Origin of the sequence: Nonomuraea sp. NPDC049625, from assembly GCF_040675285.1 — a bacterium.
Lineage (GTDB): Bacteria > Actinomycetota > Actinomycetes > Streptosporangiales > Streptosporangiaceae > Nonomuraea > Nonomuraea angiospora_A.
Genome location: NZ_JBFAOQ010000006.1, coordinates 335,979 through 392,233, shown reverse-complemented (window position 1 = coordinate 392,233; position 56,255 = coordinate 335,979). Strand labels below are relative to the sequence as shown.

The following is a 56,255-nucleotide window of genomic DNA, read 5'->3' as shown; positions in this document are numbered from 1 at the left end:
GATCGTCAGGAGCAGGCCCGCGACGCCCACCACGGCGCTCACGACGGTCAGGGCGGTGCCGTCGAGCACCAGGTGCAGCAGGCCGAAGTTCTTGCCGAAGAAGTGATCGGCGATGAGGCCGCCGAAGCCCTGGATCATGAGGATGACGCCGGTGAATGCCATGAGCCCATGATCCCCGGCGCAGACGTCCGATCCATCGGACCAAAGTATCGGGTGACCTACACCTTGGAACCAGTTCTGAGCGGCATCCTTTGGGATTACCGTTACCCGAATTAGCGGTTCTTTTTATTTACGGTCGATTTAACGGCGGCAGGCAACAGCCTTTGTCGGGCGGTTTCACTGGTCAAATTCCTTTTAAAAAGGCGATATCTCGTGCTTTGTCGCTTTTCGGGTGCTAACGTGCGATTTGTGCAAGTCAGCAAACGGGGGAGGAATCATGGCTGGCTCTCAGCTCACCAGGATCGACTTCCAGCAGGGTTGCTGCCGTCGCCGTAGGCGCTGGCGTTGCGGTTGGCGCGGTTGGCGCTGCCGCTCCCGGCGCTGGTGGTGGGGGTGGTAAATCGCTCCCGTGAGAGCCGGTGGCCTGGCCGCCGGCTCTCATTGACTGTCTCCGGCCGCGAACTCGCCCCGGCGATTTCCATTCGCCGTACTTTTCGCGAGTTCTGGCCGGACACCCGCGGGTTGCGCCGCCTATTCGCGGCCGGCGTCGTGTTCGCCGTCGTGGCCGCGCTCTGCGAGGTCGCCGCGATCCGCCTGTTCGGCCACATCACCGACGAGGTGCTGACCACCCGGCGGCTGAACGAGTTCTGGGTCCCGGCGTTCGCCTGGCTCGGGCTCGCCGCGATCGCCGGGGTGACGTCCTTCGCGGCGACGTACGCCACCGCGCTGGGCGCCGAACGGTTCCTGCTGGCTCTGCGCGACCGCGTCTACGCGCACCTGCAGACGCTCGCGCCGGACTTCTCGGAGCACCGGCGCCTCGGCGACCTGATGGCACGGCTGACCGACGACATCGAGGCCATCGAGGAGCTCGTGGGGTCCGGGCTGGTCAAGGCGCTCACCACGGCGGCGAGCGTGGTGTTCTTCGCCGGGGCGGCCTTCTTCATCCGCTGGGACCTCGCCCTCGTCACGATGGCGCTGATCCCGCTGTTCCTGGTGGTGTCCAAGGTGTTCGCGGGCAGGTTCAGAACGGCCGCGGCCCGGGAGCGCTACAGCAACGGCGCCATGAACAGCGTCCTGGAGGAGGGGCTGGCCAACCAGCCGCTCGTGCAGGCGTACAACCGGCAGGAGGCCGAGTCGGGCCGCCTGCACCGGGAGGGCGGCATGTGGCTGCGCGCCAACATGTCGCAGGCCTGGCTGTCCGGCCTGTACGGGCCCACCGTCCAGGTCATCGAGACCGTCTGCCTGATCGTCGTCCTGGGGTTCGGCGCGTGGGAGATCGCCGCGGGCCGGCTGACCCTGGGCGGCCTGCTGGCCTTCGCCGCGTACCTGGCACTGCTGTACCCGGCGGTCCAGGCGCTGGGAGAGCTGGCGCTGACGGTGTCGGAGGCGGCGGCCGGGTCCGACCGGGTCATCGAGATCCTCAAGGTCAGGCCCGCCGTCACCGACGCGCAGGACGCCGTGCCCGCCGGGCGGAGCCGGGGCCTGGTCGAGTTCGACCGGGTCGGCTTCACGTACCCGAGGCGCGGGCGGCAGGTGCTGCGGGACGTGACGTTCACCGCCTCGCCCGGCAAGGTCGTCGTCCTCACCGGGCCCAGCGGGGTGGGCAAGTCCACGCTGGCCAAGCTGATGCTGCGCTTCTACGACCCGGAAGCGGGCCGCATCCTGCTGGACGGGGTCGACATCCGGCGCCTGACGCGGCAGTCGCTGCGCGAGAACATCGCGATCGTGCACCAGGAGACGCTGCTGTTCTCGGCGTCCGTACGCGACAACATCGCCTACGGCCGCCCCGACGCCTCGCTGGAGGAGATCGTGCAGGCGGCGGAGGCGGCGGGGGTGCACGAGTTCGCCGAACTCCTGCCGCAGGGCTACGACACGCCGGTGGGGCAGCGGGGGCGGCTCCTGTCCGGCGGTCAGCGGCAGCGGATCGCCATCGCCAGGGCCGTCCTGCGGGACGCGCCGGTGCTGGTGCTCGACGAGCCCATGACGGGGCTGGACGAGGCCACGGCCGCGCAGGTCATGAAGCCGCTCCTGCGGCTCATGGCCGGGCGGACGACGCTCCTCATCACGCACGACCTGCGGTTCGTGCCGGAGGGAGCGCGCATCGTGGAGCTGTCGCCCGTGCACCGGGAGGAGCGCATCCGCCTCAAGCGCTTCGCCCGCGCCCACCCGCGCCCGCTGACCACCCCTCCCTGACCGACCGCCGCACCACACCCCCGGCCCGACACCCGCCTCTTTTCGGGGGCGGGTGTTCCGGTGTCCGGGGTCGGCGGCTGCCCGTCCTTCGAGCGGGGGTACGCACGGCGGCGGCGCGCCGGTCGGGGCGGGGAAAGCATGATCGGGATGGGTGCGGGGGCGAGGGGCCGTCGATAGAATCGGAGAGATCCCTCCGGTTGTTGAAGGCAGGTTCGTTCATGGGCGACGACCACAGCTCGGCCCGGCCGTTGCGGGCCGACGCCCGGCGGAACCGGGAGCGGGTGCTGCAGATCGCGCAGGAGGCCCTGGCCAGTGACGGCCTGACGATCTCCTTCGACGAGATCGCGCGGCGGGCCGGGTTCGGGGTGGGCACCGTCTACCGGCACTTCCCCACCAAGGAGGCGCTGTTCGAGGCGGTGCTGCTGGGGCGGATCGAGCGGTTCGTGGCCGACGCCCGCGCGCTGGCCACGGCGGAGGATCCCGGGAAGGCTTTCTTCGCCTGGTTCGCCAAGGTGGTCGAGCAGGCGTCGGGGAACCAGGCGCTCTGCGACATGCTCGACAGCGGGGCCGGGATGAGGGTCTCGCTGCAGGACGATCTCGGCAGGGCCGTCGCCCGATTACTGGTCCGGGCGCAGCGGGCCGGGGCCGCGCGCGGGGATCTGGCGGGGGAGGACGTGCTGGATCTGCTGCGCGGGTGCCTGGTGGCCGAGCGCCGGGCGCGGGCCAGAGGGGCCTCGGTACGGATGGCGGACGTGATCTGTGACGGGATGCGGGTGAAAGGGGCCTGAGCCTCATGGCGGGAGACTGACCGGCCGGTCAAAGCAGTGTCGTCATTCGTTCACGGAACGTCACCTTCGGGGCAGTTTTTCGGCCGATCGTGCTGGAAATCCCCATGTCAGAGACATCCTCGGACGCACTCGCCGAGGCCCCCTCGGCTGCGTGGCGTCCGGCCGGCCCCGTTCGGAGGTAGCCACCACATGTTCGCCCTTGTCGCCGCACTGCTGTTCGTGCTCGCCCTCGTCTTCGAGATCGCCGGCCTCGCGGTCGGCAGCGTAGTCACGGTCGCCACGCTCGGCACCGCCGGGCTGCTCTGCGTCGCGCTCCACCTCATGGGTGTGGGCGCGGGGTGGAGCCTGCTGAAGAAGTGACGCCCGAGGCGGGGCCGCGCGCGGAACATGCCGTGCGCGGCCCCGCGGGGCGCCCGAGGTTCACGTCGCCAGGGTGAAGCGGACCTCGCGGGTCGCCGGGTCCGCCTGCGTGAGGCGTACCGTGACCTGCTCGCCGAGGGGGAGCGGGCCGTCGCAGCGGGCGATCACGGCCGGGTCGGCGAGCTGCACCTGCCCGCCCCCGCGGCGCTCGTCCACGTCGATCACGACCGCGTCGAACGCCTGCCCGATCCGTTCCCGCAGCAGGAACGCCTCCACCAGGTCCACGCACGCCCGCTCCACCGCCCCGGCGCGCCGCCCGGTCGAGCCCATGACGGCGGGCAGGGCCGCCAGCCCCGCCCGGACGTCGAACGGCACCGGCACGCCCGCCGCGACCGCCAGGCACACCTCCGTCGCGTACCGGTCGACCAGGCGCCGCAGAGGAGCCGTGACGTGCGCGTACGGCGCCGCCACCGCCGCGTGCTCGGCCAGCGCGGGCGGCGCGCCGTCGAAGGCCACGTAGCCCGCGCCGCGCAGCAGCACCTTCGACTCGTGCAGGAACGCCGCCTGCTGCGGGTTCTTGGGGTCCAGGTCGTGCACCACGGCGCCGTAGGCGGCCCCGTCGGGCCAGGGGACGTCCAGCGCCTGGGCGACCCTGCGGACCTTCGCCAGGTCGTCGGCGTGCGGCCGGGGCAGTACGCGCAGGATGCCGATCTCGGCGTCGAGCATCATCGAGGCCGCGGCCATGCCGGTCAGCAGGGAGATCTGCGCGTTCCACGCCTCGGCGGGCAGTGGCAGCCGGAATTCCAGCCGGTAGGCGCCGTCGCCGTCGGAGACCACCTCCTGCTCGGGGGTGGGCAGGGTGACGCCGCCGCGCTCGCGTTCGAGGGCCAGCCGCAGGCGGCCGATCTCGGCCAGCAGCCCCAGGACGCCGTCGGCGGTGCCGGTGTCGACGGCCGCCTGCACGTAGGCGTAGTCGAGGCGCTCGCGGCTGCGGACGAGCGCGCGCTGCACGTCGGCGCCGACCATGCGGCCGTCGGCGTCGAGGTCGATGCGCCAGACCGCGGCCGGCCGCAGCGCGCCGGGCAGCAGGCTGGCCGCGTCCTCCGACAGGACCTTGGGGTGCAGCGGCACCTTGCCCGCGGGAAGGTAGACGGTCTCGCCCCTGGTGCGGGCCTCGGTGTCGATGAGGCCGCCCGGCCGGACGAACGCGCCGACGTCGGCGATCGCGTACCAGACGCGGTAGCCGGCGCGCAGCCGCTCCAGGTGCACGGCCTGGTCGAGGTCCATCGAGCCGGGCGGGTCGATGGTGACGAACGGTACGTCGGACAGGTCTTCGGCGTCGAGCCGCGGCACCCGCGCCACCCACGCGGCCTCGTCGAGCACGGCGCGGGGGAAGCCGTCCGGCAGGTCGAGCTCCCGCCTGACGCGTTCGAACCCGTCCTCCAGCTTCAGGGGTATCTGATCGGGAACCTGAATCACGCCTGACAACCTACAGGTGGCGGGTGTTCAGGTGAGGCGCGCCTCCAGGCCGGTGAGGCGCAGCAGCCGCCGGATGGCGGGCGGGACGCCCGTGAGGCGCAGCGGGGTCTGCTGGGCCCGGGCGTGGTTGTGGGCGCAGACGAGGATGCCGAGCCCGGCGGCGTCGATGAAGGTCAGCCGGCTCATCTCGATGACCAGCGCGACCTGCTCGTGCGGGGCGCGTCCGGCCTCCTGCAGCAGGCCGAGCAGGTGGGCGCGGAGTTGTTCGGTGGTGGCGATGTCGAGCTCGCCGGACACGCTGACGGTCAGGCTCCCGTTGCAGCGGGTGGTGGTCAGCTGTAGTGGCTCCATGAATCGGCTCCGCGCTCTGTCAGGGCCGGGAACCTCCTGCCGGTTGCGCGGGCCAGCCCTTGCGTTGGGCACTTGTTGCCATGAAGGCGTCACTGAGAGCGACAGTGTTGGCTCTGAGTGTACATGTCTGTTCAGGGCTGAACAGAGATGCTGGGGGATAGGACTAATCCTCCAGGACAACAATTCCGGTTACCAGATGTAAAAACATCACACCATCAGCGGACTTCCAGCCCGAGAAGGATGAGATCGCACAAAGCGGTGAAGTCATCCTCGATGCCCGGCCGGCTCCATTCGGCGGAGTGCGCCGGGTTGTGGAAGCGTACCGCCGCGTCGAAAACGGCGCGGGCCGTGGCGGCGGGGTCGGGGGCGGCGAACTCGCCCCGCTCGAGCCCGGCGTCCACGATCTGCCGGATCTGGCCGACCAGGTCGGCGACGTGCCCCTCGACGACCTGGCTGGACTCGGTCACCAGCGCCACGTACGTGGCGAACAGTTCGGGGTCGTCGAGCGCCCGCTTGCGCTTGGAGCGGAACAACGCGCCCAGCCATTCGCGTAGCCGCACGCCGGCCGGAGCGTCGGAGGCCAGCACGGTGGCCAGCTCGGCGTGCGACTGGTCGAGCCAGCGCTGGGTCACGGCCTCGCGCAGGGCCGTCTTGCTGGGGAAGTGCCGGTAGACGCTGCCGTGGCTGACGCCGAGCGCCCGCGCGACGTCGACGACCGTGGCCTTGGCCGGACCGTAGCGGCGCAGGACGTCCTGGGCCGCGGCGAGGATCTGGTCCGGTGTCAGGATGCCATCTGTCACCTTTCCAATTCTGTCAGCCGCCCGGCTATACACGACCCACGGGTGCGGCCAGCCACATTTGCAGAAATTTGTGCATTCATCCGGTCGGAGCACACTACGCTGCTACCGCTGGCAGGTACGAGGGGAAAGCAAACAACATCGTGTGGATCGCAGTCGTGGCGCTGGCCGCCATTGTCGTGGGGGCGATGGTCTGGTGGTTCCGCCGTGACCCGGCCGGCCGTGCCGCCGGTGCCGCCTCCACCACGGTCGAGGCGGACATGGACCTCGGGATCCCGGCGGAGGTCGAGCCCGCGTTCATGGAGGGCCTGCGGGCCTACCCGCTGCGGGTGAGTGGCCGGCGGGGGGTGCTCACGACGTACGAGCCGCCCCGGCTGATCTCGCTGCACCTGCTCGCCGACGCCTTCGCGGTCAGGGGGGACGCCGCGCTGCACGATCCGCAGGGCACGGTCGTGGCCCTGATCGCGCACCTCGGGGCGGTGGAGCGGCCGGGCGTGCTGCACCTGCGCGAGGACTGGCTGGACGGCGAGGTGGACGGCATGGACCGGGCCGCCTTCGCCGAGGCGGTGCGCGAGGCCGTGTCCGGCGAGTGCCCCTGGTCGGCCGAGCCGGCCATTGGAGCGTTGCAGGTCACCGTGCGTGAGGCCAACACGATGATGCTCGACCTGGCCAGGGTGCTCGAGCTGTACCGGGAGGCCCGGGAGAAGCAGCCCGAGGCCGCGGCCGGGGAGCTGCTGCGCGAGGTCGCGCCGCGCCTGATCGCCGCCGGCGGGCCGGGGCTCACCTGGACGAAGCCGCCCACGCAGGCGGACCTGCGCGTCGTGCTCGGCAGCACGCCCGAGCCCGCCTGACGTCCCGCTCCACGGCGGATATCCGCAGGTCAGTACGGTTCCGCACAGCGTGGAATCCCGGCTGTGATGAAAGTTTCAGCTCTCATTGACAGCGGGAAAGCGCTTACCTATGTTGTGGCGTGTTCGGTCACACGTATGGCAGCCACATATGTGAACGGATTCTCGCTGGGGGGACACGTCGCAGGCCGTGAGCGGCCTGCCGGGCCAGCAAGGAGCTGAATCGTGCGACAGAGAATCAACGGCAGAACAGCGGCGGTCATCGCGGGCGTCATCGGCCTGACGGGCACGGCAGTCGTCGCGGTGGCCGCTGCGACGACCACTGCGGCCGCCGCGGCCCCCGCGCCGGGGGCGTACACGGTGGTGAACAACGGCAGCGGCCTGTGCCTCACCGTGCCGGGATCCAGCACCTCAGACGGGGTCCAGCTCACCCAGAGCGGCTGCGGCAGCGCCGCTCAGACCTGGAACCTGACCGCGAGCGGCAGCGGCTACACCCTCAAGGCCGCCCACAGCGGCAAGTGCGCGGGCGTGCAGGACGCCAGCACCTCCGCGGGCAAGGCCGTGCAGCAGGAGAGCTGCTCCGGCGCCTCGTCGCAGACGTGGACGCTGCCCGAGTCGGGCGCCACCGTCAGGATCGTCAACGCCAACGGCGGCAAGTGCCTCAACACCAAGGACAACGCGACCTCCTCCGGCGCCCTGGTGCAGCAGAACTCCTGCGACTCCGTGGCCACCAAGCAGTGGCGGCTCGTCCCCGCCGGCAGCAACCCGACCAACCCGCCCACAGACCCACCGCCGACCACGCCTCCGGGCAACGCGAACGGGCTGGTCGGCTGGGCCACGCAGGGCGGCGGCACGACGGGCGGCGGCAACGCCTCGCCGGTCACCGTCAGCAGCGCCTCGGCCCTGACCAGCGCGCTGTCGGCGAGCGGCGCCTCGGTGATCCGGGTGTCGGGCACGATCTCCTGCTCGGGCATGCTGAAGGTGGTCTCCAACAAGACCGTGCTCGGCAACTCGGGCGCGACGATCGCGGGCTGCGGGTTCAACATCTCCCAGGCCTCGAACGTGATCGTCCGCAACCTCACCTTCCGGGACTGGGGCGACGACGCGATCAACGTCCAGTACTCGACCCGGGTCTGGCTCGACCACAACTCGTTGAGCCACGGCTACGACGGCGCCATCGACATCAAGCGGGCCAGCGACTACGTCACCGTCTCGTGGAACAAGTTCTCCAACCACGACAAGACCATGCTGCTCGGCCACAGCGACGACAACGGCGGCGAGGACCGCGGTCACCTGCGCGTGACGTACCACCACAACTGGTTCGACGGCACCAACCAGCGCCACCCGCGCGTGCGGTTCGGCAACCCGGTGCACGTCTACAACAACTACTACGGCAGCGTCGGCAGCTACGGCGTGGCCTCCACCGAGGGCGCCGGCGTGCTCGTCGAGGGCAACTACTTCGAGAACACCCAGGACCCGTTCCACCTGGGCGAGGGTGACTCCGGCCCCGGCACGCTGGTCGCGCGCAACAACCACTTCGTCAACTCCGGCAGCGGCCAGAGTGGCGGCAATGTCGGCTCGATCCCCTACTCCTACTCGCTCGACACCGCCTCCAACGTCAAGTCCGTCGTCACCGCGGGCGCCGGCGCCGGGCGGATCTCCGTCTGACGCTCACCCCCTCGCGGCCCCTCCGGCTCCCGCCCCGGAGGGGCCGCCCCATGATCGAGGCAAGTGTGCTGTTCATGTAGGTTCGCGTCGTAACGCCGAGCTGAACGAGGAGCCTGACTTGTCACCCCTCATCCTCTCCGCCGCGGGGGCCGCCCTGGTGCTGGACGCCTCGGGCCCCGGCCTGCCGCGCGTGCGCCACTTCGGCGCCGACCTCGGGTCCGCGACCGGCGCCGACCTGACGCCCGCGCTGGCCTCCCTCACCGCCGCGCCGCCGCTGCTGCCCGCCCAGGGAGACAGCTGGTACGGCAGGCCGGGCCTGTCGGGCGGCCGGGACGGCGAACACTGGCCGGTGCGCTGGACGCTGGACCGGCTCGACGCGGACGCGACGCCCGGTCGGGGCGGCACGGTCACCGTCGCGGCCTCCGACGCCCGCGCGGGCCTGGAGCTGCTCAGCGAGCTGGCCATGGACGCCGGCGGCCTGGTGACGATGCGGCACACGCTGACGAACACCGCCGCCGCGCCGTACCGGCTGGAGGGGCTGGTCTGCGCGCTGCCGGTGCCGGCGCGCGCCGGCGAGCTGCTGGACTTCACCGGGCGGTGGGCGCTGGAGAAGGTGCCGCAGCGCACGGCGTTCGGGTACGGCGTGTGGTCCCGGGAGAACCGGCGCGGCCGGACCGGGCACGACGGCACGGGGCTGCTGGTGGCCGGGACCGCGGGGTTCGGGTTCCGGGGCGGCGAGGTGTGGGGGGTACACGCGGGCTGGAGCGGCAACCACCTCCACTATGCCGAGCGGCTGGCCGAGGGCCCGGCGCTGGTGGCGGCGGGCGAGCTGCTGGAGCCCGGCGAGATCGTGCTGGCCGAGGGGGAGAGCTACCGCACGCCGCTGGTGTACTTCACCTGGTCGGGCGGCGGGCTGGACGCGGCGAGCACGCGGCTGCACGACCACCTGCGCGCCGCCCGCCCGCTGGGGGTCCGCCCGGTCACGCTGAACAACTGGGAGGCCACCTACTTCGACCACGGCCTCGACCGGCTGCTGGAGCTGGCCGACAAGGCCGCGGCGGCGGGGATCGAGCGGTTCGTGCTCGACGACGGCTGGTTCCGCCACCGCCGCCACGACCGGGCCGGGCTCGGCGACTGGTACGTCGACGAGGGCGTCTGGCCGGACGGCCTGAACCCCCTCGCCGAGCACGTGCGCAAGCTCGGCATGCAGTTCGGGCTGTGGTTCGAGCCGGAGATGGTCAACCCGGACTCCGACCTGCTGCGCGCGCACCCCGACTGGATCCTCGGGCAGGCCGAGCGCGTGCCGCCGCCGCAGCGCAACCAGCAGGTGCTCGACCTGGCCAGGCCCGAGGCGTACGACTACCTGCTGGAGCGGCTGGACAGCCTGGTGAGCGAGTACGCGCTCGACTACATCAAGTGGGACCACAACCGCGACATCGCCGAGCCGGTGCACGACGGGGTGCCCGGGGTGCACGCGCAGACGCTGGCGGCGTACCGGCTGCTGGACGAGCTGCGGGCCCGCCATCCGGAGCTGGAGATCGAGTCGTGCTCGTCGGGCGGCGCCCGCGTCGACTTCGGCGTCCTGGCCCGTACCGACCGGGTGTGGACGTCCGACTGCAACGACGCGCTCGACCGGCAGGCGATCCAGCGCTGGACCGGGCTGCTCGTGCCGCCGGAGCGGATGGGCAGCCACGTCGGCGCGCCGCAGGACCACAGCACGGGCCGGTCGCTGCCGCTGGCCTTCCGGGCCGCGACCGCGCTGTTCGGGCACATGGGCGTGGAGTGGGATCTGACCTCGGCGAGCCAGGCGGAGCTGGAGGAGCTGGCCGAGTGGATCGCCCTGCACAAGCGGCTGCGGCCGACGCTGCACGCCGGGCGGGTGGTGCGGGCCGACCACCCGGACCCGTCGGCGCTGCTGCACGGGGCGGTGCTGCCGGAGCGCGGGGTGTTCGCGTTCGTCCAGCTCACCTCCAGGGTCGCGATCGGGCCCGCGCCGCTGCGGCTGCCCGGGCTCGACCCGGCGGCGACGTACGAGGTGCGGGTCGCGGGCCCCAGGCCCCGCGCGGCCGGGCTGCCGGAGTGGACCTCGGGTCCGGTGCGGCTGAGCGGCGCGGTCCTGGGCGAGCTGGGGCTGCCCGCTCCCGTGCTGCGGGCCGAGTCGGCGCTGGTCTTCGAGGTCGAGCGGGTGTAAGGGGCCTGTCATGAACGGCCCATGCGGTTAGGGCGGTTTAATGCCGCCGCAACCGCGCCGTTCGTGATCAGGAAACACGTCCCGCGGACACTGGGGTGCATGAGCGATGCACCGAAGGTGTTGAACGGTAATCGGCGCTCCTGGCGGCGAGAGATCGTCGAGCTGGCCGCGCTGTTCCTCGCGGTCGGCCTGGCGCACCTGCTCGCGACCCTGCTCGGCCACCGCGAACCGGGTCCGGTGGTGATGGTCGGGCTGGGGGCGGCGTTGATCGTGGGGGCGGCGGTCCACAAGCGGATGGGCCACCGCCCCGTACGCAAGGTCCCCGCGCTGCCCGTGGGGGAGGGTGCGGGGGCGGCCATGGTGCTGTGGCGCATCCGCATGCGGGTGGTGGAGCGGCCGGGGCGGCTCGCCGCGGTGGCGGGGGCGTTCGGGCGGCTGGGCTGCAACATCCTGGCGCTGCACATCGCGCCGACCGGGAGCAGCGCGATCACGCCCGCGGGGTGTGACGCGCTGGACGAGTTCGTCATCGAGGCGCCGCCGGGGCTGGCGCTGGAGGCGCTTTCCGGGGCGCTGACGGAGGCGGGCGGGCATGACGTCGTGATCGTGCCCGCGCAGGTCAAGGACCTCACCGATCCCGGTGTCCAGGCTCTGGTGCTGGCTCAGCGGGTGAGCGCGGACCCGGATCGGCTGCCCGAGGCGATGGCGGAGCTGCTGCGGGTGCCGGAGGTGGAGTGGCGGCGGCCGGGGGACACGGTGGACGAGGGGGCCGAGCTCAACACCACGATGGTGATCTCGGTCAACCCGGACCGGGCGCTGCTGATCCGGCGTCCCGCGCTGCCGTTCACGCCGACGGAGGCGGCCCGGGCGGCGGCCCTCACCGCCACCGCCCGCCAGGCCCGCTACACCGGCTCACCCTGACCCGGCGGCCCGTCCCCGGGGCGGGGGCGGGTTCTTCCGGTGCCGTGTGGGGTGGTGCCGGGAGAACCCGCGGGGGTCAGGCCGTGGACTCCTTGGCCCAGCGTTCCAGGCCAGAGGCGTCGATGGGCAGGGCGTCCGACAGGATGTCCACGCCGGACGGCGTCACCAGCAGGTCGTCCTCGATCCGCACCCCCACCCCGCGCAGCTCCGGCGGGACCGTGAGGTCGTGGGCGTGGAAGTACAGGCCGGGCTCGACGGTGAGCACCATCCCCGGCGCCATGGCGGCCCCGTGGTAGGCCTCCGGGCGGGACTGGGCACAGTCGTGCACGTCCAGGCCCAGGTGGTGGCCGATGCCGCAGATCAGGTAGCGGCGGTGGTGCTGGCCGGTGTCCGACAGGGCCTCGTCCACCGAGACCGGCAGCAGTCCCCAGTCGTCCAGCCCGCGCGCGATGACCTCCATCGCCGCGTGGTGGAAGTCGGTGAAGCGCCGGCCGGGGCCGACCGCCGCCAGGCCCGCCCGGTGCGCCTTCTCCACCAGGTCGTGCACCTGCCGCTGGGCGGGGGAGAAGGCGCCGGAGGCGGGGAAGGTGCGGGTGACGTCGGCGGTGTAGTGGCTGCGGACCTCCACGCCCATGTCGAGCAGCAGCAGCTGGTCCGGCAGGACGGGCCCGTCGCAGCGCACCCAGTGCAGGGTGGGGGCGTGCGGGCCGCTGCCGACGATGGTGGCGTAGCCGGGGCCGTTGCCGTACGCCCTGGCGTAGCGGTCGAACGTGCCCTGCAGCCACCGCTCGCCCGCTCCCTCGATCGCCGCCGGGACCTCGGCCAGCACGGCCGCGAAGCCCTCGACCGTGCGGTCCACGGATTCGCGCAGCTGGCCGATCTCCCACTCGTCCTTGATCATGCGCAGTTCGGCCAGCACCCGGGGGAGTTCCTCCACCGGTTCGGACGCGTCCGTGAACTCCGACAGCGGCCGCACCGCGACCCCGAGCGCCGCCGACCACTCGGCGAGGGACGGGGACGGGCCCACCCACAGCTCCCCGTACGCCGCGTCGGCGAAGAAGCCGATGTCGCCGGGGCGGGCGGGCGGCGGCAGGTAGAGGGTGGCGGCGCCGTCCGCGATCACGGCGACGGCGTTCTCCACGGCGCAGCCGGTGAGCCAGTAGAAGTCGCTGTCCACGCGGAAGTCGTAGGCGGTGTCGTTGCTGCGTACCGGAGCCCGGCCCGCCTTCACCACCACGGTCCTGCCGGGCAGCGCGGCGGCCAGGCGCTCGCGGTGCGCGGCTGCCGCCTCGGCCGCCCCGGGCACGAGGTCGGGGGTACGGGCGGGGGCGTCCCAGCCCTGGGCGATGAACTCGCGGAACGCGGGGACCTCTGTCAGCTTGGGGGGTTTGCCGTCACTCACTGGTGATTCCTCCTCCTATGTCGCGCACCAGTCCGGTCAGGCGGGCGAAGACGCGCTCCTCGCCGATGCCGTCGTGCTCGTACTCGTTGGTGACCCAGGCCTGCGTGTTGCCCACCCTGGAGGCGGTGTCCAGTTGCAGCCCCGAGTCGACGTACATGTCGTCGAAGTAGACGGCCGCGGCCACCGGCACGTCGTTGGCCGCCAGGCGGTCCAGGTCGTACAGCGCCGGCCACTCGGCCCGCTCGGCGAGCAGGTCGACGGCGGCGCGGAAGGGGCGCAGCGCGCGGATCTCCGCGAACATCCACGGGTAGATCATCTCGCCGGTGAACAGCAGCGGCCGGGCGTCCTCGGCGAAGGCGGGGTGGTTGGCGCGCTCGCGCTGCGCCGCCCAGGCGGTCGCGCCGGGACCGGAGCCGTAGATGCTCTCCTGCAGCGCGGCGAACAGTGGGTTGTCGGCGTAGGAGGAGCGGGCCAGCACCTGGTGCAGGAACGTCTCCGGCAGTTCCCCTCCTTCCAGCAGGGCTTCGTCCAGCAGCCAGTGCATGCGCTCGTACCCCGGCTTCATGCCGAAGTCGATCCCCAGCGACTGCAGCCGCCGCACGGTGAGCGTGTCGCCGTCGGGCAGCAGCACGTCGCCGTAGGCCAGCCGGTCGGCCAGCCGGGCCACCGTCTCGGCGTGGTGCGGGTAGCGGCGGTAGAACTCGGCGTTCTTGGCCGCGACCCGGGGATAGGTGCGCCGGTAGACCTCCGACGCGTCGGGGTCCACGGAGGGCAGCCCGCCCGCCACGTAGCAGGCGCTCAGCCCCTCGGGCGCCTGCGACAGGTACGTCAGCGTCAGGAAGCCGCCGTAGCTCTGCCCGAGCGTCGACCAGCGCCGTCCGCCGAAGACGGTCTTGCGCAGGTGCTCGGCGTCGGCCACGATCGAGTCCGCGCGGAAGCGGGCCAGGTAGTCGGCGCCCTCCTGCGGGTCGAGCGCGCTCATCACCCGCCCGTCGATCCGCGAGCTGCGGCCCGTGCCCCGCTGGTCGAGCAGGATCACCCGGTACTTCTCCAGCGCCTGGCCGAGCCAGCCCGACGTGCCGACCGGACGCGGCCCCTTGCCGCCGGGCCCGCCCTGCAGGTAGAGCAGGCACGGCAGGTCGTGGCCGTCCCGGGTGGGGTCCACGAGCTCCCTGGCGAAGACCCTGATCGTGGCCTCCGGGTCCGACCAGTCGAGCGGCACCTCCACGACGTGGTCGCGTACCCGCATCCCCGGGATCGTGTAGGTCGCGGTGATCACAGCTTCTCCCTCCTGCGGCGGTCCCACTCCGGGTTGATGCGCGGGATGGCCGCCAGCAGCGTACGCGTGTAATCATGCCGGGGCTCGCCGAAGACCTGTTCGGCGTCCCCCAGTTCGACGATCTGCCCCTTGCTCATCACCGCGACCCGCTGCGCGATCTGCCGGACGACGGCCAGATCATGGGCGATGAACACGTAGCTGAAGCCGCTCTCGCGCTGCAGCCGCCGCAGCAGCTCGATCACCTGCGCCTGCACCGACACGTCCAGCGCCGAGACGGCCTCGTCGCAGATCACGAGCTTGGGGTTGACGGCCAGCGCGCGGGCGATGCCGATGCGCTGCGCCTGCCCGCCGGAGAACTGCGCGGGGTAGCGCAGCGAGTGGTCGGGGTTCAGGCCGACCCGCTCCATCAGCTCCTTGGCGTGCGCCCGCCGCCCGCCGTCGGGCGCGATGCCCTGGTAGTCCAGCGGCGCCATCAGGATCCGCTCCACCGTGTGGCGGGGGTTGAGCGAGGAGAACGGGTCCTGGAAGACGACCTGGACGTTGGCGCGGAAGCGGGCCAGCGCGGCCCCCTTGGCGTGGGTGACGTCCTCGCCGTCGAACTCCAGCGTGCCCTCGCTCGGGTCCATCAGCTTGGCGATCATGCGGGCGGTCGTCGACTTGCCGCTGCCGGACTCGCCGACCACGGCCAGCGTCTCGCCGAGCCGCACCTCGAAGCTGACCTGGTCGACCGCCGTGAACTCGGCCTTGGCGCCCAGCGGGCCGCGCGAGACGAACCGCTTGGTCAGGTCCTTGGCCCGCAGCAGCGTCATGCCTTCACCTCGCCGTCTACTGGATCGTCGATACGCGGGATGCTCTCCAGCAGCATCCGGGTGTACTCGTGGCGCGGCTCGGCGAAGACCTGCTCGGCCGTGCCGTACTCGACCTGCTCGCCCTGCCGCATCACCAGCACGCGGGTCGCGATCGAGCTGATCACGGCCAGGTCGTGCGTGATGAACACCATGCCCATGCCGCGCTCCTGCCGCAGCCCGGCCAGCAGCTTCAGGATCTGCGCCTGCACGGTCACGTCCAGGGCCGTGGTCGGCTCGTCGGCGATCAGCAGCGCCGGCGAGCACACCAGGGCCATCGCGATCATGACGCGCTGCCGCTGCCCGCCGGAGAACTGGTGCGGGTAGTAGTCCACCCGCCGCTCCGGTTCCGGCAGGTCCACCTGCCGCAGCGCCTCGATCGCGACCTTCCGCGCCGCCGCGCGCGAGCCGCCGCGGTGGGCGCGGTACATCTCCTCGATCTGCAGGCCGACCGTGTAGTACGGGTTCAGGGACGACAGCGGATCCTGGAAGATCATCGACATCTGGTCGCCGCGCAGCCGCCGCAGTTCCCGGTCCGGGCGGCCGAGGAGCTCCGTGCCGTCCAGCCGGATGCTGCCGCTGGTCCTGGCGCCCTTGGGCAGCAGTCCCATGACCGCCAGGCTGGTCATGGACTTGCCGGATCCGGACTCGCCGACGATGCCGACGGTCTCGTCCCGTCCGACCGTGAAGGACACTCCCTTGACCACGTCCACCGGGCCGCGCGTGGTGGGGAAGGTGACGGTGAGGTCCTCCACGACAAGCAGGTCGCTCATTTCGCCGTGATCCTCACTCTCGGGTCCAGCCTCGTGTAGACGAGGTCGATCACCACGTTCCCGATCACCACGAAGAACGCCGCCAGCAGCGTCACGGCCATGATCACCGGCTGGTCGTTCTTGGTGATGGAGTCGGCGGCCATCTTGCCGACCCCGTTCAGCCCGAACACCGTCTCGGTGATCAGCGCGCCGCCCAGCAGCGCGGCGAAGTCCATGCCGAAGATCGTGGCGATGGGCGTCAACGCCGGGCGCAGGGCGTGCCTGCGCATGGTCAGCGCCGGGCTCAGGCCCTTGGACCGGGCCGTGCGCATGAAGTTCTCGGCGAGGGTGTCGATCACGTTCGCCCGGGTGAGCCGGCTGTAGAGGCAGGCGTAGCCGGTGGCCAGCACGATCCACGGCATCAGGTACGACTGGAACCACACCACCGGATCGTCGGCGAAGGCCACGGCCCGCGGGAACGGCAGCACCTGCAGCTGCACCACCAGCACGTACTGCAGCGCCAGCGCCAGCACGTAGTTGGGGACGCTGGAGCCGCCCAGCGCCAGCCCCATCGCCGTGCGGTCCCACCAGGTGCCCTCCTTGACCGCGCTGAGCAGGCCCGCCGCGATCCCGATGAGCAGCCACAGCACCGCGGCCCCGATCGCGACGGTGGCGCTGACCGGCAGCCGCTCGACCACCATGTCCCACACGGACTGGCCGGTCTGGAAGCTGTAGCCCAGGCACGGGGCGCCGCAGTGCACCAGGTTCGCGCCCTGGCCGTAGTCGCGCCCGGCGAAGATGCCGATGAGGAAGCCGAAGAACTGCTTCAGCAGCGGCTCGTCCAGCCCCAGCACGGCGTGGATCTGGTCGATGCGCTCCTGCGTGCACGTCTTGCCGCAGATCATCACCGCCGGGTCGGGCTGGAGCGTGAAGAAGATGATGAACGTGAACAGGCACACCAGGAAGAGGATCAGCACCACCCCGGCGAGCCGCCCGGCGATGTAACGCGCCATCATGAGGCCTCCCCGGCGTCGAAAGCGGCCCGCAGCCGGTCCCCGAGCACCGTCAGCGACAGCACGGTGAGGAACAGGAACCCGCCGGGGATCGCGAAGTACATGGGATCGACGGAGTACCAGGCGACCGAGCTCGAGATCATCTGCCCCCACGACGGCGTCGGCGGCGTGACGCCGACACCCAGGAACGACAGCCCCGCCTCGGTGCCGACGTAGCCGGGCACGGACAGGGTGGTCATCACGATCAGCGAGCTGCGCAGGTTGGGCAGGATCTCCTTGAACACCAGCGCGCCCGTGGAGGCGCCCGACGCCCGGGCGGCCTCCACGAACTCCCTGTTCACCAGCGTCATCGTCTGCCCGCGCACCACCCGCGCCAGGTACGGCCAGCCGAACACGCTGATCACCAGGACCAGCAGCACCGGCCGGTTCCCCTGCGGCAGCGACGACAGGATCGCGATCATGAAGATGAGCGCGGGGAAGGCCATGAGGAAGTCCATGACCCGGCAGATCACCTGGTCCACCCAGCCCTGGTAGAACCCGGCCAGCATGCCCAGCACCACGCCCAGCAGGGTCGTCAGCGCCGTGGCGGAGACCGCGATCAGCAGCGAGACGCGCGCGCCGTAGGCGATGCGGGCCAGGATGTCGCGGCCGTTCTGCGGCTCGACGCCGAGCAGGTGCTCGGCGCTGATGCCGCCGAGCGACCCGCGCGGCACCCCGCCCAGGTCGGTGTTGACGGCGGCGGTGTCGAAGTCGTTCGGGCCGTGGCCGGTGATCGCGCTGATCAGCGGCGCGCCGATCGCCATCAGCACGATCAGCGACAGGAACGCGGTGCTCAGCACCGCGCCCCTGTCGCGCAGCAGCGCGCTCGTGACCCGTGCCCTCGACGTGCTCGGGGAGTAAGCGACGACGGCCATTTACTTCGTCGGCTTCGCCAGGCCGACGGAGATCAGGTCGATGCCGCCGGAGAAGGAGTTGGACTGGTAGGCGCCCGCGATGTTCGAGCCGACCAGGAGGATGAGCTTCTCGTAGGCCAGCGGGACGATCGGCGCCTCCTTCATGATCTGCTTGTCCAGCTCGCCGTAGGCCGCGTTGGCCGCCTGCACGTCCGTCATCGCGGCGATCTCGTCGATCCGCTGGTTGATGCCCTTGTCGTTGATCTGCGCGAGGTTGGCGTTGCCCTTGTCGGTGATGTTGCGGCCGTCGAACAGCGGGGGCAGGAACGTCGCGCCGGAGGCCCAGTCGGGGCACCAGCCGGTGACGGCGGCGTCGTGCTGCTGCGCCGGCGTGCCGATGACCTCGTAGTACGTCGAGGTGTCGATGTTGTTGATCTTGACGTCGATCTTCACCTGCTTGAGCGCGTCCTGGATCGCCACCGCCACCGCGGCCATCTTCGGGTCCGGCCGGGTGTCGAGCGTCAGCGTGAACCCGTTCGCCTGGCCGGCCTCGGCCAGCAGCTTCTTGGCCTCCTCGGGGTTGTACGGGTACGGGTCGTAGTCGACCCGGCCCGCGACCGTGGGCGGCTGGATCGAGGTGCCCTTGGCGGCCAGGGCGCCGCCGCCCATGCCCGCGACCACGGTGTCCTTGTTGATCGCCAGGTTGATCGCCTGGCGCACGCGCACGTCGTTCAGGGGCTTCTTGGTGGTGTTCAGGCCCATGTACGTGGTGCAGCCGTTGAGCCCGGCCAGCGTGCGCTGCTTGATCTGGGGCGCCTGAACCCGCGCCACGGTCGCCGCCTGGATCGACGGGCCGATGGCGTCGGTGTCGGTGCCCTGCTCGGCCAGCATGCGCTCGTCGATGGTGGCCGCGTCGAGGCCGAACGTCCACTCGAACGCGTCCGGCTTGGCCGCCCGGACGGTGTCGGTCTCACGCTTCCACTGCGGGTTGCGCTCCAGCTTCAGCGACACGCCGCGCTGGTAGCTCGCCACCTTGTACGGCCCGCTCGCGATCGGCTTGGTGTCGAAGGCCGCGCCCGCCCCCGTGCCCTTGGGGAAGGGGGTGAAGTTGGCCAGCGCCAGTGCGCTCGGGAAGTCGGCGTAGGGCTTCTTCAGGTGGAAGACGACCGTCTTGTCGTCGGGCGTCTCGATCGTCTTCAGGTCGCCGTCCAGGTACGGTCCCTTGTAGTCCTTGGGCGCGTCCAGCAGCAGCTTCCCGTACGGGGAGCCGATCCCGGCCTCCGGGTCGAACGTGCGCGAGAAGCCGAACTTCACGGACTCGCTGTTGATCGGCGAGCCGTCCTCGAAGAACAGGTTGTCCTTGAGCTTGAACGTCCACGTCTTGCCGCCGTCCGACGGTGTGCCGGTGTCGGTGGCCAGGTCGGGCACGATCTTCGTGCCCTCGGCGCCCGGACCCGCGCCGAACATCGTCAGCCCCCGGTAGATGAGCCGGTAGAAGTTGTTCACTCCACCGTCGAAGCCGCGCACCGGGTCCAGATGGGAGAAGTCCGCCTTGTTCAGGATGTGCACGGTGCCGCCCGTCGCGGCCGGCGCGCCGGGCCCGCCCGAGGCGCCCGTGCCCGGGCCCGCGCCGGGGGCCGCCGCGCCGCCGCCCCCGCCACAGGCGCTGAGCGCCAGCACGGTGGTCATGGTGACGCTCGCGAGCGCCGCCGATCTCCTCATCATGATGCCTTCTTTCCGTTGGTCCAGGGGGTCCTGACCCAGACCCGCATGGCTTGGGGGCCGCGGTTGCCCCACAGGAAGTAGGGGACGAAGGTCGCCGCGACCCTCGTCTCCGGGAGCGCCTCGTGCAGAGGGAGCTCGGGGTAGAGCTCGGCGGTGGGCGGGGGAGCCGCGTCCGCCTCCACGCGCAGCACGACGGCCGCGTCGCGGCGCTCGGTGTGCGCGTTAACAACGTCGTGGGCGCCGACGAGCAGGTCGTCGACGGGGGCCTGCGGGCTGTCGTGCTGCTCGACGCAGTACACGAGCGGCCCCCGGGCCAGGCTGACCGCGCCCCGGGTGGCGTCCAGGTAGGGGTGCGAGCCGTGCGCCCGGACCGGCATGGGCAGGGTGAGGCGCACCTCGTCGCCCGGCGACCACGCGCGGTGCAGGGTGACCCAGCCGCCGGACTCCGGCGCGTCGCAGGGCTCGCCGTTGACGGTGACGGTCACGTTCCGGGCCCAGCCGGGGACGCGCAGCACCAGCCCGTACGGCCCGGCCGGCGCCCGCTCGACGGCGATGCGCACGTCGCCGTCCCACGGGTAGGCCGTCTCCATCGCCAGCTCCAGCTCGGCCGTCCGGATCGTGGCCTGCGTGTAGGCGGTGATCAGCACGGCGCCGTCCCGCTCGGCCGCCACGTAGTCGGCGAGCTGGGCCATCCACCGCACGATGTTGGGCGGGCAGCACGGGCAGGTGAACCAGGCGCGGCGCAGCGCCTCGCCGCCCGCCTCCGCGCCGCTGCGCTGCGCGTGGTCGGGGCGGCGCTGCAGCGGGTTGTCGTAGAAGAACGCCGTGCCGTCGGCCGACAGGCCCACGGCGTAGGCGTTGTAGAGCACGCGCTCGAACACGTCGAGGTACTTCGCGTCGCCGCCGGCCAGGAACATCCGCCACGCCCACTGCATGACGCCGATGGCCGCGCAGGTCTCGCTGTAGGCGCGCTCGGACGGCAGCTCGTACCGGTCGCCGATCGCCTCGTCGGAGTGGCGGCTGCCCAGGCCGCCTGTGACGTACAGCTTGGTCGCCACCATGTCGTCCCAGAGCCGCTCCAGCGCCTCGAACAGCGACCGGTCGCCGGTCTCCAGGAAGACGTCGGCCGCGCCCGCCGCCAGGTAGGCCATGCGCACCGCGTGGCCGGTCACCGACGGGAGCTCGCGGAGGGGCACGTGGTCCTGGAAGTACTCGCCGGGGAAGATGCGGTGCTCCATCTGCCCGGTGCCGCGGCGGTCGACGAACGCCGCCGCCAGCGTCAGGTAGCGGCGCTCGCCCGTCTCCCTGTAGAGCTCGACCAGCGCCATCTCCACCTCGGGGTGGCCGCAGACGCCCGTCTCGTTGAATCGCTCCACTGCCAGGTCGGCGAAGCGCGTGGCCACGCGCAGCAGCCGGTCGTCGCCCATCCGCCGGTTCGCGGCGACGGCCGCCTGGATGAGGTGGCCCAGGTTGTACAGCTCGTGTCCCCAGGCCAGGTCCTCCCACGGCTTCTTTTCCGAAGAGGGGGACTGGAAGAAGGAGTTGAGGTAGCCGTCGCCCGCCTGGACCCGCTCCAGCAGGCCGACCACCTCGTCGAAGAACTCCCTGGCCGAGGCGTCTCCGTCGCCGAGCTCGTACGCCAGACCTTCGAGGGTCTTGTACAGGTCGGTGTCGAGGAACGGGTACCGGCCCCGGTAGGGGGCGGGGTCGTCCTCCAGGAGGCGGCTCAGGTTGGCGACGTTGCCCGCCGCGCGGAGCTGCTCGACGGTGTGGGGGATTGTGGCCCTGCGGTTGCGGCGCTGCCAGTCATGCAGCAGTCCGCCGGTGATACGTGCTCCGGACAGCGGCCGAACTGCTCCTGCGATGGTGCGTACGGCGCCGGCCAGGGGCCTGACCTGCTTGGACGTCATGAACCTTCCCAGTAATGTGTGGCATTGCACTGAACCTTAGGTGTCTGGGAGGTAAGTTGCCAAGGGTTAGGACCGGATGGAAAAAAGAACGTAACCCGTCCGGAAACCACCGGACGGGTCGGTCTGGCGCTCGGCTCCTATGCGCCGTACGGGGCGGGGCGCCAGGACGCCCAGTCGATGCGCACCCGGTCACGCCGCTGCGGGTCCACCTTGACCGGCACCACCGCGCCGGGCACGACCATGCCCATGGGCAGGCGCGGCAGCGACTGCCGGTGCGTGACCCGGTGCACCTGCCCGTCCTGCGTCCGCACGCCCAGGACGAAGCTGACGAGCGGCTGCCCGTTGATCGTCACGCCGGTGTCGGCCATCGACTCGATCACCGCCTGCGCGGCGATGCCGGTGGCCAGGAGCTGCCGGCCGGTCCAGGAGGCGATCAGGAACGGCAGCGCGACGCACGCCAGGACCAGGATCGCCACCCCTGTGATCACCATCGACATCCACAGCCCCGTGCCCATCGCTCTCCCCGCCCTCTCCTCGCCCGCCGCAGGCGTCTCCCGAGTTGTACGCGGGACGGATTGCACGCCACTTGATCGCCGATTACACGGGGGCGATTGAGTAGCCCGTACTCAGGCGTTCATCGCGCCGCCGGGGCTGTACTGGGTGCCCAGCGGAAAACCGGAGGCGACCATGCACGCGCACCACGACCAGGGCCACGACCAGGGCCACGACCGGGCCCATGACCGGGCCCAGCCCGAGACGTTCGACGTCCACGGAATGCTGCTCTTCGGCGACGACCCGCTCTATTTCTCGCATCTGCCGATGTTCCACGTCCCGGCGCACCGCTTCCAGGTGCTCATGGAGGTCGGCTTCCGCGACGACGTGCGCGAGGCGGTGCGCAAGGTCGACGACCTGCGCACGTTCGTGCCGGACCCGTTCGACATCCTGGAGCTCGACCCCGACGGCGGGCCGGTGCGGACCTCGGTGCGGGGCACCGTCTTCCGCGGGCACTTCGAGCGCGGCGGCACCCCGATCGCCGAGGACGTCACGGCGCGCATCAAGCGCGTCCTCTTCTTCCGGCGGCTCGACCCGGCGGCGCGTCACGACGACGAGGCGCCGCTGAGCTACCTGTGCTTCGGCCGGGCGGGCGGGCTGCACCTCGCGCACGAGATCACCGCCCGCCCCGACTTCGACCAGGTCCTCGCCGTCCGCCTCGTCCCGGGGACCGTGCGCCACGAGCCCGGCGTCACCGGAGAGCCGCCCGCGGACTTCGAGCGTCCGGTGCCGGTGACGTTCGGCCGGGCGGACACGCCCCGGCGGCGGCTCGTGGTGGGCGACACGGCGGAGGGGGACTTCGACCTGGGCGTCTCCCGTACCGGGGAGCACGGTTTCCACGCCCAGGTGGAGGTGGTCGACGAGATCTACATGGAGACGGGGGACCTCAGCATGTGACGAGCCCGTCGAAGCGCTGCGGTCACTCCCACGTGAACGTGCTGCACGTGGAGCGCGGCTCCTTCGGCCGGCCCCGCCCGGCAGTAGATTGTGCCGGGTGAGACGCGTGTCCGTGGTGGGGAACTCCGGGTCGGGGAAGTCGACGCTGGCGGCCGCGCTGGCCGGGCGGCTGGGGGTGCCGTGGCTGGAGCTCGACTCCGTCTTCCACATGGCGGGGTGGACGCCGCGCCCGCCGGAGGAGTTCCGGGCCGAGGTCGACGCGTTCACGGCGGGCGACGGGTGGGTGGTCGACGGCAACTACTCCGCCGTACGCGACCTGGTGTGGTCGCGGGCCGACACCGTGGTCTGGATCGACCTGCCCAGGCCGGCGGTCATGCGCCAGCTCCTGGTCAGGACGCTGCGCCGGATGGCCACCGGCGCCGAGCTGTGGAACGGCAACAGGGAATCCTTCCGCTTCCTCCTCGACAAGGACGAGTCGATCATCCGGTGGGCCTGGACGAAGCACGCCGTCTACCGGGAGCGCTACCGGCGGGCCGCCGCCGATCCCGCCAACGCCCACCTCACCTTCGTCCGTGTGGCCTCCCGGGCCGATGCCGAGCGGTTCGGGGTGGGCTGACAAAAATTGAAATCTGTCAGTCCAATGGGCATACTGGCCGTATGAGAACTCTGGGAACCGGCGGACCTGTCGTGTCCGACCTCGGGCTGGGCTGCATGGGAATGTCCGACTTCTACGGGCCGGCCGACACGTCCGAGTCCATCGCCACCATCCACGCCGCCCTCGACGCCGGCATCACGCTGCTCGACACCGGCGACTTCTACGGCATGGGCCACAACGAGCTCCTCATCCGCCAGGCGCTCGACGGCCGCTCGCGCGACGACGTGCGGATCAGCGTGAAGTTCGGGGCGCAGCGCGACTACGAGGGCAACTGGCTCGGCTTCGACGGCCGGCCCGCGGCCGTCAAGAGCTCGCTCGCCTACACCCTGCGCCGGCTCGGCACCGACCACGTGGACGTCTACCGGATCGCGCGGGTCGACCCGGCCGTGCCGATCGAGGAGACCGTCGGCGCCATCGCCGAGGAGGTCGCCAAGGGGCGCGTGCGGCACGTCGGGCTGTCGGAGGCCGGGGCCGAGACCATCCGGCGGGCCCACGCCGTCCACCCGATCGCCGACGTGCAGCTCGAATACTCGCTGCTGTCCAGGGGCATCGAGCGGGACATCCTGCCGGCCTGCCGCGAGCTGGGCGTCGGCGTGACCGCGTACGGGGTGCTGTCCAGGGGGCTGCTCAGCGGCCACTGGTCCAAGGACCGCGAGGTGGTCGCCGGCGACTTCCGCGCGGCCAGCCCGCGCTTCTCCGGCGACAACCTGGCGCACAACCTCACGCTGGTGGAGGCGCTGCGGAGCCTCGCCGAGGCCAAGGGGGCCACGGTCGCGCAGCTGGCCATCGCCTGGGTGCTGGCCCAGGGCCAGGAGATCGTCCCGCTCGTCGGGGCGCGGCGGCGCGAGCGGCTGGCCGAGGCCCTGGGCGCCCTGGACGTGAGCCTGACCGCCGAGGATCTGGCGGCCGTCGAGGCGGCGGTCCCCGAGGGCGCCGCCGCCGGCTCGCGGTACGCCGAGGCGCAGATGTCCATGCTGGACAGCGAACGCTGACCGTCCGGTGCGGAAGGAAGGTCTCGATCGCGGGTCTTGTGGTGATGTGACGGCGCTAGGGTTGCGCGCGTGCATATCGACGAATGGTTGCAGGCGATCCCGGCCGGCTGGCTTTACGCCATGGTCGCGCTGGTGATCGGGTTCGAGAGCCTCGGCATCCCGCTGCCCGGCGAGATCGTCCTGGTCAGCGCCTCGATCCTGGCCTCCAAGGGCGTGGTGCACCCCTTCTGGGTCGGTGCGTGCGCGAGCGCCGGGGCCATCCTGGGGGATTCCGCGGGCTACGCGATCGGGCGCAGGGGCGGCGCGCCCCTGTTCGAGCGGCTCGGGCGGCGCTTCCCGAAGCACTTCGGGCCCCGGCACATCGCCAAGGCCGAGGGGTATTTCCAGCGCTTCGGGGTGTGGGCGGTCTTCGTCGGGCGCTTCATCGCGCTGCTGCGCATCCTGGCCGGGCCGCTGGCGGGGGCGCTGCGCATGCCGTACTGGAAGTTCGCCGTCGCCAACGTGCTCGGCGGGATCGTGTGGGCGGGCGGCACCACCACGGTGATCTTCTATCTCGGGCTCGTCGCCGAGAAGTGGCTGAAGGGCTTTTCGTGGGTGGGGCTCGTGGTGGCCGTGGTGTTCGGGATCTGCACCACGCTCTACCTGAAGCGGCGGGCCGCCTCAGCGCTCGATGAGAGTGACCTCGAGGGAGTAGTGCGAGGCCCGGTAGACGTGTGAGCCGTGCTCGACGGCCCGGCCCTGGTCGTCGTACGTGGTGCGGATCATGGTCAGCAGCGGCGCGCCGCGGCGCTCGTCCAGGAGCCTGGCCTCGGCCTGGGTGGCGGCCCGCGCGCCGATCCGCTGGTTGGCGACCCGCATCCGCACGCCCGCGGCGCGCAGCAGCTCGTACAGGCCGCGGCTCTCCAAGTCGGCGGCGGTGAGCTGGGCCAGGCCGAGCGGCAGCCAGTTGTGCAGCACCGCCAGGGGCTCCCCGGCCGCGAACCTCAGGCGCTCGAGATAGAGGATCTCCGCGCCCGCCTCCACGCCCAGGATCTGGGCGACCTCCTCCTCGACCGGGCGCGGCTCCAGCGCCAGCACCTGCGTGGCCGGCTCCTGGCCCGCCCTGCGCAGGTCGTCGTAGAGGCTTGTCAGCTCCACCGAGCGCTTGACCTGCCCGTGGACGACCTGGGTGCCGACGCCGCGCTTGCGCACCAGCAGGCCCTTGTCCACGAGATACTGGATGGCCTGGCGGATCGTGGGCCGAGACAGGCCCAGCTTGTCGGCCAGCAGGATCTCGTTGTCCAGCCGGGAGCCGGGCGCCAGGTCCCCTCGCCGGATGGCCTCGGCGATCTGCTCGGCCACCTGGAAGTAGAGCGGCACGGGACTGGATCGGTCCAGGTCGATGGCGAGATTCGCGGTCATGCTGATCAGCTTAACGCAGGTCAGAATGTCCTGACAAACAACCGGGCCGGGCGAAATGGGCATAGAGGGTCATGATGCCCTTTTCCCCTGCTTCGGGAGTGAAGATGGACGTGACGTACCTGCTGGACATCGCCACCGAGGCGGCCAGAGCCGTCGGGCCCCGGCTGCGCAAGGCCTTCAGGTCCCGGCCCGAGGTGTCCACCAAACGCGACTTCCACGACCCGGTGACCGAGCACGACCGCGCCGCCGAGGAGACGATCCGCGCGGTCATCGCCGCCCGGGTGCCCGAGAGCGTGATCGTCGGCGAGGAGGGCGGCACGACCGGCTCCGGCGACCTCGTCTGGTACATCGATCCCATCGACGGCACCGCCAACTTCGCCGCCGGGCTGCCGTTCTTCTGCGTGTCGATCGCCGTCGCCGCGCGCGGCGAGCTGGTCGCCGGCGTCGTGTACGACCCCGTACGCGAGGACGAGTTCGGCGCCTCCACCGAGGGGGCCTGGTGCAACGGCACGCCGTTGAGGAGCGCCGGAGCCACGAGAGACCGGGAGGCGATGCTGCTGTCGAGCTATCCGACGCCCGCGGACCTGGAGGCGGACGGCGAGGAGGCGCTGCGCCGCTACGGCCGGTTCCTGGAGTCCTTCTCGGCCGTGCGCAAGCCGGGCAGCGCCGCGCTCAAGCTCGCGCACGTCGCCGCCGGCTGGTCGGACGCCGCCTACGGCACCCGCGCCCACCCCTGGGACGTGGCCGCGGGGGCGCTGCTGGTGCGCCAGGCGGGCGGCGTCTACCTCGGCGACCCGCTGGCACAGGGGACCTACCTGGCGCATGTGGGCGGCTTCGACCTGGACGGCTCGGTGCTGGCCGAGCTGGCGCCCCGGTGACGCCGCTAGCGAAGCAGCCGGGGGAGCTCGGTCAGTGAGGTGATGCGCGGGAAGCCGGCGGGTGGCGGCTCGACCCCGAGCCGGTCGAGCCAGACCGAGCGCATCCCGGTCGCCGCCGGCCCCGTCACGTCCTTGTCGACGTCGTCGCCCACCAGCAGCACCTGCTCCGGCGCCAGCCCGAGCGCCGCGGCGGCGCCGGTGTAGGAGGCGGGTGACGGCTTGAAGTGGCCGCCCAGCACCTCGCCCGTCAGCACCGGCCCGATCAGGTCGGCCAGCCCGATCGCGCGGACCTTCGCCTCCTGCATCTGCTGCGCCCCGTTCGTCAGCACCCCGAGCGCGAACCCGCCCAGCTCCGCCACCGCCCCCGCCGCGTCCGGGTAGGCGCTCCAGCCCTGCCGGTAGCGATCGCCGAAGTCGGCGTAGGCCGCGTCGAGGTCGCCGGGCACCGGCACGGCCAGCTCCCGGCAGAGCGAGGTCAGGCGGCGGTGCCGCTGCTCCTGATGGGTGCACTCGCCCGCGTGCCACATCGTCAGATACCGCACCTCCAGGACCTCCCAGAGCGCGGCCGCCTCGTCCAGGCGCGGGTGATCGGGGAAGCGCGCCGTCATCCATGCCGTGATCGCGGCGTCGGCGGCGCTGCGGTGGTCGAGCAGGGTGCCGTCCAGGTCGAACAGGACACCTTTCACGCCCGGCATGGGTCTGGCGGTCACGGCGTGGCTCCGGCTCCGGTGGTGGGTGCGGTCACGAGAGGGCCGCGGCGGCGATGCGGGCGGCCGTCTCCCGTGGAGGGTATCCGAGGGTGAGGCCGCGGACCGACAGCGGCGCCCGGGCGAAGCGGGCCTCGCCGTTCTCGCTGAGGATGTAGCGCAGCGCGGGGGAGTGGCCGCCGTGCGCCTCCAGCGCCGCCACCTCCGGCTCGGCCAGGTCGGGCGGCAGCGCGCCGCGATAGTCGGCGATCAGCGCGTCCAGGTCGAACAGCTGCGCGTAGCGCTCGGCCGTGCCCGCCACGACCCTGATCAGCCCGCCGACCGGCTCGGCGTGGTAGACGAGGCCGGTGCCGCCGCTCTTGGCGAACCAGCGCAGCGCCTCGGCCGCGGGCAGCGTGAACGCCCCGTACGGCTTGCGCCCGTACAGCAGGGCGTCGGCGATCCACCGGTCGCACCACAGCTCGTCGTGGTACGGCGAGGGGGAGCCCGGGTCAACGGCCAGCCCCTGGGCCAGCACCGGGTTCCAGGCCGAGACCAGCGGGCTGCTGAACCGCGGCATGCGCGGCCCGCTCCAGTGGCTGAGCGCGTAGCCGTACCAGATGGTGACGACCTCGACCTGCCGGTCGGGAAGGGGCCGCTCGTAGGCGCCGTTCATGATCTGGCCGCCGTCGGGGTGCCGCCAGGGGCCTGGGACGATGCCTGCGGCTGCGGGGACCGGAGGGGTCCGGTAGTCGGGATGCAGTGTCCACGCGTCCGCCACAGTCCCTGCCCCCTCGGGTGCCAGACCACCTGAGTGGCCATCGTGCAACAGGTGTAATCGAGTTGCAATAGAGCAGAGCCGAACGCTGATTTTTGTCATCGGCGGCCGTGACGTACGTATTCGGTCAGTGCTGTTGCCGGTAGTCCCCGGCCCGGCGCACGTGGTCGATCATGATGCGTTCCGCGGCCTCGGCGTCGCCGGCCGCCAGCGCGGCCAGGATGCCCTCGTGCGCGTCGAGCTGGGCCCGCACCTGGGCCTCGTCCAGCCACAGCGACGCGTCGGCGGGCACCGGGACGCTGTTGCGCACCGACCTGGCGTGCGCGCCCAGGAAGGCCGGGCCGCCGATGTCCACGATGCGCAGGTGGAATCGAACGCTCTGCTCCCCGAGCCGGTCGTGCCTGCCGTGCGCGGCGTCCTCGGCCATCGAGGCGTGCAGCTCGCGCAGCCCGGCCAGCTCCTCCGGGGTGATCCGGCCCGCCGCCAGGCGCGCGCCCAGGCCCTCGACCACCGCGCGCAGGCCGTAGTACTCGGCCAGGGCATCGTCGCCCAGGTCCACGACGGTCGCGCCGTGATGCGCCTCGTAGCTGATCAGCCGGTCCTTCTCCAGCCTGCGCAGTGCCTCGCGCACGGGGGTGACCGACACGCCCAGCCGGCGGGCCACCTCCCCGGCCCGCAGCGCCGTGCCGCCCGGGATCCGCGCGGTGCGGATCTCGTCGAGCAGCACGCTGTAGACGTACTCGGCCTTGCTCATCGGCGGCCGCGGCCCAGTAGGCGACATGTCACCATTTTCCGTAGATTGACCTATGACATATTTCTTATAAGTTACATACCTATGACGAGCCTCGCAGACCTTCGGGTCATCGACGCGGCGACCCTGTTCGCCGGTCCTTCCGCCGCGATGATGCTGGGCGACTTCGGCGCCGACGTGATCAAGATCGAGCACCCCCGGCGCGGTGACCCGTCGCGCGGGCACGGCGCGTCCGTGGACGGCGTGGGCCTGTGGTGGAAGACGCTCGCGCGCAACAAGCGCACGGCGGCCGTGGACCTGTCGCACCCCGACGGCCAGGGGATCCTGCGCCGCCTGGCCGAGCGGTCCGACGTGCTGATCGAGAACTTCCGCCCCGGCACCCTCGAACGCTGGAACCTCGCCCCCGAAGACCTGCTCGAGCTCAACCCGCGGCTGATCGTGGCGCGGATGACCGGGTTCGGGCAGTTCGGGCCGATGGCCAGGCAGCCGGGGTTCGGGACGCTGGCCGAGGCGATGAGCGGGTTCGCGGCCATGACCGGGCAGCCCGACGGGCCGCCCACGCTGCCGCCGCTGGCCCTCGCCGACGGCATCGCGGGCCTGGCCATGTCGTACGCGATCATGGTGGCCCTGCGCGCCAGGGAGCAGAGCGGGCGGGGGCAGGTCATCGACCTGGCGATCATCGAGCCGATCCTGGGCATCCTGGGGCCACAGATGACCGCGTACAAGGCGCTGGGCGTCGTGCCGCGCCGCACCGGCAACCGGTCCAGCAGCAACGCGCCGCGCAACACGTACCGGACCCGTGACGGGCGGTGGCTGGCCATCTCCACCAGCGCCCAGCCCGTCGCCGAGCGGGTGATTGCTCTGGTGGGGCGGCCCGACCTGGTGGAGCAGCCGTGGTTCGCCAGCGGCAGCGGGCGCGTGCAGCACGTGGACGAGCTGGACGAGGCCGTCGCGTCGTGGATCGCCGAGCGGGACGCCGACGAGGTCATCGCCCGCTTCGAGGAGGCGCAGGCCGCGATCGCGCCCATCTACGACGTCTCCGACATCGCCGAGGACCCGCAGTACGCGGCGCTGGAGACGTTCGTGGAGGTGCCGGACGAGGAGCTCGGCAAGGTCACCCTGCAGAACGTGCTGTTCCGCCTGTCGGACACGCCCGGAGAGATCCGCTGGCCGGGACGGCGGCTCGGGCGCGACACCGACGAGGTGCTCGCGGAGCTCGACTACACCGGCGAGGCGATCGCCGCCCTGCGCGAAGAGGGCGTGATCGCGTGATCGTCACCTGGCTGTACGTGCCCGGCGACCGGCCCGAGCGCTTCGACAAGGCCGTCGCCTCCGGGGCGGACGTCGTCATCATCGACCTCGAGGACGCGGTCGTGCCCGCCCGCAAGGACGAGGCCCGCGCCAACGCCGTCGCCTACCTGCGCGCCCGCCGCGGCGCCGAGGGGGAGGCGCGGGTGCACGTGCGGGTCAACGACCTGGCCACCGGGCGAGGGCTGGCCGACCTCGAGGCCGTCGGGGAGCTCGCCGACGCCGTGCGGCTGCCCAAGGTCGAGTCCGTGGCCGTGCTCGACGCGGTCACCGGCGCTCCGGCGTACGCGCTGCTGGAGTCGGCGGCCGGGATCGTCGCGGCGCGCGAGATCGCGGCGCACCCGAAGGTCGCCGGCGTGGCGCTCGGCGAGCAGGACCTGTCCGCCGAGCTGGCCATCACCGACGAGCGGGCCATGGACCACCTGCGGCTCCAGGTGGTGCTCGCCGCGGCGGCGGCCGGCCTGCCGCCGGTGCCCATGGCCGTCTACCCGAACGTCAAGGACGAGGCCGGCCTGCTGGCCTCCTGCCTGGCGGGCCGCGGGCTCGGCATGTTCGGCAGGACCGCCATCCACCCCCGCCAGATCCCCGTGATCAGGCGGGCGTTCCGCCCCTCGGAGGAGGAGGCGGCCAGGGCCGCAGAGATCGTCGAGGCGGCCGAGCAGGCCGAGCGCGCGGGCCTCGGCGCGGTCGCGCTACCCGACGGCCGCTTCGTGGACGCCCCCATCGTCGCCCGCGCCCGCCGCACCGTGGCGCTGGCCCGCCGCCTGGCCGACCCGGAGGGCTAGGAGGACGGGTACCAGCGCGTCGACAGCTCCTCGTCCACGGGGGGAGGGCCCGGCAGCTCCCGGTGCGCCGGCGGCATCCGCAGCGAGTCCATCACGAGCGCCAGGTAGCGGTGGCGCAACTGCGCGGTGCGCTCCTCGTCGCCGAGCTTGATCGAGGCCAGCTGCTCGAACAGCAGCGCGATGTCCGCCGTGGTCACGTCCGGCCGCAGCACGCCGGCCTCCACCGCGCGGCGGTGCGCCTCGGTGGCCAGGGACGAGGCCCGGAACGCGGCGCGGCCCAGCTCCTCGGTCGGCGTGAACGTGCCCGCCAGCTTGATCGTCAGGGAGTTGGTGTCGGCGTCCACGATGCCGCGCATGTACGCGGCGAACGCCTCCCACGGGTCGCCTTCCTGGGCCAGCGACCGCTCGGTCACCTCGCTGTACAGCTGGAGACCGTCGCCGCACAGCTTCTGCAGCAGCGCCTCCTTGCTGGGGTAACGGCGGTAGAGCGCGCTGATCCCGACGCCCGCCTTCTCGGCCACGGCCGCGATGGGGGCGCCGGGGTCGGCGGTGAAGACCGCCCGGGCCGCCTGCAGGATCAACTCGTCGTTGCGGGCGGCCTGCGCCTTGCGGCCGCTCATGGGTGCGCTCGTCATACCCGCCAGTATATCGGAACGTACGATTCCGTTCTAGTGTGAACAAGTCCGCATGTCTATACATAGAAATGATATTGAGGTAGAACCAGGGCGAGCCCGTTGGTCTTGGAGGTGTCCTATGAGACGTACCCCGATCGTGCTGGCCCTGCTGGGCGCGCTCGCCGTGAGCGGCTGCTCCTCCTCGGGAGGGCAGAGCGCGCAGAGCGCTTCCGCCGCGAGCTCCGCCGCAGCCCCGGCCGCCGCGAGCGCCAGCTTCGCCGTCATCACCCACGCAGGCGCCGGCGACTCCTTCTGGGACGTGGTCAAGAACGGCGCCGAGGCCGCGGGCAAACAGTACGGAGTGAAGGTCACCTACCAGGGTGACGGCGACCCCGCCAAACAGTCGCAGCTCATCGACCAGGCCGTCTCCGAGAAGGTGGACGGCATCGTGGTCTCCATGGCCAACCCCGACGCGCTCAAGGAGGCCATCGGCAAGGCCGTCGCGGCGAAGATCCCGGTGGTCACCATCAACTCGGGCGCCGACTCCTCCAAGGCGTTCGGCGCGATCACGCACGTCGGGCAGTCGGAGGACGTGGCCGGGCGCGGCGCGGGCGAGCAGCTCAAGGCCGCCGGCGTCACCAAGCTGCTGTGCGTCATCCACGAGGCCGGCAACGTCGGCCTCGACCAGCGCTGCAAGGGCGCCGAGCAGACGCTGGGCGGCACGGTCGAGCGGCTGCAGGTCGACGTGGGCAACCTGGCCGACGTCACCTCCAAGGTCACCGCCAAGCTCCAGTCGGACAAGCAGGTCAACGGCGTGCTCGCGCTCAACCCGGCCGTCGCGATCGCCGCCAGGGACGCCATCAAGGACTCGGGCTCGCCGGCCAAGCTGGCCACGTTCGACCTGTCGGGCGACGTGGTGAGCGCGATCAAGGACGGGGAGATCCTGTTCGCCGTGGACCAGCAGCAGTACCTGCAGGGCTACCTGCCGATCACGTTCCTCAACCTGTACAAGAACAACCTCAACACCGTCGGCGGCGGCCTGCCCGTCAACACCGGGCCGGGCTTCGTGACCAAGGACAACGCCGAGCAGGTGGCCAAGCTGGCCGAGGCGGGCACGCGATGACCCTGGCGGCCGACGAGCGGGTCGCCGACGTCGGTCTGGCCCGCCGGCTGCTGATCCGGCCCGAGCTGGGCGCGGTGGTCGGGCTGGTCGTGGTGTTCGTGTTCTTCGCCTCCCAGTCGCCGGTCTTCCGGTCCCTGGACGGCATCGCGAACTGGCTCGACCCGGCCGCCACGCTCGGCATCATGGCCGTCGCGGTCGCGCTGCTCATGATCGGCGGCGAGTTCGACCTGTCGGCCGGCGTGCTGACCGGCACGAGCGGGCTGATCCTGGTCACGCTGGCCACCCGCTACGGGTTCAGCGTGTGGGCGGCGATGCTCGTCGGGCTGGTCGTGGCGCTGGCCATCGGGTTGGCCAACGGCCTGGTCGTCACCAGGACCAGGCTGCCCAGCTTCATCGTCACGCTGGGCACGTTCCTCATGCTGCAGGGCCTCAACCTCGGCGTCACCAAGGCCATCACCGGGACGGTGCAGGTCAGCGGCCTGCGCCGGGCCCCCGGCTTCGAGGCCGCGAACGCGATCCTCGCCGGGACGATCCAGATCGGCGGGACCTCGTTCCGGGTGGCGATCCTGTGGTGGATCCTGGTGACCGCCGTGGCCACCTGGGTGCTCATGCGTTCCAAGGCCGGAAACTGGATCTTCGCGGTGGGCGGCAACGAGCAGGCCGCCCGCGCGGTCGGCGTGGCCGCCGCCCGTACGAAGATCGCCCTGTTCATGACGACGGCGTTCGCCGCCTGGCTGGTCGGCACGATCCTCGCGCTGCGCTACACCTCCGTGCAGGCCAACATCGGCATCGGGCAGGAGTTCATCTACATCATCGCCGCCGTCATCGGCGGCTGCCTGCTCACCGGCGGGTACGGCTCCGCGATCGGGGCCGCCATCGGCGCGGTCATCTTCGGCATGGCCGACAAGGGCATCGTGTTCCTGGGCTGGAACGCCGACTGGTTCAAGTTCTTCCTGGGAGCGATGCTGCTGCTGGCGACGCTGGCCAACCGCCTGGTCAGGCGGTACGCCGAGGAGGTGAAGCATTGATTCTGGAGACCCGGGGCATCGGCAAGACGTTCGGGTCGGTGCTGGCGCTGCGCGAGGTGTCGATGGGCGTGCGGGCCGGCGAGGTGACCTGCGTGCTCGGCGACAACGGCGCCGGCAAGTCCACGCTCATCAAGATCCTCGCCGGGGTGCACCAGCACGACGCCGGCTCGTTGCTGGTGGACGGCCAGGAGGTGCGCTTCGCCAGCCCCCGCGACGCGCTCGACCGCGGCATCGCGACCGTCTACCAGGACCTGGCGATGATCCCGCTCATGTCGGTCTGGCGGAACTTCTTCCTCGGCTCGGAGCCGAAGAAGGGCCTGGCCTTCGACGTGGCCAAGGCCAGGAAGGTCGCCCGCGAGGAGCTGCGGGCCATGGGCATCGACATCCGCGACGTGGACCAGCCGGTCGGCACGCTGTCCGGCGGCGAGCGGCAGTCGGTCGCCATCGCCAGGGCCGTCTACTTCGGCGCCCGCGTCCTCATCCTCGACGAGCCCACCTCCGCGCTGGGGGTCAAGCAGGCCGGGGTGGTGCTGCGGTACATCGCCAGGGCCCGCGACCGGGGGCTCGGCGTGGTCTTCATCACCCACAACCCCCACCACGCCTACCCGGTGGGCGACCGGTTCCTGCTGCTCAACCGGGGCGCCGGCGTGGGCGAGTACGGCAAGGCCGACATCACCACGCAGGAGCTGACCGCGCTCATGGCGGGCGGGGCGGAGCTGGAGGAGCTGGCGCACGAGCTGCAACGGGAGTGACCATTTTGGGGGGAATTTGACGATTTTGGGCGGTGGTCTGGAGATGCGAATAGGCACAAATCCCTCGGCGTGACATTCACCGGGGGGTCATCGTGACCACAATGATCAAGCGGGTCGTCCTGGAGCCGGCGGCGCAGGAGTTCGCGGACGCCACCGCCCGGCGCCCGTTCATCTACGAGCTGCCGCCCGAGGACGGTCGCGAGGCGCTGGAGCGGCTCCAGTCTGACCCGAACGTGCCCAGGCCGGAGATCGACGAGGAGTGGATCCAGGTCCAGGGCGGCCCGACCGGCCTGGTGCCGGTCCGGATCGTCAGGCCCAAGGGCGCCACGGGGACCATGCCGGTCATCTTCTACATCCACGGCGCGGGCTGGGTGTTCGGCTCCGCCCACACCCACGACCGGCTGGTGCGGGAGCTGTCCGTGCGCTGCGGCGCCGCCGTCGTCTTCCCGGAGTACGACCGCGCTCCCGAGGCGAAGTACCCCACGCAGATCCAGCAGAACTACGTCGCGGCCCGCTGGGTGTCGGAGCACGGCAAGGAGAAGGACCTGGACCCGGCTCGGATGGCGGTGTGCGGGGACTCGGTCGGCGGCAACATGGCGACCGTGCTGGCCATGATGGCCAGGAAGCTCAACTTCGTGCAGCTGCGCGGGCAGTGCCTGTTCTACCCGGTCACGGACGCGAGCTTCGACACCGAGTCCTACCGGCAGTTCGCCTCCGGCTACTACCTCAACCGCGACGGCATGAAGTGGTTCTGGGACCAGTACACCCCCGAGTCCTCCCAGCGGGGCGAGAGTCACGCCTCGCCGCTGCGGGCCCGGTCGGAGGAGCTTCGCGGCCTGCCCCCCGCGCTGATCATCACGGGCGAGGCGGACGTGCTGCGCGACGAGGGCGAGCTGTACGCGGCGCGGCTGCGCGAGCTGGGCAACGACGTGACGGCGGTGCGGATGGCCGGCATCGTGCACGACTTCGTCATGCTCGACAAGCTGCGCGACACGAACGCCTGCAAGGCGGCCATGACCCTGGCCACGACCATGCTGCGGCGGTGGATCGAGTCTTGATCTACGCGCCCGCGGCGGTTCCCCCGGGGCCCTTATTACGCCGCCCGCCCCTGACGCAGGGCGGGCCGCACAGATCGTGCGGCCCGCCAGTGCGGCATGCACAGGGCCGCCGGACGAGGGCGGCTTTATGGTGCGGCCATATTCAGCGCCCCCCTCCGAGGAGCTTCCATGACCGCCGTCGACTCCCGAACGATCCCCATCGGCGCGGCATTCGATCGGATGCCGTTCACCCGCAGGCACGTGCTCATCGCGCTCGCGCTGTTCATCGCGTTCGTCATCGAGTCGTGGGAGCAGCTCGCTCTCGTCTACGTCTCCGGCGACCTCGGCACCGCCTTCGGGATCGACGAGGCCGGGGTCGGCGTCGTGCTGTCGGCGGTCGCCTTCGGCATGATCCCCGGCGTGCTGGTGTGGGGGCCGGTGGCCGACCGCGTCGGTCGCAAGCCGGTCGCGTTCTGGTCGCTGCTGGCGTACGGGGTGATCGCGCTCGCCTCGGCGTTCGCGCCGAACATGACGGTGCTGGTGACGCTCCGGGTGGCCTCGGGGCTGGCGCTGGCCGGCGTCTACACGATCACCTTCCCCTACTTCCTGGAGCTGCTGCCGACCCGCTCGCGCGGGCGGGCGGCGGTCTACCTGTCGATCGGGTGGCCGATCGGCATGCTGGCCGCGATCGGGGCGTCGATGACGCTGGGCGGCCTGGGCTGGCACGTCGTGGTGATCGCCAGCGCGGCGGCGGGACTGTGGGCGTTCGCGATCCGGGCATGGGTGCCGGAGTCGCCGTACTGGCTGGCCGCCCGGGGCCGCCAGGAGGAGGCGCGCGCGGTGCTGCGCGCGCTGAACAGCCCCGACTCCGAAGCCACGTTCACCGTGGCGAGCGAGCGGGTGGGCCGGCCGCTCGACCTGTTCCGCGGCGGGCTCGCCCGGATCACCGTGGTCATGCTGCTGCTGAACTTCGTCTTCAACTGGGGCTACTGGGGCCTGCAGACGTGGCTGCCGACGCTGCTGCAGCAGAAGGGCCTGACGCTGTCGGCCTCGCTCGGCTTCGCGGCGCTGAGCGCGCTGATGATGATCCCCGGGTACGTGAGCGCCTCCCTGCTGACCGGCCGGTTCGGCCGCAAGAAGGTGTTCCTCGTCTACGTCGTGGCGGCGCTGCTGGGCGGCCTCTGGTTCGCCACCGCCTCCTCGACCACCGGCCTGTACCTCGGCAACTTCGTGCTGTCGTTCTTCAGCCTCGGCGCCTGGGGCGTCTGGAACACCTGGAACGGCGAGTTCTACCCGACCGCCCTGCGCGGCACCGGGTACTCGTGGGCCACGGCCGCGCAGCTCGTGGCCACCACGGTCGCGCCGTCGGCGGTGGGGGCGCTGCTGGCCCACGCCACCGGGTTCACCGCCACCATGCTGATCATCAACGCGTTCATGGTGGCCACGGCGCTGCTGGCCGTGCCGCTGCCGGAGACCGAAGGACGCGAGCTGGAGTGATCCTCGGCGTCGCCCTCGTACGGCCCTCGCCGGTGCTGGTGGCCGTCAGGGACGGCGCGCCCGAGTGGCCGGTGAGCCGCGCCGCCGCCCGCGCGGCGGCGCGGGCGTGCGTGGCCGTGGACCTGGGCGACGTGCCCACCGCGGCGGTGGCGGCGATCCGGGTGGGCGGGCCGTGCCCCGAGGCGCTGCGGCCGCGCGTCGGCTCCGGGACGGCCACGATCGTGCGCGGCGGCCACAGCCTCACCGGGCGCGTGCTGGCGCCGCTGGACACCGAGGCGGTCCGGCGCTTCGCCGCCACGTGCGGGCTGACCGACTTCGCGGTGACCGCGACCGGCTCTCCCATGCTGGCCGACCACGAGCTGGCCGTGGCCGCGATCATCGCGGCCGAGGTGCCGCAGGCGCGGATCACGCTGTCGTACGAGTTCGGCCATCCGGGGCTGCGCGAGCGCGAGCAGGTAACGATCCGCAACGCGGCGCTCGGCCCCGAGGCGGGGCGGATCGCCGACGAGGCGGCCCGGGAGCTGCCCGGGGTGCCGGTGTTCTTCGCCAGGTCGGGCGGCGGGCTGGTGTCGGCCCATTATTTCCGGCGCTACCCGCTGGCCTGCGACCTGGGCGGGACGGCGAGCCTGGCGCGCGGGCGGGTGGTGCTCCCCGGCGTCCCCGGCGAGGTGGCGGCGGCGTACGGGGCGGCGATCGGGCGGCCGGAGGCGCAGGTGGAGCGGATCGTGCAGGCGCGGGGGCGGGCGGAGCTGGACCGGGTGCTCCAGGACGCCAGGGACGAGGCGCTCACCCGCGTGGTCAGCGCGGGCGCCCTGCCCGGCTCGGCCAGGATCGCGGAGACGACCGTGAACCCGCTGTCGTACCTGCCGGACGGGCTCTACCGGGTGCGGGTGACGGCCGAGGGGACGATGCCATGAACCCGCCCATGAATCCGCGCGGGGCCGTGGTGATCGACGAGGACGGGCTCGCGCGGCTCTCGGCGGGGGCGAGGATGTTCGCGACCGGGGCGGCGGAGTCGGCGCACACTCTCACCCTCGACTGGGCGGGCTCGCTGATCGGGCCGGGCGTCGAACTGGTGGCGGCCGAGAAGCTGGCGCCGGACACGTTGTGCGTGGCGGTCAGCCTGGTCGGGTCCACGACCGCGCTGGGGGAGCAGCTGCCGACGGGTGACGAGCCCGCCCGTGCCGTGCGGGCGCTGGAGCGCAGGCTGGGGGAGCGGGCCGGGGCCGTGGTCGCGCTCAACCTGGCCGCCGAGAACGCCCTCGTCCCGCTCATCGCGGCGGCCCAGCTGGGGGTGCCGCTGGTGGACGGCGACGGCACGGGGCGGGTGTTCCCGCTGCTGGAGCAGACGACGTACGCGCTGGGCGGGATGAGCCCGGCGCCCCTGGCGCTGGCGGGCGGATCGGGCGAGCTGGTGCTGCTGGAGACGGCCGGTGACCGGGTGGAGGAGCTGATGCGCCCCGTCGTGCTGTCGGCCGGCGGGTGGGCGGTGGCGGCCTGCTACCCGATGGCGGCCGGCGACCTGGCGCGGGTGCTCGTGCCCGGGACGGTGAGCCTGCTGCTGCGGGCGGGCGAGCCCGGCGCGCCCCGCTCGACCGCGGCGCCGTTCGGCGTGCGGACCCTGTGCAGAGGACGGATCCTGACGGTGGAGGGCAGCACCGGGCACGGCGCCGACGTGTCGCTGCCGTCGCTGCCGTCGAGCATCGTGGTGCAGGAGACGGAGGGGCTGCGCCGGCTGGTACGGCTGGAGGCCCACAACGAGATCGTGCTCGCCCTGGCCGACGGGGCCGCGGTGGCGATGACGCCGGACCAGATCTGCATGATCTCCACGGCCGACGGGATGGTCGTGGACGTCGACAAGGCGGTGCCCGGCCTGGAGGTGGACGTCATGGTCGTGAAGGCCGCACCGGTGTGGCACACGGATCGGGGGCAGCGGCTGGGCGGGCTGCAGGCGTTCGGGATCCCGCTGTGACGGGGCCGCGGGCGGGGTGGGAGGCGCCGGTCACGGTGGCCGAGCTGGTAAACGCCGGGCCGCTGGCCGGGGCCAGGATGTACGGCTCGGGCGAGAACCCCGTGCACCAGGTGCGGATCGTGGACGAGCTGTCGGTGTTCGGGACGGTGGCGCCGCACACGGCGGTGGTCCTCATCGGGACGGCGGCCAGCGGCGGGTGGGCCGTCGAGATGGCCACCCGCCGGGCGTGGGAGCAGGCGGCGGCGTGCGTGATCGCGCCGGCGGGCGGGCTGAGCGAGGGTTCCGGCGAGGTGCTGGCGGAACGGCTCGGCGTCACGCTGATCTTCGTGGACGAGGATCCGCTCATCGTCGCGGTCCGGGTCGCCTCGGCCGCCGCCCGCCCGGAGGCGGCCCGCACCCAGCTCGTGGCCCGCTGCGCCACCCGCCTGGCCGAGGCCGGGCCCTCGGCCCGCCGCGTACTGGGCGTCCTGAACGCCGAGCTGCCCGGCACCTCGGTGACCCTCATCGACCGGTACGGCCGCCACCTGGCCGGAGCCCGCGCCGTCGATCGGCCGGGCATCGCTCGACTGAGCACGGAGGCCCAGGGCGCCGACGGCCGAGGGCCGGACCGCGACGGGCCGCCCGAAGGGGGTGCCCGGGTAGGTGGTGGGGTGGGGGCGCGGTGGTCGGCCGAGGTGGAGGTGCCCGATCTGGACGGCGGCGTGCTGGGCACGCTCGTGGCCGGCGGGTCGTCCCGGTCGCCCGGATGGCCCGCGGCCGTCCGTACCGTGCTGAGGCTGGCGGTGGCCCCGCTGACCGCCTGGGCCGCGCAGGAGCGGCTGCGCGCCTCCCGCGACTTCGCCCTGCGGCGCGCCCTCGCCGAACGCCTGCTCGCCGACGCCCAGCAGGAGCCCGGGGAGCCCGGGGAGCCGGAGGAGGGCGGGGCGAGGGCGGAGGCGATCGCGCTGGGCTGGCCCGTCGAGGGCGCGCTGACCGCCTACCAGGTCCGGCCGACGGCGGAGGCAGGCGACGCCGCGCCGGCCGGGACGCTCATCGCCGCGGCCGTGGGCCAGGTGCCCGTGCTGCCCCGCGGCGAGGGATGGGCGGGATGGTCGGCGCTGGACCCCGGCGAGCTGGCCGAACGCCTCAGCCGCTGCCTGCGGACGATGCCCTGGCCGTGCGCCGCCGGGGTCGGCGCGCAGGTGGAGGGCCTGCGGTCGGTCGAGGAGTCGCTGCTGGGAGCCGAGGCGGCGGCGTTCGTGGCGGGACCGGGCACCGTGGCGCGAGCGGATCGGATGGGCCCGGCCGAGCTGCTGGGCGCGCTGCCCACCGGCGTCCTGCGCACCCCGGCCACCGTCGTGCTGCGGCCGCTGCTGGCGGTCGACAAGGACGGCACGCTGCTGGAGACGCTGGCCGCGGTCCTGGACGAGGGCGGCGCCTTGAAGGCGGCAGAGCGGCTGGGCGTGCACCGCAACACGATCACGACCCGTCTGGAGCGCATCAAGGCCGCGGGCTTCGACCTGGACGACGCCGCCACCCGCCTGGCTCTGCAACTCGCCTGCCACGTCCTCCTCCGCTGAGCCCGCCTGCGGCCCTTCCGACGGGCGCGCCGACCGGGCGGGATGCACTGGCGGGGGCCTCCTCCTGTGCGGGCCGCACATGCGGGCGGCGTCCCCGTCGGCGTACGGTGCAGCGCATGAGCTATCGCGTCGCCATGGACATCGGCGGCACCTTCACCGACGTCGTCTGCTACGACGAACGCAGCGGGACGGTCACCGCCTCGAAGGCGCCCACCACTCCGGGAGACCTGGCCGAGGGGGTGTTCGCCGCGCTGGGCCGGGTCGTCGAGGATCCGGCCGAGATCTCGTTCTTCGTGCACGGCACCACGCAGGGGCTCAACGCGCTGCTGGAGCGCAAGGGCGCCCGCGTGCTGCTGCTGTCCGGTCAGGGCGGCCGGGACGTCTACCAGATCGCCAGGGGCAACCGCGACCGCATGTTCGACCTGCGTTACCGCAAGCCCGCGCCGCTGGTCCCGCGCCAGGACGTCATGGAGGCCGGCGGCCGGCTCGACTACCTGGGACGCGAACTCCAGCCGCTCGACGAGGAGTCGGTGCGGGCGGCGGGGCGGCGCGCGCGGGAGGAGGGGTTCGACGCGGTGGCCGTGTGCCTGCTGTTCTCCTACGCGAACCCGGCGCACGAGCTGCGGGCCGGCGAGATCCTGCGCGCGGAGCTGGGCGACGACGTGCTGGTCGTGCTCTCCCATGAGGTGGCGCGGGAATGGCGCGAGTACGAGCGGACCTCGTCGGCGGTGCTGGAGGCGTACACCGGGCCCGTGGTCCGCCGCTACCTGGCCAGGATCGAGCGGCGCTTCGCCGAACGGGGGCTGGCCGTGCCGGTGCACGTGATGCAGTCGTCGGGCGGGCTGGTGAACGCCTCCTACGCGATGCGCAGGCCGTTGCAGACGCTGCTGTCCGGGCCGGTGGGCGGCACGATGGGCGGGGTCGCGGCGGCCCGGTTCATGGACAGGGAGAACGCCATCTGCATCGACATGGGCGGGACGTCGTTCGACGTGTCGCTCGTGGTGAACGGGCGGCCGGATGTCAGCGCGGAGGCCCGCATCGAGGGCTACCCGGTGCTCATGCCCATCGTGAACCTGCACACGATCGGCGCGGGCGGCGGCTCGATCGCGTACGCCGAGGCGGGCGCGCTGCGGGTCGGGCCCGAGTCGGCCGGGGCCCTGCCCGGGCCCGCCTGCTACGGCAGGGGCGGCACCCGGGCCACGGTCACCGACGCGAACGTGGCGCTCGGCCGGGTGGACCCGGCCTGGTTCGCGGGCGGGCTGATGACGCTGGACGTGGAGGCGGCGGGTACGGCGGTGGCCACGCTGGCCGACGAGCTGGACATGGATCCGCTGCTGCTGGCCGAGGGGATCTGCGACGTGGCCAACGCCAAGATGGCGCAGGCGATCCGTACGCTGACCGTGGAGCACGGGATCGAGCCGCGGGAGTTCGCGCTGGTGGCGTTCGGGGGCGCGGGGGCGATGCACGCCGTGTTCATCGCGCGCGAGCTGGGGATCTCCGAGGTGGTGGTGCCGCGCTTCCCGGGGGCGTTCTCGGCGTGGGGGATGCTGGAGGCCGACGTACGCCGGGATCTGACGCATCCGTACTTCCGGTCGCAGGACACGCTCGATGGCCCCGACATGTCCCGAAATTTCGTGACCTTGGAGGAAGATGCGCTGGCGGCGCTCTCCGCCCAGGGCGTTCCCGAGGAGCGGCACCGGGTCGAGCACGCCGTGGACATGCGCTACGAGGGCCAGGACTACACGCTGACCATCCCGCTGCGCGACGCGGCCGAGCCCGCCGAGCCCGGGTTCCTGGAGACGATCGCGGCCCGCTACGCCGAGGCGCACACCGGCCGCTACGGGCACGCCACCCCGGAGGCGCCGGTGGAGTTCGTCATGCTGCGCAGCACCGGGCTCGGCTCGTTCCCGCGCACCGCCGCCGCCGCGCAGGAGGCCCCCGAGGAGCGGGCGGCGTACGTACGGGATGTGATCTTCGACGGGGCCGTGCACAGCACCCCGGTGCTGCGGCGCTCCAGCCTCGACGGCGAGCTGGCCGGGCCCGCGATCGTGGTCGAGGAGACCGCGACGACGGTCATCCCGCCCGGCTGCGTGGCCACCGTGGACCCCAACGGCTTTCTCATCGTGAAGGTGAACTTGTGATCGACCCCGTCACCACGGAGATCATCCGCTGCGCGCTGCTGCAGGCGGCCGAGGACATGAACACCACCCTCATCCGCAGCTCCTACACCCCCGTCATCTACGAGGCCAAGGACTGCGCGGTCGCGCTGCTCGACCGCCACCACAACGTGCTGGGCCAGTCGTCCGGGCTGCCGATCTTCCTGGGCAACCTGGAGGTGTGCACCCGCGAGACCGAGCGCCTGTACGGGCGGGAGGTCTGGCAGGAGGGCGACGTGTGGGTGCTCAACGACTCCTACATCGGCGGCACCCACCTCAACGACGTCACGGTCTACGGGCCGATCTTCGTGGACGGGGAACTGGCCGGTTTCGCGGCGTCGCGGGCGCACTGGCTGGATGTCGGCTCCAAGGACCCGGGCGGCTCCATGGACTCCACGTCGATCTTCCAGGAGGGCCTGCGGATGGGCCCGGTCAAGGTGTACGCGGGCGGCGCGCCCTGCCGCGACCTGCACGAGGTGATCGCCCGCAACGTACGCTTCCCGCACGCCACGCTCGGCGACCTGCGCGCCCAGGTGAGCTGCGCCATGACGGGCCAGCGGCGGCTGAAGGAGATCGTGTCCCGGTGGGGCCTGGACACGGTGCTGGCCGCCCGCGACGAGATCTTCGCCCAGACCGAGCGCATGGAACGCGCGGCCATCGCGGCCATCCCCGACGGCGTCTACGAGGCCTCCGGCTTCCTCGACAACGACGGCATCGACCTCGGCACCCCGCTGCCGGTCAACGTCACGGTCGCGGTGTCGGGCGAGTCGATGCACGTCGACCTGACCGACTGCGCCGACCAGGCGCTCGGCCCGGTCAACTGCGGCGCGGCCCAGGCCGTGGCCGCCGTCCGCGTCGGCTACAAGCTGCTGGTCTCGGGCGACGTGCCGCTGAACGGCGGCTCGTTCCGCCCGCTGTCGGTCGAGACCCGGCCCGGCTCCATGCTGGCCGCCGAGTCGCCCGCCGCCTGCCAGTACTACTACTCGCACCTGGGGCTGCTCATCGACCTGGTGGTCAAGGCGCTGGCGCCGGTGCTGCCGGACAAGGCGGCCGCGGCCTCGTACGGGGACTCGATGATCGTGCAGTTCACCGGCACGGACCCGCGTACCGGCAAGCTGTACGTCTCCCAGGAGGCCACGGTCGGCGGCTGGGGCGCCTGGGACGGCGGCGACGGCGAGACCTGCCTGATCAACAACGTCAACGGCGCGCTGCGGGACATGCCCATCGAGGTGCTGGAGACGTTGTTCCCGGTCCGGGTGCGCCGCTACGAGATCCGCCCCGACACCGGCGGCGCCGGTCAGTGGCGGGGCGGGAACGGGGTGGTGCGCGAGTACGAGTTCTGCGGGGACACCTCGCTGTCGCTCTGGTTCGAGCGCTCGGTCACCCCGGCCTGGGGCCTGGCGGGCGGCGAGCCGGGCGCGCCGCCCCGCGTCACCCTCAACCCGGGCACCCCGGACGCCCGCGAGATGCTCAAGGTGAACGCGCTGCCGGTCACCGCGGGGGACGTGCTGCGCTGCGAGTCGGGCGGTGGCGGCGGTTACGGCCCCGCCGCCCGCCGCTCCCACACCGCCACGGCCACCGACCTGTCCCAGGGCCTGACCACCCGCTGATCACCCGCTGATCACCCGCTGGAACGTCCCGCCGTACCGGCGCTGCCCTCTGGCGCCGGTGCGGCGGGAGGGCCGTGTCCGCGCAGCCGGTCCATCTCGCGCCACTCGGGACGCAGCCCGGTCAGGCTCGTGACGAGCGCGTAGGCGATCCCGCACGCCAGCAGCACCGGCGCCAGCCCGGCCGCCGTCACCGCAGCCCCGCCCAGCAGCCCGCCCAGCGGGATGCCGGCCCACATCACCGCGCCCTGCAGCGCGCCCACCCGGCCCAGGAGGTGCCGGGGCACGCGCTCGTACGAGATCGCGCTCAGGATCGGGTTCAGGAACCCGCCGCTGAACCCGATCACCACGGACGCCGCCACCAGCCCCCACACCGGCATGTCCACGGCGAACATGAGGAACTTCGGCGGCCCGCCGAGCAGGAACGCCACGAAGAACACCGGCCTGCGCCGCATCCGGTGCGCCACCGCGGCGGCCACCAGGCTGCCCCCGACCGAAGCCAGCCCGAGCACGCTGACGCTCAGCCCGAGGACGGCGGGCCCGTGGCCGGACTCCTTGGCCCACACGGGCGCGAGAACCTGGCTCCAGGCCGCGTCCAGCAGGTTCGTGGCGGCGATCATGACGATCACCGCGAGCAGCAGCGGCTCGCCGCGCAGGAACGCGAAGCCCTGGCCGAACCGCCGCCAGTAGCCCTCCTCCTCTTCGTGCGCGGGGGCGTCGGGCGCACGGTGCCCGAGGTCGCGCGGCAGCACCACGGCCACGACCGCCGATCCGAGCGCGAACAGGGCGGCGCTGACGCCCAGGCCGGACAGCGAGCCGAGCAGCGTCACCATCGCGCCGCCCAGCCCCGGCCCCACGGTCACGGCCAGCCGCTCCGTCACGCCCATCAGCCCGGTGGCCCGCTCCAGCGGCACCCGCCCGCGTTCGGCCGCCTCCGGAATCATGATCTCCTTGGCCAGGTCGCCCGGCCCGCGGGCCGCGCCGATCACCGCCACCAGCGCGACGATCACGCCCAGCGGCAGCAGGCCGAGCGCGTGCAGCACGACCATCGCGGCGGCGGCCGAGGCGCTCACGACGTCGGCGACCCACGAGATCCGGCGCGGCCCCGCCCGGTCCACGAGCGGCCCCGTCAGCCCCTTGACCAGCACGTACGGCGCCATCTCCGCGAACGCCACCAGCCCCGTCCACACCGCGCTGCCGGTGCTCGTCAGCACGAACCAGGGCAGCGCGATGGCCGAGACCCGCGTCCCGGTCGTCGACACGGCGATGGCCGCCAGCACCCCGGCCATCGGCCGTAAGGACCCGCGCGGCTCCATCATGCCTCCTCGGGGTCGTCCAGCTCGGGGATGACCTGCGTCATCAGGTAGACCCGGACCGCGTCCGCCGGCGCCTCGTCGCCGTCGCGCCGGTAGCGCGTGAAGAGCTCCGTCAGGTCCGCGCGCAGCCGAAGCGCCTCCTCCGGGGTGAGGCGGAACGGGACGGCGCTGAGGTCGAGCACGCCGCGCCACGGCTGCGGCATGGTCTGCAGCTCGTTGAGCGCCTGCTGGGTGCGCAGGTTGTAGAGGGCGGCGATGGACTGCATGTACGCCAGCACCGCCTCCGGCTCCCGGTCGGCCAGACCGCCCTCGTCGGTGAGCCGGGTCGTCCGGTGGACCGAGCGCCACCAGCGCTCCCGCGCGTTGCCGCGTTCGGTGTCCTCCTCCACGAACCCGGCGGCGCCGAGCCTGCGCAGGTGGTAGCTGGCCGTGCCCGAGTTCACCCCCAGGCGCTCGGCCAGGCGGGTGGCGGTGGACGGGCCGTGCTTGCGCAGCAGGTCGACGAGCTGCACCCGCAGGGGGTGGGCGAGCGCGCGCAGGCCCTTGGCGTCGAGGACGACCACGCTGTCAGGGGATGGCGTCATGATGAGAAGCCTAAACCGCAAACACTTCTTCGCAAACACTTCTTCGCGAAGAAGTGTTTGCGGTTCACGGAAGAGACCGCCGACGGTGCCTGGCCGGGGCGGTGGTCTGCGAGGGTGGGGCCGCTAGGTGACGATCACGTCGCGCAGGAGCTTGCGGCCGCCCGGCCTGCGCCGCCACTCGCGGGGGTAGCCGAGCGACACCTCCTCGAAGCGCACGCCGTCGTACCAGGTGACACGGGGGATGTGGAGGTGGCCGTAGATCATGGCGGCGGTCGGGTGGCGCGTGTGCCAGTCCCTGGTGGCGGTCGTGCCGCACCACTGGGCGAACTCCGGGTAGCGCAGGACGTCGGTCGGCTCGCGTACCAGCGGATAGTGGTTGACGAAGACCAGCGGCACGTCGTCCAGCCCGGCCAGCCGCCGCCCGGTCAGCTCCACCCGGGCCCGGCACCACGCCTCGCGGCTCGGGTACGGGTCGGGGTGCAGGAGATACTCGTCGGTGCAGACCACGCCGGTGCTGTGCGCGTACGCGAGCGCGCTCGCCTTGGTGAGATGGCCGGCCGGCAGGAACGTGTAGTCGTAGAGCAGGAACAGGGGCACGATCCGGACCGGCCCGCCCGCTCCCTCCCACACCGGATAGTCGTCCTCCGGCGTCACCACGCCCAGCTCGCGGCACATGGCGACGAGGTGGTTGTAGCGGGCCACGCCCCGCAGCTCCGGCGGGTCTCCCGGCGGGGTCCACAGCTCGTGGTTGCCCGGCACCCAGACCACCCGCTCGAACCGCGCGGCCAGCAGGCCCAGCGTCCGGGCGATGTCCTCCAGCCGTTCGCCGACGTCGCCCGCGACCAGCAGCCAGTCGCCGGGGTCGTCCGGTTTCAGCTCCTGGACGATGGCCCGGTTCTCCTCGTAGCCGACGTGCAGATCGCTGACGGCCAGCAGCCTGCTCCCGCCTTCGCTGGGCAAGGGACGTCCCTCCTTCGCGTCAGAGGACGGGGGCGTTGTCCTCTGCCACGATCATGTCATCCGTCATCCTGGGCAACATGGCCGCGACCTCGCGGGCCAGGTGCGGGTCGGCGCGGAACGCCTCCATGATCGCCAGTTTCAACGCCGCGCGGCTCGGCTCGTCGTCCGGCTTGGCGCTCGCCATCGTCTCGATCACCTGTCTGGACGCGGCGTCACCGCGGCCGAAGACCCGCTGCAGGATGCGGGTGCCGCGGGCCACGGCCGTGTCGGCGGCCAGCTCGCGGGTCTTGGCCAGCACGCCCACGCCGTAGGCGTCGATCGCCGAGGAGACGAAGGGCATGAGGTTGCTCACAGTGTCCATGAGACCCTCCCGTAGGTCCTGATGGAATGACGAGATGGTAGCTTCCGGAGTTCGTCCGGCAAGGGCATAACCTGTCGAATGTGTCTGCGCCGTACCTGACCCTCACCTCCGTCGTCGAGCACGAGACGGAGGCGAAGCGCTCCCGGTTCATCTGCGCGCTGGCGCCCGCGCGCAGCGTCGAGGAGGCGGTCGCGTTCATCGGCGAGCGGCGGCAGAAGCATCCCGGCGCCACGCACAACTGCACCGCGTACGTCGTCGGGCAGCGCGTCCAGAAGGGCGACGACGACGGCGAGCCGGGCGGCACGGCGGGCACGCCGATGGTGCAGGCCCTGGTGGGCAGGGGGTTCAGCGACGTGGTGGCGGTGGTGACCCGCTATTTCGGCGGCACCCTGCTGGGGGCGGGCGGGCTGGTGCGGGCCTACGGCTCCGCCGTGACCGAGACCCTCGACCGGGCCGAGCCGGTGCGGATGGTGCCGGCCCGCGTCGTGCGGGTCGCGGTGGCCCACGACCAGGCCGGGCGGGTGGAGAACGACCTGCGGGCCTCGCGCCACCCGGTGCGCGAGGTGACGTACGCGGGCGAGGTCACCTTCGCCGTCTCCGTGGGCGAGGACGAGGTGGCGCCGTTCGCGGACTGGGTGGCGACGCTGACGGCCGGGCGGGCCCGCGTGGACGTGGGCGAGGAGATCCACGTCCCCGGCTGATCAGCCCTCCAGCGCGTACTGCATGACCCTGAACTTGGCCTGGGCCTCGGCCAGCTCGGCGGCCGGGTCGGAGTCGCCCATGATGCCGCCGCCCGCGAACAGGCGGGCCCGGCGGCCCTGCACGAGCCCCGAGCGCAGCGCGATGCCCCACTCGCCGTCGCCGTGGGCGTCGATCCACCCGACGGGCCCGGCGTAGCCGGCCCGGTCCATGCCCTCCAGCTCGCGGATGACCTCGATCGCGGTGGGGGTGGGGGTGCCGCCGACGGCGGCCGTCGGGTGCATGGCGGCGACCACGTCGAGGACGGAGGCCCCGTCGGCCAGCCGCCCGGTGACGTGGCTGGCCAGGTGCTGGACGTTGGGCAGCACCAGCAGCTCGGGCTCGTCCGGGGTCTCCAGCGAGGCGCAGAGGGGGGCGAGCGTCTGGCGGACCGAGGCGATGGCGCACTCGTGCTCGTGGCGGTCCTTGGGCGAGGCGAACAGCGCGGCCCCGCGGGCGAGGTCGTCGGCCGGGCCGGTGCCGCGCGGGGTGGTGCCGGCCAGCACGAGCGACTCGATCTCCTGGCCCGTACGCCTGATCAGCAGCTCGGGCGTGGCCCCCACCAGCCCCGCGACCGAGAACGTGTAGCACTCGGGATAGCGCCGGGCCAGCCGGGTGAGCAGCAGGCGCACGTCGATGGGCCGCTCGGCGGTGGCGACCAGGTCGCGCGCCAGCACGACCTTCTCCAGCTCGCCCTCGCGGATGCGCTTGGCGGCCCTGGCCACGACGTGCTCCCACTCGGGGGCGCTCAGGCTGCCGTCGCCGTAGCTGATGCGGCCGGGGTCGCGGATGGGGGAGAACGTCTCCAGCGGCGCGTCGCCGATCGTGGTGAGCCAGGCGTGGCCGTCGCGGCGGGCCAGCACGGCGCGCGGTACGACGAGGACGGAGCCGTGGGCGTCCTCGTCGAAGGTGAAGCTGCCGAAGGCGACCGGGCCGGAGCCGGGGGTGCGCACGGCGTCGTCGACGTGGGCGTCGCCGAACACGGTGGCCAGCCACTGGCGGGCCCAGGCGAACCGGCCCGGGCCCGGGGGCACGGCCACCCGTGCGGCCTGACCCCAGCCGACCAGGCCCTCGCCGTTCCTGACCCAGGCGTACGGGGCGGTCCTGGGCAGGGATGCCAGCAGGTCGCCCGGGTCGCCGACAGGGGTGGTGCGAACCGGTAGCGGGCGGGTTGTTCCGAGCGCGACACTCACCCAAGACACTCTATGCGGGAACTGAACACGTTCGACTCAGACCCCCGTGAATGCGAGGTTACGGTCAACGAACCCGGATAAAACCAGGCGTTGAGCTGCATTTACCCCATCCCGATCGGGTCCGGGCTGTCAAGCGGCGATATGAAGTCGGTCCTGAAATCACAGACGTGGCCCGTACGTCATGGCCGGTCGCTGATCCGCTTCCTACCTTGGGTCCATGATCGGTCGCCTGGGCTCAGTCCTCGCCGCAACGCTGCTCGTCTCCGCCACAGGTCCGGCGCAGGCCGCCGCGGCCCAGCCCGTCCCCGGGATCATGGCCGCGCTCGGAGACTCCATCTCCACCGGCTTCAACGCGTGCGGCTTCTACGTCTCCTGCATCCCGCGCTCATGGTCCTCCGGCGACAACCCCGGGGTGAACAGCCACTACCTGCGCCTGTCGGCCATGTCTGGAACGCTCCAGCAGCACAACCTCACCTTCGCCGCCCCCGGGGCCACCAGCGCCGACCTGCTCGGCCAGGTGCGCAAGGCCGTCGAGGCCAAGGCCGACTACGTCACGATCCTGATCGGGGCCCAGGACGCGTGCGTGCGCACCGAGCAGGCCATGACGCCAGTCGAGACGTACCGGCGGCGGATGGACGCGGCGCTGGCCGAGCTGCGGGCCGGCATGCCCGCGGCCCGGGTGTTCATCGCCAGCATCCCCGACCTGCGGCGGCTCTGGCAGGTGGGCAAGACCGTCCCGCTCGCCCGCACGTTCTGGACGGCCGGCCACATCTGCCAGTCCATGCTCGCCCAGCCCACCTCGACCAAGCGCGCCGACGTCGAGCGCCGCCAGCGGGTGCGGGCGCGGGTCATGGCCTACAACCGCGCGGCGGCCCAGGCGTGCGCCAGGTTCGGGCCCGGCTGCCGCACCGACGGGGGCGCGGTGTTCGCCTTCCCGTTCACGCTCGATCACGTCAGCAAGTGGGACTACTTCCACCCGAACATGGACGGGCAGCGGATCCTGGCCGAGCAGACGTTCGGGCACGGCTTCACGTGGGAGGACCCGCGCTAGCCCGCCCGTCAGCGGCCCGGTCAACGGCACTGGGCCAGCATCATCCTCTTGTCCGCCGCGGTGACGGGCACGTTGTACTTGAGCGCGACCTGCGCGAAGCGGGTGACGTACGCGCAGCGGACGCGCCGCTGCGGCGGTAACCAGGTCGCCGGGCCGGAGGCATCCTTCTGCTCGTTGGCGTAGCCGGCCACGGGCAGCAGGTTCAGCGGGTCGTTGGCGAAGTCGAGCCGCTTGGACATCCGCCAGCGCGGCGCGCCCATGCGCCACGCGTAGTTCAGCGGCACCACGTGGTCGACCTGCACCTCGTCCGGGTTGTCCTTGTGCCAGTGAATGGTCCGGCCGGTGTAGGGGTCGCTCAGCTCCATGGAGACGACCTCGCAGCTGGAGCCCGACCGGTATTTCACGTTCCGCCCGTCGCGGGCCAGCAGGTCGTCGCGGGTGCGGCAGCCGTTGCGCGCGTACGGCACCCCGCTCGCGGTGTCGGCCCAGTTGTCGCCGTACCGGGTGCGCTCGTAGCCGGTGTTGGAACCGAGCCCCTTGACGCGCACCCGTTTGATGAGGTCGCGTGCCTTGCCCTTGTCGGCGTCCGAGATGATGGGTGCCAGACCGGGCCGCGTCCCGCTGGTGTTGCCCAGCGGGCTGGCCGCCGTGGCCGGAGAGGTCTTGGCGCCGCCGACGAAGGAAACGACGATGATGGCTCCCGCTAGAAGGGCGATGGCGTCCTTCGTGCTCAAGCAGGCCTCCGAACATCAAAGGTTGTCTAGAGAAATTCCCGGCATCCGGCGTTTTGACACGGGGAGGGTTATGTGACTGATCGTCCGATCGACCCGGACGTCGATCTCCACATCCCGGAGCAGCGCGCCGAGCTGCACTGGCCCGTGCTCGCCGCGATCGCGGCCGGGGGCGCGCTGGGCGCGCTCGCGCGTTTCGGCCTGCAGTCGGCGCTGCCGTCCGGGCCGGCGGACTTCCCCTGGGCGACGTTCCTCATCAACGTGTCCGGGTGCCTGCTGATCGGCGTGCTCATGGTGATGATCACGGAGGTGCGGCAGGCGCACCGCCTCGTGCGGCCGTTCCTGGGGGTGGGGGTGCTGGGCGGGTACACGACGTTCTCCACGTACGCGGTGGACATCCAGCGGACGGTCGCGGCGGGGGCGCCGCTGACGGGGCTGGTCTACCTGGCGGCCACGCTGGTGGCGGCGGTGGCGGCCGTGGTGGCGGGCATGTGGCTGACCAGGCGGATCGCCGGCATGCTGGCGGGCGTGCGATGACGGTGCTGCTCATCGTCCTCGGGGCGGCGCTCGGCGCGCCGCTGCGCTATCTCGCGGACCGGGCCGTGCAGGCGCGCCACGACACGGTGTTCCCGTGGGGGACGCTGACGGTGAACGTGGCCGGATCGGCGCTGCTGGGCTTCCTGGCCGCGCTGCCCGCCGCCGGCGGGGTGATGGCGTTGCTGGGCACCGGGTTCTGCGGGGCGCTGACCACGTACTCGACGTTCGGGTACGAGACGGTGCGGCTGGTGGAGGAGGGCGCGCGCTTCCACGCGGTGGCCAACGCGGCCGCCAGCGTGGTGGCCGGGCTGGGCGCGGCCTACTGCGGGGTGGCCCTGGCGCAGGCCCTGTAAATAGGCCCTGTAAATGGTTCGCGGGTGCCCCCGCCGCGATGGCAGGATGGCCCGGCAGCCGTCCGCCGACGATCAGGAGCATGAGATGCGGTGCCTCGGAATCTCCCAGCGCCCCATTGGCACGAGAGTTCCCGAGGACTTCCAGCACCGTGCACATCCTGAACATCGGCATCCTCGCGCACGTAGACGCGGGCAAGACCAGCCTCACTGAGCGGCTGCTGTTCGAGACCGGGGTCATCGACCGGCTCGGCAGCGTGGACGAGGGCAGCACACAGACCGACTCCGGCGAGATCGAGCGCCGTCGCGGGATCACCATCCGCACGGCCGTCGCCTCCTTCAGCCTGGGCGACCTGCGGGTCAACCTGGTCGACACACCCGGCCACGCCGACTTCGTGGCCGAGGTGGAGCGCGCGCTCGGCGTGCTCGACGGCGCCGTGCTGGTGCTGTCGGCCGTCGAGGGCGTGCAGCCGCACACCCGGGTCCTGATGAAGACCCTGCGCCGGCTGCGCCTGCCCACACTGATCTTCGTCAACAAGATCGACCGGGCCGGGGCCAGGGAGCGGGAGCTGCTGGCCGACATCCGGCGGCGGCTCTCGCCGTACTGCGTGGCCCTGAACACCGTGCGGCACCTCGGCTCCAAGGCGGCCGTCACCGCCGGCGTCGCCTCGCCCGAGGCGGCGGCCGAGGTGCTGGCCGAGCGGGACGACGGGCTGCTGGAGCTGCTCGTCGAGGGCAAGACGCCCGACGTCGGCCAGGTACGCGCGGCGCTGGCGCGGCAGTGCGCCGCCGGGCAGGCGCATCCGGTGCTGTTCGGCTCGGCGCTGACCGGGCAGGGAGTCGGCGAGCTGCTCGACGCCGTCCACCTGCTGCCCGCCGTGACCCAGCCGGCCGGGGACCCGGAGGAGGCGGCGCGGGCGACGGTGTTCGCGATCGAGCGCGCCCCGTCCGGGGAGAAGGTCGCCTACCTGCGGGTACGCGCGGGCGCGCTGCGAGCGCGCGAGCACCTCACCTTCCATCGGGGGCGGCAGGCCTACGACGGCAGGCTGACCGCGCTGGCCGTCGCCGGCTCCCCCGGGCGGCGGCAGGCGGTGGCCGGGGACATCGTCAAGGTCTGGGGCGTGCCCGAGATCCGCGTTGGCGACCACCTGGGGGAGCCCGGGCCCGCGCACCAGGCCCATTTCACCCCGCCCAGCCTGGAGACCGTGGTACGGCCCCGCGTCCCCGGCCAGGAGCCGCGCCTGCACGCCGCGCTGCTCGCGCTGGCCGAGCAGGACCCGCTGATCGGCACCCGCACCCTGACCGGCGGCGAGACCTCGGTCCTGCTGTACGGGGAGGTGCAGAAAGAGGTCATCGGCGAGACCCTCGCCAGGGACTTCGGCGTCGAGGCGCTCTTCGAGCCGAGCCGGCCCGTCTACTTCGAGCGCCCGTCGGGCACCGCGGAGGTCGTCGAGGAGATCCAGCGCCACGGCCGCAACGAGTTCATGGCCACCGTGGGCCTGCGAATCGATCCGGGGCCGAAGGGCTCCGGCGTCGGCTACCGGCTGGAGGTCGATCTCGGCTCGCTGCCGCTGGCCTACCACCGGGCCATCGAGGAGAGCGTGCGCCAGGCCCTGGGTGAGGGCCCGCACGGCTGGCCGGTCACCGACGTGCTCGTCACGGTGACCAGGACCGGCTACGCCCCGCCCCTCACGGTCGCGGCCGACTTCCGCGGCCGCGCCCGGGCCGTGCTCATGCGGGCGCTGCGCCTGGCGGGCACCACCGTGTACGAGCCGTGCCACCGGTTCGAGCTGGAGGTGCCGCCGGAGACGTTCAGCGCGGTCACCGCCAGGCTCGCCGCACTGGGCGGTGAGCTCCACGACACCGGCAGGCGCGACGACACCTGGGTGCTGGAGGGTGAGATCCCGGCGGCCGCGGTGCACGAGGTCGAGCGGCGGCTGCCGGGGCTGTCGCACGGAGAAGGGGTCTGGTGGTCCGCGCCGGCGGGTGATCGACCGGTCCGGTAGGTGGTATGTCGGGTTTCCGGGCTAGATGGGTATTAAGTGGCACAGTGCACCATTCCGGTGCGCATGTCCGTACAGGGGGGAATCCCATGGCAGACACGAAGAAGAAACCCGCCGCCAAGTCCGGCAAGTCGAAGAAGCAGGCCATCAAGACCAACAGGCAGACCAAGGAGACGAAGCGGGAGACCCGCAAGTCGCCCTCCGGCGAGGAGTGACCCGGACGGGGCAGCGGTGGCCCGGCTGCCCGGGCCGACGACCAGGCGGTCGCGGGGGGAAGTTCTTGGCCGCCGGTCGGGACGACCGGGCAGTTGTGGCGAAATGTCTGACCCGGGTGATGTGATCTGACAGCCGGGGGCGCGCGCCCTCGGCTGTCGGCTCGACCAGGAGTGGCTCTCATGTCCGGCTACCTGCGTTTTCCCGCCGTCTTCCAGGACGTGGTCGTCTTCGCCGCCGAGGACGACCTGTGGATGGTGTCCGCCCAGGGCGGGCGGGCCTTCCGGCTGACCGCGGGGCTCGCCGAGGCGGGCTATCCGCGCATCTCGCCGCGCGGCGATCAGCTCGCGTTCGTCGGCCGCGAGGAGGGCCCGGAAGAGGTGTACGTCATGCCGTCCGACGGCGGCGCCGCCCGCCGGGTCACCTTCCACGGCGCGCGCTGCACGGTCACCGGCTGGGATCCCGAAGGGCGCATCCTGTACGCCAGCGACGCGGCCCAGCCGTTCGAGGCCCGCAAATGGCTGTACCGCGTCGAGCCCGGCGGGGTCCCTGAGCGGCTCCCGTACGGCCCGGCCAACTCGATCGCGTACGGGCCCGAAGGCATGATCGTGCTCGGCCGCAACACCGCCGACCCGGCGCGGTGGAAGCGCTACCGCGGCGGCACCGTCGGCGACCTGTGGATCGACCCGCGCGGCGACGGCGAGTTCCGGCGGCTGATCAGGCTGCCGGGAAACCTGGCCTCGCCCTGCTGGAGCGGCGGCCGGGTGTGCTTCATCTCCGACCACGAGGGCGTCGGCAACGTCTACTCGTGCGCCCCCGACGGCCAGGACCTGCGCAAGCACACCCACCACGACGACTACTACGCGCGCAACCTGTCGGGCGACGGGCACCGGCTGGTCTACCACGCCGGCGCCGACCTCTACCTGCTCGACCCCGGAGAGCCGGCGCACCGGCTGGACGTGCAGCTGGCCAGCTCCAGGACGCAGCGCAACCGCAGGTTCGTCGACCCCGCCGACTACCTCGACGGCGCCACGCTCAGCCCCGACGGCAGCGCGCTGGCCGTCACCGCGCGCGGCAAGGCGTACGCGATGGCCGACTGGGAAGGGCCGGTGACCCAGCACGGCTCGCCCGACGGGGTCCGCTACCGGCTCCTGACCTGGCTCAACGACGGCACCCGGCTGATCGCGGCGGCCAGCGACGACCGCGACGAGGAGCGGCTGGTCGTCCTCGAAGGACACGAGGGCGGCGGCGGCACGGAGGTGGCCAGGCTGGGGCGGATCACCGCGCTCGTCCCCGACCCGGTCCACGACCGGGTGGCCGTCGTCAACCACCGCCACGAGCTGCACCTGCTCGACCTGGCCACCGGGCGGCCTGCGCTGGTGGAGGCCAACCCGCACGGCTCGCCCGAGGACCCGGCCTGGTCGCACGACGGGCGGTGGCTGGCGTACTCGAGCCCGCTCAACGCCCAGTCCAGCGCGATCAAGCTGCACCACCCCGAGACCGGGCGGACGCTGCAGGCGACGGAGCCGGTGCTGCAGGACTCGATGCCGGCGTTCGACCCGCAGGGCCGCTACCTCTACTTCATCGGCCAGCGCACCTTCTCGCCGGTCTACGACCAG

55 protein-coding genes (2 of these 55 cut by a window edge) are annotated in these 56,255 nt (G+C 72.3%); 31 read left to right on the top strand and 24 right to left on the bottom strand.

What is annotated here, in order from left to right:
- Positions 1-162: the 5' portion of a hypothetical protein gene (locus AB0J87_RS27760; protein WP_363969711.1), read on the bottom strand. The gene continues 24 nt to the left of window position 1, outside the view; only the first 162 of its 186 coding nucleotides appear in the window; its start codon is at positions 160-162; its stop codon lies beyond the left edge, outside the window.
- A gap of 519 nt (positions 163-681) precedes the next feature.
- Here AB0J87_RS27760 and AB0J87_RS27755 point away from each other — a divergent pair.
- The 3 genes from AB0J87_RS27755 to AB0J87_RS27745 all read left to right on the top strand — a co-directional run bounded on the left by AB0J87_RS27755 (position 682) and on the right by AB0J87_RS27745 (position 3,500).
- Positions 682-2,352 (top strand): ABC transporter ATP-binding protein, encoded by a 1,671-nt coding sequence (locus AB0J87_RS27755; protein WP_363969709.1) that lies wholly within the window; start codon positions 682-684, stop codon positions 2,350-2,352.
- A gap of 218 nt (positions 2,353-2,570) precedes the next feature.
- Positions 2,571-3,140, top strand: a complete 570-nt coding sequence (locus AB0J87_RS27750) for a TetR/AcrR family transcriptional regulator (RefSeq protein WP_363969707.1) — start codon at positions 2,571-2,573, stop codon at positions 3,138-3,140.
- A gap of 189 nt (positions 3,141-3,329) precedes the next feature.
- Positions 3,330-3,500: a hypothetical protein gene (locus AB0J87_RS27745; protein WP_350731913.1), complete on the top strand. Its 171-nt coding sequence runs from the start codon at positions 3,330-3,332 to the stop codon at positions 3,498-3,500.
- Between the two features lie 60 nt (positions 3,501-3,560).
- Here the strand turns inward: AB0J87_RS27745 and AB0J87_RS27740 are convergent, their stop codons facing one another.
- The 3 genes from AB0J87_RS27740 to AB0J87_RS27730 form a co-directional block, all read right to left on the bottom strand.
- Positions 3,561-4,979, bottom strand: coding sequence for an RNB domain-containing ribonuclease (locus AB0J87_RS27740; protein WP_363969705.1), 1,419 nt, complete (start codon positions 4,977-4,979; stop codon positions 3,561-3,563).
- A 27-nt stretch (positions 4,980-5,006) separates the two neighbouring features.
- Positions 5,007-5,330, bottom strand: coding sequence for an STAS domain-containing protein (locus AB0J87_RS27735; protein ID WP_363969703.1), 324 nt, complete (start codon positions 5,328-5,330; stop codon positions 5,007-5,009).
- 215 nt (positions 5,331-5,545) lie between these two features.
- A complete protein-coding gene (locus tag AB0J87_RS27730) occupies positions 5,546-6,130 on the bottom strand; it encodes a TetR family transcriptional regulator (protein ID WP_363969701.1) in 585 nt (194 codons plus the stop codon).
- A gap of 140 nt (positions 6,131-6,270) precedes the next feature.
- Here AB0J87_RS27730 and AB0J87_RS27725 point away from each other — a divergent pair, with 140 nt between their 5' ends.
- The 4 genes from AB0J87_RS27725 to AB0J87_RS27710 all read left to right on the top strand — a co-directional run bounded on the left by AB0J87_RS27725 (position 6,271) and on the right by AB0J87_RS27710 (position 11,752).
- On the top strand, positions 6,271-6,978 hold the full coding sequence (locus AB0J87_RS27725; protein WP_363969699.1) for a hypothetical protein: 708 nt from the start codon (positions 6,271-6,273) through the stop codon (positions 6,976-6,978).
- A gap of 222 nt (positions 6,979-7,200) precedes the next feature.
- Entirely contained in the window at positions 7,201-8,643 is a 1,443-nt protein-coding gene (locus AB0J87_RS27720; RefSeq protein ID WP_363969697.1) for an RICIN domain-containing protein, read from the top strand.
- A 118-nt stretch (positions 8,644-8,761) separates the two neighbouring features.
- Entirely contained in the window at positions 8,762-10,834 is a 2,073-nt protein-coding gene (locus tag AB0J87_RS27715; protein WP_363969695.1) for an alpha-galactosidase, read from the top strand.
- A gap of 99 nt (positions 10,835-10,933) precedes the next feature.
- The gene (locus AB0J87_RS27710) at positions 10,934-11,752 is read left to right on the top strand and encodes an ACT domain-containing protein (protein WP_363969693.1); all 819 of its coding nucleotides are present in this window, start codon (positions 10,934-10,936) and stop codon (positions 11,750-11,752) included.
- Between the two features lie 76 nt (positions 11,753-11,828).
- Here the strand turns inward: AB0J87_RS27710 and AB0J87_RS27705 are convergent, their stop codons facing one another.
- The 9 genes from AB0J87_RS27705 to AB0J87_RS27665 form a co-directional block, all read right to left on the bottom strand.
- On the bottom strand, positions 11,829-13,154 hold the full coding sequence (locus tag AB0J87_RS27705) for an aminopeptidase P family protein (protein WP_363969691.1): 1,326 nt from the start codon (positions 13,152-13,154) through the stop codon (positions 11,829-11,831).
- Positions 13,147-14,433, bottom strand: coding sequence for an alpha/beta fold hydrolase (locus AB0J87_RS27700; RefSeq protein WP_350731927.1), 1,287 nt, complete (start codon positions 14,431-14,433; stop codon positions 13,147-13,149). The genes AB0J87_RS27705 and AB0J87_RS27700 overlap by 8 nt, the downstream gene beginning before the upstream one ends.
- Positions 14,430-15,242: an ATP-binding cassette domain-containing protein gene (locus AB0J87_RS27695; protein ID WP_350731928.1), complete on the bottom strand. Its 813-nt coding sequence runs from the start codon at positions 15,240-15,242 to the stop codon at positions 14,430-14,432. The genes AB0J87_RS27700 and AB0J87_RS27695 overlap by 4 nt, the downstream gene beginning before the upstream one ends.
- Positions 15,239-16,051, bottom strand: a complete 813-nt coding sequence (locus AB0J87_RS27690; RefSeq protein WP_363969688.1) for an ABC transporter ATP-binding protein — start codon at positions 16,049-16,051, stop codon at positions 15,239-15,241. Before AB0J87_RS27690 ends, AB0J87_RS27695 begins: the two co-directional genes overlap by 4 nt.
- Positions 16,048-17,046 carry an ABC transporter permease gene (locus tag AB0J87_RS27685; protein ID WP_363969686.1) on the bottom strand — a complete coding sequence of 333 codons (999 nt, stop codon included), beginning with the start codon at positions 17,044-17,046 and terminating at the stop codon, positions 16,048-16,050. The genes AB0J87_RS27690 and AB0J87_RS27685 overlap by 4 nt, the downstream gene beginning before the upstream one ends.
- Complete coding sequence (locus AB0J87_RS27680) at positions 17,043-17,957, bottom strand: ABC transporter permease (protein ID WP_363969684.1); 915 nt, start codon at positions 17,955-17,957, stop codon at positions 17,043-17,045. The genes AB0J87_RS27685 and AB0J87_RS27680 overlap by 4 nt, the downstream gene beginning before the upstream one ends.
- Positions 17,958-19,661: an ABC transporter substrate-binding protein gene (locus AB0J87_RS27675; RefSeq protein ID WP_363969682.1), complete on the bottom strand. Its 1,704-nt coding sequence runs from the start codon at positions 19,659-19,661 to the stop codon at positions 17,958-17,960.
- Positions 19,658-21,571, bottom strand: a complete 1,914-nt coding sequence (locus tag AB0J87_RS27670) for a beta-L-arabinofuranosidase domain-containing protein (protein WP_363969680.1) — start codon at positions 21,569-21,571, stop codon at positions 19,658-19,660. The genes AB0J87_RS27675 and AB0J87_RS27670 overlap by 4 nt, the downstream gene beginning before the upstream one ends.
- Positions 21,572-21,708: 137 nt before the next feature.
- The gene (locus tag AB0J87_RS27665; RefSeq protein WP_363969678.1) at positions 21,709-22,086 is read right to left on the bottom strand and encodes a DUF3592 domain-containing protein; all 378 of its coding nucleotides are present in this window, start codon (positions 22,084-22,086) and stop codon (positions 21,709-21,711) included.
- A gap of 172 nt (positions 22,087-22,258) precedes the next feature.
- Between AB0J87_RS27665 and AB0J87_RS27660 the strand changes: the two genes are divergently transcribed.
- The 4 genes from AB0J87_RS27660 (at position 22,259) to AB0J87_RS27645 (ending at position 25,384) form a co-directional block, all read left to right on the top strand.
- Entirely contained in the window at positions 22,259-23,020 is a 762-nt protein-coding gene (locus AB0J87_RS27660) for a hypothetical protein (RefSeq protein ID WP_363969676.1), read from the top strand.
- 97 nt (positions 23,021-23,117) lie between these two features.
- Entirely contained in the window at positions 23,118-23,636 is a 519-nt protein-coding gene (locus tag AB0J87_RS27655; protein WP_363969674.1) for a hypothetical protein, read from the top strand.
- 41 nt (positions 23,637-23,677) lie between these two features.
- A complete protein-coding gene (locus tag AB0J87_RS27650) occupies positions 23,678-24,667 on the top strand; it encodes an aldo/keto reductase (RefSeq protein ID WP_363969672.1) in 990 nt (329 codons plus the stop codon).
- A gap of 69 nt (positions 24,668-24,736) precedes the next feature.
- A complete protein-coding gene (locus tag AB0J87_RS27645; RefSeq protein ID WP_350731945.1) occupies positions 24,737-25,384 on the top strand; it encodes a DedA family protein in 648 nt (215 codons plus the stop codon).
- Here AB0J87_RS27645 and AB0J87_RS27640 read toward each other — a convergent pair.
- Positions 25,328-26,068 carry a GntR family transcriptional regulator gene (locus AB0J87_RS27640; protein WP_192785521.1) on the bottom strand — a complete coding sequence of 247 codons (741 nt, stop codon included), beginning with the start codon at positions 26,066-26,068 and terminating at the stop codon, positions 25,328-25,330. The genes AB0J87_RS27645 and AB0J87_RS27640 overlap by 57 nt on opposite strands.
- Positions 26,069-26,172: 104 nt before the next feature.
- Between AB0J87_RS27640 and AB0J87_RS27635 the strand changes: the two genes are divergently transcribed.
- Complete coding sequence (locus tag AB0J87_RS27635; RefSeq protein ID WP_363969669.1) at positions 26,173-26,946, top strand: inositol monophosphatase family protein; 774 nt, start codon at positions 26,173-26,175, stop codon at positions 26,944-26,946.
- 5 nt (positions 26,947-26,951) lie between these two features.
- On the opposite strand, the gene AB0J87_RS27630 is transcribed toward AB0J87_RS27635, so the two are convergent.
- From AB0J87_RS27630 to AB0J87_RS27620, 3 genes are all read right to left on the bottom strand, one after another.
- Positions 26,952-27,656: an HAD family hydrolase gene (locus AB0J87_RS27630; protein WP_363969667.1), complete on the bottom strand. Its 705-nt coding sequence runs from the start codon at positions 27,654-27,656 to the stop codon at positions 26,952-26,954.
- Positions 27,657-27,687: 31 nt separating this feature from the next.
- Positions 27,688-28,413: a hypothetical protein gene (locus AB0J87_RS27625; RefSeq protein ID WP_363969664.1), complete on the bottom strand. Its 726-nt coding sequence runs from the start codon at positions 28,411-28,413 to the stop codon at positions 27,688-27,690.
- Between the two features lie 124 nt (positions 28,414-28,537).
- Complete coding sequence (locus tag AB0J87_RS27620; protein WP_363969662.1) at positions 28,538-29,191, bottom strand: GntR family transcriptional regulator; 654 nt, start codon at positions 29,189-29,191, stop codon at positions 28,538-28,540.
- A gap of 54 nt (positions 29,192-29,245) precedes the next feature.
- Between AB0J87_RS27620 and AB0J87_RS27615 the strand changes: the two genes are divergently transcribed.
- Together AB0J87_RS27615 and AB0J87_RS27610 are read left to right on the top strand one after the other, a co-directional pair.
- Positions 29,246-30,433: a CoA transferase gene (locus tag AB0J87_RS27615; RefSeq protein ID WP_363969660.1), complete on the top strand. Its 1,188-nt coding sequence runs from the start codon at positions 29,246-29,248 to the stop codon at positions 30,431-30,433.
- Complete coding sequence (locus AB0J87_RS27610; RefSeq protein WP_363969658.1) at positions 30,430-31,254, top strand: CoA ester lyase; 825 nt, start codon at positions 30,430-30,432, stop codon at positions 31,252-31,254. Before AB0J87_RS27615 ends, AB0J87_RS27610 begins: the two co-directional genes overlap by 4 nt.
- Here AB0J87_RS27610 and AB0J87_RS27605 read toward each other — a convergent pair.
- Positions 31,251-31,889 (bottom strand): TetR/AcrR family transcriptional regulator, encoded by a 639-nt coding sequence (locus AB0J87_RS27605; protein WP_363969656.1) that lies wholly within the window; start codon positions 31,887-31,889, stop codon positions 31,251-31,253. The two genes, AB0J87_RS27610 and AB0J87_RS27605, sit on opposite strands and share 4 nt — an antisense overlap.
- 118 nt (positions 31,890-32,007) lie before the next feature.
- Here AB0J87_RS27605 and AB0J87_RS27600 point away from each other — a divergent pair, with 118 nt between their 5' ends.
- The 10 genes from AB0J87_RS27600 (at position 32,008) to AB0J87_RS27555 (ending at position 44,602) form a co-directional block, all read left to right on the top strand.
- On the top strand, positions 32,008-32,991 hold the full coding sequence (locus AB0J87_RS27600) for a sugar ABC transporter substrate-binding protein (RefSeq protein WP_363969654.1): 984 nt from the start codon (positions 32,008-32,010) through the stop codon (positions 32,989-32,991).
- Entirely contained in the window at positions 32,988-34,019 is a 1,032-nt protein-coding gene (locus AB0J87_RS27595; RefSeq protein ID WP_350731959.1) for an ABC transporter permease, read from the top strand. The genes AB0J87_RS27600 and AB0J87_RS27595 overlap by 4 nt, the downstream gene beginning before the upstream one ends.
- A complete protein-coding gene (locus tag AB0J87_RS27590) occupies positions 34,016-34,771 on the top strand; it encodes an ATP-binding cassette domain-containing protein (protein WP_363969651.1) in 756 nt (251 codons plus the stop codon). Before AB0J87_RS27595 ends, AB0J87_RS27590 begins: the two co-directional genes overlap by 4 nt.
- A gap of 101 nt (positions 34,772-34,872) precedes the next feature.
- The gene (locus AB0J87_RS27585; protein ID WP_363970126.1) at positions 34,873-35,829 is read left to right on the top strand and encodes an alpha/beta hydrolase; all 957 of its coding nucleotides are present in this window, start codon (positions 34,873-34,875) and stop codon (positions 35,827-35,829) included.
- 168 nt (positions 35,830-35,997) lie between these two features.
- Complete coding sequence (locus tag AB0J87_RS27580; RefSeq protein WP_355200918.1) at positions 35,998-37,305, top strand: MFS transporter; 1,308 nt, start codon at positions 35,998-36,000, stop codon at positions 37,303-37,305.
- Positions 37,302-38,222, top strand: coding sequence for a hypothetical protein (locus tag AB0J87_RS27575; RefSeq protein WP_363969648.1), 921 nt, complete (start codon positions 37,302-37,304; stop codon positions 38,220-38,222). Before AB0J87_RS27580 ends, AB0J87_RS27575 begins: the two co-directional genes overlap by 4 nt.
- Positions 38,219-39,277, top strand: coding sequence for a DUF917 domain-containing protein (locus AB0J87_RS27570; protein WP_363969647.1), 1,059 nt, complete (start codon positions 38,219-38,221; stop codon positions 39,275-39,277). The genes AB0J87_RS27575 and AB0J87_RS27570 overlap by 4 nt, the downstream gene beginning before the upstream one ends.
- On the top strand, positions 39,274-40,836 hold the full coding sequence (locus AB0J87_RS27565; RefSeq protein ID WP_363969645.1) for a helix-turn-helix domain-containing protein: 1,563 nt from the start codon (positions 39,274-39,276) through the stop codon (positions 40,834-40,836). The genes AB0J87_RS27570 and AB0J87_RS27565 overlap by 4 nt, the downstream gene beginning before the upstream one ends.
- A gap of 116 nt (positions 40,837-40,952) precedes the next feature.
- The gene (locus AB0J87_RS27560) at positions 40,953-42,977 is read left to right on the top strand and encodes a hydantoinase/oxoprolinase family protein (protein WP_363969643.1); all 2,025 of its coding nucleotides are present in this window, start codon (positions 40,953-40,955) and stop codon (positions 42,975-42,977) included.
- Positions 42,974-44,602, top strand: coding sequence for a hydantoinase B/oxoprolinase family protein (locus AB0J87_RS27555; protein ID WP_363969642.1), 1,629 nt, complete (start codon positions 42,974-42,976; stop codon positions 44,600-44,602). Before AB0J87_RS27560 ends, AB0J87_RS27555 begins: the two co-directional genes overlap by 4 nt.
- Before the next feature lie 11 nt (positions 44,603-44,613).
- On the opposite strand, the gene AB0J87_RS27550 is transcribed toward AB0J87_RS27555, so the two are convergent.
- The 4 genes from AB0J87_RS27550 to AB0J87_RS27535 form a co-directional block, all read right to left on the bottom strand.
- Positions 44,614-45,918: an MFS transporter gene (locus tag AB0J87_RS27550; RefSeq protein WP_363969641.1), complete on the bottom strand. Its 1,305-nt coding sequence runs from the start codon at positions 45,916-45,918 to the stop codon at positions 44,614-44,616.
- On the bottom strand, positions 45,915-46,499 hold the full coding sequence (locus AB0J87_RS27545) for a winged helix-turn-helix domain-containing protein (RefSeq protein ID WP_363969639.1): 585 nt from the start codon (positions 46,497-46,499) through the stop codon (positions 45,915-45,917). The genes AB0J87_RS27550 and AB0J87_RS27545 overlap by 4 nt, the downstream gene beginning before the upstream one ends.
- A 123-nt stretch (positions 46,500-46,622) precedes the next feature.
- A complete protein-coding gene (locus tag AB0J87_RS27540) occupies positions 46,623-47,459 on the bottom strand; it encodes a metallophosphoesterase (RefSeq protein WP_363969637.1) in 837 nt (278 codons plus the stop codon).
- Between the two features lie 19 nt (positions 47,460-47,478).
- On the bottom strand, positions 47,479-47,820 hold the full coding sequence (locus tag AB0J87_RS27535) for a hypothetical protein (protein WP_363969635.1): 342 nt from the start codon (positions 47,818-47,820) through the stop codon (positions 47,479-47,481).
- Positions 47,821-47,900: 80 nt separating this feature from the next.
- Here AB0J87_RS27535 and AB0J87_RS27530 point away from each other — a divergent pair, with 80 nt between their 5' ends.
- On the top strand, positions 47,901-48,521 hold the full coding sequence (locus tag AB0J87_RS27530) for a YigZ family protein (protein ID WP_363969633.1): 621 nt from the start codon (positions 47,901-47,903) through the stop codon (positions 48,519-48,521).
- On the opposite strand, the gene AB0J87_RS27525 is transcribed toward AB0J87_RS27530, so the two are convergent.
- The gene (locus AB0J87_RS27525) at positions 48,522-49,751 is read right to left on the bottom strand and encodes an isochorismate synthase (RefSeq protein ID WP_363969631.1); all 1,230 of its coding nucleotides are present in this window, start codon (positions 49,749-49,751) and stop codon (positions 48,522-48,524) included.
- A 217-nt stretch (positions 49,752-49,968) separates the two neighbouring features.
- Between AB0J87_RS27525 and AB0J87_RS27520 the strand changes: the two genes are divergently transcribed.
- Positions 49,969-50,802, top strand: coding sequence for a GDSL-type esterase/lipase family protein (locus AB0J87_RS27520; protein ID WP_363969629.1), 834 nt, complete (start codon positions 49,969-49,971; stop codon positions 50,800-50,802).
- A gap of 20 nt (positions 50,803-50,822) precedes the next feature.
- Here AB0J87_RS27520 and AB0J87_RS27515 read toward each other — a convergent pair whose 3' ends face one another.
- A complete protein-coding gene (locus AB0J87_RS27515) occupies positions 50,823-51,536 on the bottom strand; it encodes an HNH endonuclease family protein (RefSeq protein ID WP_363969627.1) in 714 nt (237 codons plus the stop codon).
- 72 nt (positions 51,537-51,608) lie between these two features.
- Between AB0J87_RS27515 and AB0J87_RS27510 the strand changes: the two genes are divergently transcribed.
- From AB0J87_RS27510 to AB0J87_RS27490, 5 genes are all read left to right on the top strand, one after another.
- Complete coding sequence (locus AB0J87_RS27510; RefSeq protein WP_363969625.1) at positions 51,609-52,070, top strand: CrcB family protein; 462 nt, start codon at positions 51,609-51,611, stop codon at positions 52,068-52,070.
- Positions 52,067-52,423: a fluoride efflux transporter CrcB gene (gene crcB, locus AB0J87_RS27505; protein WP_355200949.1), complete on the top strand. Its 357-nt coding sequence runs from the start codon at positions 52,067-52,069 to the stop codon at positions 52,421-52,423. Before AB0J87_RS27510 ends, crcB begins: the two co-directional genes overlap by 4 nt.
- A gap of 149 nt (positions 52,424-52,572) precedes the next feature.
- Positions 52,573-54,426, top strand: a complete 1,854-nt coding sequence (locus AB0J87_RS27500; protein ID WP_363969622.1) for a GTP-binding protein — start codon at positions 52,573-52,575, stop codon at positions 54,424-54,426.
- Positions 54,427-54,512: 86 nt separating this feature from the next.
- A complete protein-coding gene (locus AB0J87_RS27495) occupies positions 54,513-54,638 on the top strand; it encodes a hypothetical protein (RefSeq protein ID WP_363969620.1) in 126 nt (41 codons plus the stop codon).
- A gap of 180 nt (positions 54,639-54,818) precedes the next feature.
- On the top strand, positions 54,819-56,255 hold the beginning of the coding sequence (locus tag AB0J87_RS27490; protein ID WP_363969618.1) for a PDZ domain-containing protein. It continues 1,668 nt past the right edge of the window; the window shows 1,437 of its 3,105 coding nt (coding positions 1-1,437); the start codon lies at positions 54,819-54,821; its stop codon lies off the right edge, out of view.

Bases quoted from the DNA above. Each gene is read 5' to 3' on its own strand.
- AB0J87_RS27680 (WP_363969684.1), bottom strand. From the start codon at position 17,957: ATGGCCGTCGTCGCTTACTCCCCGAGCACGTCGAGGGCACGGGTCACG.
- AB0J87_RS27570 (WP_363969647.1), top strand. From the start codon at position 38,219: ATGAACCCGCCCATGAATCCGCGCGGGGCCGTGGTGATCGACGAGGAC.
- AB0J87_RS27520 (WP_363969629.1), top strand. From the start codon at position 49,969: ATGATCGGTCGCCTGGGCTCAGTCCTCGCCGCAACGCTGCTCGTCTCC.
- AB0J87_RS27735 (WP_363969703.1), bottom strand. From the start codon at position 5,330: ATGGAGCCACTACAGCTGACCACCACCCGCTGCAACGGGAGCCTGACC.
- AB0J87_RS27650 (WP_363969672.1), top strand. From the start codon at position 23,678: ATGAGAACTCTGGGAACCGGCGGACCTGTCGTGTCCGACCTCGGGCTG.
- AB0J87_RS27605 (WP_363969656.1), bottom strand. From the start codon at position 31,889: ATGACGAGCGCACCCATGAGCGGCCGCAAGGCGCAGGCCGCCCGCAAC.
- AB0J87_RS27535 (WP_363969635.1), bottom strand. From the start codon at position 47,820: ATGGACACTGTGAGCAACCTCATGCCCTTCGTCTCCTCGGCGATCGAC.
- AB0J87_RS27665 (WP_363969678.1), bottom strand. From the start codon at position 22,086: ATGGGCACGGGGCTGTGGATGTCGATGGTGATCACAGGGGTGGCGATC.
- AB0J87_RS27620 (WP_363969662.1), bottom strand. From the start codon at position 29,191: ATGTCGCCTACTGGGCCGCGGCCGCCGATGAGCAAGGCCGAGTACGTC.
- AB0J87_RS27745 (WP_350731913.1), top strand. From the start codon at position 3,330: ATGTTCGCCCTTGTCGCCGCACTGCTGTTCGTGCTCGCCCTCGTCTTC.
- AB0J87_RS27635 (WP_363969669.1), top strand. From the start codon at position 26,173: ATGGACGTGACGTACCTGCTGGACATCGCCACCGAGGCGGCCAGAGCC.
- AB0J87_RS27640 (WP_192785521.1), bottom strand. From the start codon at position 26,068: ATGACCGCGAATCTCGCCATCGACCTGGACCGATCCAGTCCCGTGCCG.
- AB0J87_RS27595 (WP_350731959.1), top strand. From the start codon at position 32,988: ATGACCCTGGCGGCCGACGAGCGGGTCGCCGACGTCGGTCTGGCCCGC.
- AB0J87_RS27585 (WP_363970126.1), top strand. From the start codon at position 34,873: ATGATCAAGCGGGTCGTCCTGGAGCCGGCGGCGCAGGAGTTCGCGGAC.
- AB0J87_RS27675 (WP_363969682.1), bottom strand. From the start codon at position 19,661: ATGATGAGGAGATCGGCGGCGCTCGCGAGCGTCACCATGACCACCGTG.
- AB0J87_RS27550 (WP_363969641.1), bottom strand. From the start codon at position 45,918: ATGATGGAGCCGCGCGGGTCCTTACGGCCGATGGCCGGGGTGCTGGCG.
- AB0J87_RS27560 (WP_363969643.1), top strand. From the start codon at position 40,953: ATGAGCTATCGCGTCGCCATGGACATCGGCGGCACCTTCACCGACGTC.
- AB0J87_RS27580 (WP_355200918.1), top strand. From the start codon at position 35,998: ATGACCGCCGTCGACTCCCGAACGATCCCCATCGGCGCGGCATTCGAT.
- AB0J87_RS27670 (WP_363969680.1), bottom strand. From the start codon at position 21,571: ATGACGTCCAAGCAGGTCAGGCCCCTGGCCGGCGCCGTACGCACCATC.
- AB0J87_RS27685 (WP_363969686.1), bottom strand. From the start codon at position 17,046: ATGATGGCGCGTTACATCGCCGGGCGGCTCGCCGGGGTGGTGCTGATC.
- crcB (WP_355200949.1), top strand. From the start codon at position 52,067: ATGACGGTGCTGCTCATCGTCCTCGGGGCGGCGCTCGGCGCGCCGCTG.
- AB0J87_RS27545 (WP_363969639.1), bottom strand. From the start codon at position 46,499: ATGACGCCATCCCCTGACAGCGTGGTCGTCCTCGACGCCAAGGGCCTG.
- AB0J87_RS27615 (WP_363969660.1), top strand. From the start codon at position 29,246: ATGACGAGCCTCGCAGACCTTCGGGTCATCGACGCGGCGACCCTGTTC.
- AB0J87_RS27495 (WP_363969620.1), top strand. From the start codon at position 54,513: ATGGCAGACACGAAGAAGAAACCCGCCGCCAAGTCCGGCAAGTCGAAG.
- AB0J87_RS27695 (WP_350731928.1), bottom strand. From the start codon at position 15,242: ATGACGCTGCTGCGGGCCAAGGACCTGACCAAGCGGTTCGTCTCGCGC.
- AB0J87_RS27750 (WP_363969707.1), top strand. From the start codon at position 2,571: ATGGGCGACGACCACAGCTCGGCCCGGCCGTTGCGGGCCGACGCCCGG.
- AB0J87_RS27600 (WP_363969654.1), top strand. From the start codon at position 32,008: ATGAGACGTACCCCGATCGTGCTGGCCCTGCTGGGCGCGCTCGCCGTG.
- AB0J87_RS27690 (WP_363969688.1), bottom strand. From the start codon at position 16,051: ATGAGCGACCTGCTTGTCGTGGAGGACCTCACCGTCACCTTCCCCACC.
- AB0J87_RS27660 (WP_363969676.1), top strand. From the start codon at position 22,259: ATGCACGCGCACCACGACCAGGGCCACGACCAGGGCCACGACCGGGCC.
- AB0J87_RS27710 (WP_363969693.1), top strand. From the start codon at position 10,934: ATGAGCGATGCACCGAAGGTGTTGAACGGTAATCGGCGCTCCTGGCGG.